Genomic DNA, 57,671 nt, shown 5'->3' with positions numbered 1-57,671 from the left:
GGCAATACATTGAAATACTTCAGGATCAGCTTTTGCGTAACCCGGCCCAACGTATCCATCAATAACCTTAACGGAAAGAGCATCAAGCTCTATGCCAACTTGATAGCGCTGCTGCCAATCAGATAAGTCCTGCCGTACTTTATTAATAAACCATGCTTCATCGTCACAGACATTAACGCCCCACACTTGAGCGTCTAACTGATAACAGTCTGCCCCCGCCGTTAACCCAGCTTGAGTACCACCCGAGCCGGTGGCACAAATAAGATGCTTAACGTCGATGTTTTTCTGTTGAAAATCACGTTTGATCTCAGCGCAGGCTTCAACATAAGCCCAAACGCCAATCCCGTCGGAAGCGCCAGTCGGAATAATAAACGCCTTGCGCCCTTGTTTTTGATAAGCCGCCTGTTCATTTAACAAAACATCGTTGAGTTCCCGCTGGTACTGAGCCGCTGGGTAGTAGCTAATCTTTGCTCCGGCAAGGCAATCCAACAGTAAATTCCCATCAGCTACATCGGGCTTCTCACCCCGTAAAATAAGATGGCATTTCAAGCCAAGCTGAGCACACAACAAGGCCGTTGCACGGCAGTGATTAGACTGTAAGCCGCCACAGCTAAGAATAGTATCGCAGCCCTCTGCAATAGCTTGGGCCAAACTGAATTCAAGCTTACGGACTTTATTACCTGACAATACACTGCCCGTTAAGTCATCGCGTTTTACCCAAATCTTGGGGCCGCCTATACTTTTATGTAAGCGTTCTAGGGGCTGCAAGGGTGTGGGGAGCTGAGCGAGATTAAGGCGCGGAGGGGTAATACCAATTTTGTGCTTTATTATATTTTCACGATTAACAGTAGAAGACATCTTGCTACCTGTTAGGAGAAAGCGCCCCGCATACGCAGGGCGCGCAATGATTAAATTGCTTTTAATGTGCCTTTGGGCAGTACTGCATGAATAGATGAACGCTGAAACTTAAGCTCTACATTATCAGCCACATTCACCACAACATAGTCATCATCTAACTTGGTTACTTTACCGAGAATACCGCTAGTAGTGACCACTTCATCGCCCTTACCTAAGGCCGACACCATTGCAGCATGCTCTTTTTGACGCTTACGCTGTGGACGAATAGCGATAAAGTAAAACAAACCAAACATGAGGACCAGAAAACCAATCTGGAACAACTCACCACCGGGAGGCGCACCCGCGCCCGCGCTCTGGGCATGCGCCTCAGATATGAAAAAGCTCATTAATTGTCCTTACTTAAGATTCAACAACAAACACTGCGCTCAAGTGGCCACAGCAATCAATTCAACGTGCAATATTACACAAGCACCCAGCTCAAAGCGAGCAATCATAGTCCATTGTAAAAGGTGCGTGATCAGAAAACTTTTCATCTTTATAGACGCTAGCGCTACGTATTGAGTCAACTAAGCCCGGTGTTATCACGTGATAATCCAAACGCCAACCAACATCATTGGCGTAAGCCTGTCCGCGATTCGACCACCATGTATAAACGGCGTCTTGATTGATCTCTCTGAAGGCATCTACAAACCCGGCTTCACCGTACAACTTGTCTAACCATTCGCGCTCATGGGGTAAAAAGCCAGAGTTTTTCTTATTGCCCTTCCAATTTTTAAGATCGATTTCTTTATGACAGATATTCCAATCAGCACAAATCACCAGCTCACGCCCAGCGGCTTTTAACTCCACGAAGTGATCATAGATTATTCCTAAAAAGCGGTCTTTCTTAGCCTGCGCCTCATCACCACTAGAGCCGGAAGGCATATAAAGCGATATAACACTTATTTTATCGTAATCAGCGCGGATATATCGCCCCTCGCTGTCCGCGGGGTCCCAGCCAAGCGAGGTGGTCACGCTATTGGGTGGCTTTTTACAATACATCGCCGTGCCACTGTAACCTTTCTTAATGGCATCGCTATAGGTGGTGGTGTAACCCTCAGGATGATAAAGCGGGTCTTCGAGCTGATCCCTTTGCGCCTTCGTTTCCTGGATACAGACCACATCTGCATCTTGCTTAGCTAGCCATTCAAAAAATCCTTTACGCCCTGCAGAACGAATACCGTTGGTATTTGCAGTAATTATGCGCATTTAAAATACTCCAAAAATTTAAATCGTCGCATAGCTTAGCAAAAAACAATATTGACCGCTGAACTCATCGCCTCGCAACCCCAATTCACAACTATAGATTAAATGTCAGCACTAAACTCTTTATAGCAACAACGCAATTTATAGCAACAACGTAAAGTTCAAGCTCACTTCATCCATTCAGATCATGTTTCCCTGATTTAGCTGCCTCTAAAATAAGCATTACCAGCAAATACCATAGATAGTGAAATAATAGCTTCAGCGGATTTATCCCAAAATAATAACGAATTGCTAAGGATCACGACCATGACAGCGTCACTCAATGCCCTGCTCGCAATAGAAACTATCAAAAAATTGAAGTACACCTACCTGCGCGCCGTCGACACCCATGATTGGGAGCTATTAACAACAACGCTAAGCGAAGATTGTAGTGCACGCTACGATGACGGAAAGTATAGTTTCGACAACCGTGATCAACTGATAAATGGCTTAAAGGGACATATGGATTCACCCCAGGTGATCACCATGCACAATTGCCACCACCCAGAAATTGAGTTTATCGATGAAAGTACCGCCACCGGTAAATGGTATTTACAAGACTTAGTGTTTAATAAAGACCAAAACTGGATGCTGTTTGGCACTGCCATTTACACTGATCAATACCGACTCGACGATGGTATATGGCGTATTTGTCACACTGAATACCAGCGGATTATGGAAACGATCAACGCCCCGATACCCGCAACGCTGAGTTTTACCTATTCCATGTTTGATCATCAATAAGAGCTAAAACACCCTATGAGCCACATTGTTAATCGCCTAGCGGATTGTACTGACCAACTCTGCCAACCGGGTGCACCGTTTGAAGTGATCAAGGATAGCAGCAGTCATTTCTCTATTTTCAAGAATGCACCCGCTACCTTGCGTGACTTAATTGATGCAGGACGCCAACACGGTGACCAAGAGTTTCTCGTATACCAGGGTGAACGGCTCACTTTTACTCAGTTTTTTAAGCGCGTAGACGCACTCTCATATCACTTGATACACAGCCTTGGTATTAATAATGGGGATAGAGTTGCGATTGCCATGCGTAACTGCCCAGAGTGGATGGTGTCTTACGCTGCTATTGTTTCAGTAGGCGCTGTGGTCGTACCACTAAATTCTTGGGGAAGTGCGGATGAACTACACTACGGCTTAAAAGACTCAGCGGCAAAATTAGTTTTCTGCGACCAGCAGCGATCTGAACTGATTCAATCGTTTTTATCAAAGCTTAACTGCCAAGCGATTGTGGCGAGAATTGCGCAGGGTGACATCATTGGTGATTCTGACTTCGATGAAATCATTGCCAACAACTGGAACAAGCCGCTTCCAGCTGTGTCGTGTAATACCGATGATATTGCACAAATCATGTACACCTCCGGCACCACTGGACGTCCCAAAGGGGCGGTATCAAGTCATAAAAATATCTGCCAAGCCATTTATAGCTTTGAGTTTCATGCCATGTGCTCAGCCATGGCGAACCCCCAAGCCATAGAAAAAATGTTTGCCGGTGGTTTCCCACCTTGCACCCTATTAAGTGTGCCCTTATTCCATGTCTCTGGCTGCTACGCTGCATTTTTACTAAACCTGCGCGGAGGACGAAAAACCGTTGTAATGTACAAATGGTCACCGGAGCAGGCCCTTAAATTAATCAGCACCGAAAAAGTCACCATCTTTAGCGCCGCGCCATCAATGGTATTAGAGTTACTCCGGCACCCAGATTTTCACAGCAGCGATACAAGTAGTTTATTTTCCCTTGGTGGTGGTGGCGCCGCTTGCCCCCCATCATTTAAAACTGTCATCAATAACACGCTTGCAAATGCCTACATTGGTACAGGCTATGGCATGACCGAAAGCAATGCCATTTGTGCCAACTGTTCAGGCGAGGCATTCACCTACAAACCGACGAGCGCTGGCACCCTCTCCCCTCTCGTTGAATGGCAAACACGGGATAAAGACAACAACATTCTTAGCAAAGGGGAAAGAGGCGAAATCTGGCTGAAATCAGTATGTAATGTCAGTCATTATTGGAACAAACTTGATGCAAACAGCAAACAATTTGATGATGGCTGGATGGCCACAGGTGACATCGGCTACCTGGATGAAGAAAACTTTGTCTTTGTCGTTGATCGGGCCAAAGACCTCATTATTCGAGGTGGTGAAAATATTTACCCCGCAGAAATTGAAGCCATTCTAACTTCGCACCCAGCAGTATCAGAGGCCGCCATTATAGCCGAGCCCGATGAGCAATTTGGTGAAATTCCTGCTGCTGTTATTCGCCTTCGCGCCAGTGCAGAGCTAAACCACAATGAGCTTGGTGAGTATCTACTAGGCAAACTTGCCGTCTTTAAGCATCCGAAACATATCTGGTTTTGCCATGATGAGCTACCGCGCAATGCTGCTGGCAAGGTCTTAAAATCGGAGTTAGTACAGAAATATATCGCTTAATCTTTTAAGCAAATTTGCAGATTGCTCTCCACTGCGCCATATTTGCCATCTATTGCTATTCAGATTATAGAGACGCCAGTATGCAAGTATTATCCAAAAAGCGCGCAAAGAAGATACTCGATAAAGGTGCCGGAGATCTTAACGAATCACAAATCAATTTAGCCATCAGTAATAGGCAGCGCATAATTAATAAGGTAATTACTAGCGCGTCATTGGCACCGTTCTTGGCGCAAGTAAAGGTCTTATTTAAATTACTTCAAGATTATGTCAGCGGCGATTACCGAGAAATACCTTGGTGGTCATTAGGGTCTATTGTTACCGCTCTTTTGTATATTTTACTTCCTCTCGATGCCATACCCGACATCATACCTATTGCAGGCTTTTTAGATGATGCCGTAGTCTTAAAGCTGTGCCTAGATATGATAACCAAGGATCTTACGAACTATACCAACTACAAGAAAAATCAAAACGACTCTGGTGTAAGCTAGAGGGCAAAACCGTTAAGCGATTACCCTCTATCAATGATGTAGACTTAGGCGTTTGACAACTCGTCTAACACTACCATCAATGTTTCGTGATGAGATTTTGTTTTAAACTTATCCATAATTTTTAACAAACGCCCATCCTGACCAATGATAAACGTCGTCCTTACTGTCCCCATGTTTTCCTTACCCATAAACTTTTTAAGCTGCCAGCAACCATATTTATCAATAATTGCGTGGTCTTCATCAGACAACAATGGAAAATTAAGCTCGTATTTATCATGAAACTTTTTAATTTTGTTCACTGGATCAAAGCTGATCCCTAATACTTGGTAACCCAAAGTATCAAGCTCACCATACACATCTCGTAAACCACAAGCCTGCATGGTACAACCCGGCGTGGATGCCCGAGGGTAAAAATAAAGAACGACCCCTTTCTTTCCTTTAAAATCTTTAAGACTCACCGTGTTCCCATCTTGATCAGCTAAAGAAAATGCGGGGGCAAGATTGCCTACTTTAGGTAACGCCACAAATTACACTCCTATTCAAAATTGATTAATTATGTTCTGAACCATCAACCTCAACGCGGTCAATATCGGCTCTATCAGTCAGTGACGTTGGCAAAGTCTTCTTTACTTTAGCACCCAGTGTCTCTAAACGACTCACTCGAGACACTAAATTGCCTTTACCCAAAGTCATTCTGTTTAGTGTTTTCTCATAAGCATCGCGACCACGATCTAGATGCTTACCAATATCTTCAAGGGACTGAACCACTAGGGCAAATTGGTCGTGCAGCGCGCCCGCCTGACGAGCAATTTCCTCCGCATTCTGATTTTGCCGTTCATAACGCCAAATACTCTGCACCGTTCTCAGGGTTGCCAGCAATGTGGTTGGACCTACCACGATAATATTTTTTTCATAGGCATTACGAAACAATTCAGGGTCATGCTCGAAGGCCGCCATAAAAGCAGCTTCCACTGGAATAAAGATAAACACAAAATCTAAGGTGCGCAGCCCTTCTATATGCTCATAACCCTTAACACTGAGGCCATTGATATGGGCCTTTACCGATTGTGCGTGTTCACGCAAACAGGCTTGACGCGCTTCGTCATCATCACTGCTGCAGTATCGTTCGTATGCAAGCAAGGACACTTTGGCGTCAATCACAATATCTTTATCATCTGGAAGTCGAACGATAACATCGGGCTGTCTTCGGCGGCCAGTTTCGTCGGTAAAACTAAGCTGGGTTTCGTATTCATGCCCTTTGCGCAAACCAGACTCTTCTAGCACGCGCTCTAAAATAACTTCGCCCCAGTTACCCTGCGCTTTGTTGTCCCCCTTTAAAGCGCGGGTAAGGTTTTGTGCCTCCTTGCTGATACTGCGGTTCATTTCTTGAAGATTTTTGAGCTGCTCTTTAAGCTCACCGCGCTCACGGTTCTCATTATCGTAAATATGATCGACACGACCACGAAACTCTTTCAGTTGTTCTCTAAAGGGTTTCAGCTGAATATCAAGGGCATCGCGACTGTGCGCCTGAAAGCGCTGACTTTTTTCATCAAAAATGCGATTGGCCAACTGTTCAAATTGATCTGTTAATTGCTTCTTTGCATCAGTAAGCAGCGTCAGCTGCTCTTTTGTTGATGTTTCCAGGTGGCTATACGCGCTCTCTTTTCTTGCCAACGCATCTTTTAAATCGCTGTTTTTTTGGTCTGCTGCTGCCAGTGATGCCTCGCTTGCTGTGAGCGCAATTGCTTGTGAGTTGAGGCGCTCCTCTACTACGGCAAGATCCCGCTCAAGGCTGACCACTTTATTTTGAGCATCTTCAAGTTGTTTCTTTAATGTAGTATTGAGTAAACCTTGCTCGTCTAACAATAATTGGACCGAATCAGCACGCTCTTTCTGCACACGAATTTGTAGCGCACTGCCACGCTGAATCAACAAAGTCGCAATACCAACACCAAGGCACAAACTAACTAGTGCTACGCCGACTAACCAAAGTAAAAAAGGAGTTTCCATGGGGGGACAATCAAACCTTTTAAAAGAGATGAATCACGCTATGACGCTGTCAAAGCCTTCAACAAAGTGCGTAGTATACAGAACACAACAGGTAAATTAATGGGTATTAAAAAGCCCGTACAACACTAGGATTGTACGGGCTAGGTTTTAAAATATCATTTATGCGGCGTATTGCGTTTTTACATCTGGTGCCAAAATTGTTCCCTGAGCAACTAGAACCGCGTCTCCACCTACCCTCACCTTTAACTCAGCCGTTGCTTTTTTAACAAATTCCACCTGTAGCACACTCTGGCGATTAGCCTTAAAGCCGCGCTCTAGCCATAGTGTATGAGTGCCATCGGCTAAACCGCGTGACTCACATAAGCTGGCAACAAAAGCAGGAATCGCAGCACCAACAGGAGGGCTAGCATCATGTGCGATATGCTCACCCAAAATACGCAAATGAAAATCAGTTTGTAAGGACTCTGTCTCAGAGCTATACACCAATACTTCATTCACTGCGACAGAAGCGGCGCTACTACGTGACCACGCCTCAAGATTAAATCGAGCGCGATACACCGCATCCATGGAACGCAAAGGCACAATTAGATAAGGCGAATCACAACTGACAAATAAGGTTCTGGCCTTAAGGGTTTCTATATCATTCGAGCCAAGACCAAGAACTTGCTCTAGTTCTCTGTTATCGGGTACGTAGTGATCAATTTGAGGGCTAACCGACATCGATAATTGCGTTAACAAGCGGCCTTCATTCATCGACAAAACGACGCGAAATACTTTGCGCCCCTGTGAAAATTGTACGACACAATCCTTATCTTCAACCGGGAGTTCCTGACTATGTACGAGTGTTCTGGCGGCGGCTACAACACTGTGACTACCTACTACTCGCTCTCCAGCGGGTGAAAAAACCCGCAATTCAGCAGCAACCTCACCACTGCCGGGGAAAATAAAAACGGTTTCTGAATGATTCATCTCCTTGGCGATAAGCTGCATCTGCATGGCATCAAGACCACTCGCTTTTGGAAACACTGATACTGCCGCCCCACTAAAGGCGGTCTGGGTAAACACATCGACGGTATGATAAACGTATTCCATTGAAACTCCTTATTATTCGTGTCTAAGCCAAAGGATGAGATAACAAATTGGCGTGACCTTCAGCATACTATAACCATAGCCTGCTTTTGGAAAAGCGCACAATGAAATCTACTGCAACTGAGGCTAAGCCGTTAAGGGCAATAGCTATTGTTCATCGTGCTTCGTTGGCTTCCAACCTACGTGTTTAGCCCATAATGGACTGGGCGAACTGACTCTAATCGGAAAATCACTTGTTTTACGGTCTTCAAAATATTCGGTTAATACATCTGTGACGATAGGAAAAGCCAGCTCAGACCAGGGGATTTCATCTTCTAAAAACAAGCGGGACTCAAGACTTTCTGGGCCAATGCCAAAACCACCGTCAAGTTCACCACGATAGAACACATAGACTTGATTAATATGAGGAATATCAAAAAGGCGATAAAGAGTTTCACCACTCACCTTGGCATCGGCTTCTTCTCTGGTTTCCCGTAACGCCCCCTCCAACATGGTTTCACCATTTTCCATAAATCCAGCGGGAATGGTCCAAAACCCCAAGCGCGGCTCAATGGCACGACGACAAAGCAGTACCTTATCGCCCGCCGTTGGAAGACAGCCAACAACAACATTGGGGTTTTGATAATGAATCATGTCGCATTGTGGGCAGACAAAACGTAGGCGGTCATCGTCTAGCGGTATTTTCTTTATAAGCTCGGCACCGCAATTACTGCAATATTTCATCAACCCCCTACTCCAATCTACTTAGCGCAATTCTCGATATTGACCAGCCTGAAACACTAAAGGTTTGGCGCCGGGTTTATTGTCCATTTCCACGACCTTACCCACGACAATGATATGGTCTCCGCCATCATAATGCGCCCATGTCTCACATTCAAAGCTAGTTAAGGCGCCGCGCAACACGGGCGCACCACTTTTTCCAACTCGGAAATGGTCGCTAACTAATTCGTGCTCATTTTTCTTAGAATACAGGTTAGACATAGGCTCTTGATCACTCGCCAGCACATTAACTGTAAACGTTTTTGATTTATTGAAGGCATCCAAGCATTCGGAGTCATTGCGCAAGCTCCATAAAATCAGCGGTGGATCTAAAGACACCGAGGCAAATGAGTTCACCGTCATACCAAAAGGCTTATAGCCAGGCGGGGTTGCGGTAATGACGCAAACACCCGTTGTAAATTGACCAAGGGCATTTCGAAATTGACGGGGATCAAGGCTCATAGAATTTCCTGTTTTTGCAATTTATTGACGATCATCAATATCGCCATAGATGAGTAATTCATTTACTGGCGCGAATTATACCCCGAGCGGTAAACAAGTTCAGTGTAACAAGCTACTCTAATTGGATTACTCAGCCCACCTCGCCAAGGCCGCAGTATCCGAGTCTCTGGCATCAACCCAATAATCACTGCCATCTTTGCGGCGTTCTTTTTTCCAAAATGGGGCTTCTGACTTAAGAAAATCCATTATAAATTCACAGGCGGCAAAAGCAGCGTGGCGATGCATTGCAGAAACACCTACAAAAACGATGTTTTCTCCCGGCAATAATGGGCCAACACGATGAATGACGGCTACTGAAAGTAGTGACCAACGGAGCGTTGCCCGCTCAATAATGGCCTCAATACTTCGTTCAGTCATGCCGGGATAATGCTCTAGCTCCATGGCTAGAACATCATCCCCATCATTATAATCACGCATTACACCAACAAACTGCGCCACCGCACCACATCTATGACTGCTTAATAAGGCTTGGTATTCCTTACCAACATCAAAATCAGTCTCTTGTACCTGAACACGATATTGCATTTTAACCACCGGTCACAGGTGGGTAGAATGCAACTTCATCACCGTCGCTAATCATGTCTTCATCACTGGCAATAACTTGATTAACAGCGCAGATCGTATTGTCGGCATTCAAAACAGCAGACCACTGGTCACCTTTCTTGGCTAATTCCATTTTCAAGTCGCTCACGGTTATTGTAGAAACCAAGTCATAAGGTAGGCGACCTAGACCAAGTTGTTCTCGGTATTTAGCAAAAAACAACACAGTAATCATGCGTTTTGCTCACTGGCAAACCAATCACCAGAGCGCCCACCAGATTTCGCCAATAACTTAACATCTGATATCACCATATCCTTATCCACGGCCTTGCACATATCGTAGATGGTTAAAGCCGCAACAGACACCGCAGTTAAGGCCTCCATTTCAACCCCAGTTTGTCCGGCTAATTTGCAGCGCGCAAAAATATGGACCGAGTTACTGGCATGATCCAAGTTAAATTCAAGCTTAACCGAAGACAACATTAAGGGATGGCATAAAGGAATAAGATCCGAACACTTTTTCGCGGCCTGAATACCTGCAATCCTGGCGACAGCTAATACATCGCCCTTCTTGTGGCCGCCTTCAGCGATAAGCGATAAGGTCTCTGCCGACATAGTGACACAGCCACTCGCCTGTGCCTCTCTATGAGTAACCGCCTTTTCGGTTACATCGACCATTTGCGCATTACCCTTGGTATCAAAATGCGTTAATTCACTTGTCATATATTGTTATCCAAAACGCGTATCAGCAACAAAGGGATTGGTTTCCCGTTCGTGGCCAAAAGTAGATGTTGGGCCGTGCCCGGGAATAAAGCTGACGTCATCGCCCAAAGGCCAAAGTTTGGTTTGAATGGAATTGATTAAAGTGTCGAAATCACCCTTGGGGAAATCAGTACGACCTATAGAACCTTGAAAAAGCACATCACCCACAATGGCTAAGCGTGCCTGCTCATGGAAAAAAACAACGTGTCCGGGGGTGTGACCAGGACAAAACTTAACAGCTAAGGTTTGGTGGCCAAAAGTCACACTGTCTTCATCATTTAACCATTGATCTGGAACAAACGCGTCGGCATGAGGGAAGCCCGTCATCTTGCACCAATCAGGCAATTTATCTATCCAGAAGGCATCCTCCTTCTGAGGGCCAATAATTTTAACCCCGTATTTCTGGCGCATAACATCTGCAGCTGCGCAGTGATCCATATGACCATGAGTTAGATAAATGACATCTAGGGTAGCCCCCAAGCCCTCAATCGCCGCCTCAATTTTCTCAATATCACCACCCGGATCAAATACAGCGGCCTTGCGGGTTTCTTCACAAACCATGATTGAGCAATTCTGCTGGTAGGTCGTTACCGGCACTATCGTGCATTTTATCGTCATAACACTTAAAAATTCTTCAGTAAAAGCCTAATGATAAGCAGTCGCGGTCAAACTTCATAGCGTTGTCGCTAAATCCTTAGCACCAAAGGCTGACATATAAGCTTTCTAAATATTCAAACATTTATATCCATGAGAGAGGACAACCTGTTGCTTGGCCACCTGTTTCGATGGGATTTGATGAAGCTGTAGGTGCACCCCCGTGGCATGGAAATCTTTGTAAGGCAGTTTGATGAAGGAACTGGAATCGGTATTGCCTACGACTATGAACAGGCTACCCTCCACCGAAAACCACCCGAGATTAGCCCTTCACTAATCAGCAGCCAAGAAACCATTGCTGAATTTAACAACCGGCTAAAACAAGCTGTTATGGACGCAAGCTCAGTAGCTCCAGAAACGCTACCAATAGAAACCTATATTGAAGTGCTACAGGAAATCACCGGAGGCTAAAACCGAAAAAGCCGCAGACATAATCTGCGGCTTTTAACGATACTAGTGCCTTAAATTCCTTACTTATACACTATCTGACCACGATACATTTGCTTTGTTTGTGATCGCGTAGACGCTAACTTAGACTCAGTAGGTAGTTCCTTTTCACGATATATTTTAGTACCACGATACGTGATTTCAGTCACATCGCGCTTTTCAGTAGCTTCATTTTCAACTGCTTTTACTGGAGGCTCCAATTGAAATGGAATACCTGCCATTGACATAATTTGAACAACCGTTTTACGCGTAAAAGGATCGCGGCTCCGCTTACCAATATCGCCTAAGCTGGTCAAAAGCTCGGGGTCTGCTAGCCGGATACGCATCCCAAATTCTGCGAAAATACGCGAACGCAATTGCTGCAATAACGCTACCATTTCCGACGAATACACCATTAGGATTCATTCTCAAAATTATTGATAGCCTATTCAAAGACTAAATCAATCAACAACCATACATCGCTTACAGAGCAAAATTCATTCCAGCCCAAAATCGACTAAACCCTGAATTAATGAGGGTAAGCACTCATTGCTTGCACCACAATGAGCCACCGCAACTCTGGCGCACCAAAAAGAGACCAGTTCTTGCGATGGTTGAATTTGTTAATTGCCATTGCAAGCGTTATTGGTTAGAGTAGCCGCCCTCAAAACGCGGTGTTAAGCCATTGAGGAAATAACGAGCATGCAGGCGTGCGACCTGACGCTCGTAAAACCATCTAAAATTTCGCAGATATCAGTTTTGGTTAGGTGTCCGAGTGGCTGATTCGGAGGCTTTGCCGGAGAAAGCGCCCGCTAGGGCGATAACGAGCATGCAGGCGTGTGACCTGACGCTCGTAAAACCATCTAAAATTTCGCAGATATTAGTTTTGGTGAGGTGTCCGAGTGGCTGATTCGGAGGCTTTGCCGGAGAAAGCGCCCACTAGGGCGATAACGAGCATGCAGGCGTGCGACCTGACGCTCGTAAAACTATCTAAAATTGCGCAGATATCAGTTTTGGTGAGGTGTCCGAGTGGCTGAAGGAGCACGCCTGGAAAGTGTGTAACGGGTCAAACTGTTCGAGGGTTCGAATCCCTCCCTCACCGCCATTAAAAGCCATTAAAGCCCTGTTTTTACAGGGCTTTTTTGTTTTAAGCCTACAACGAAACCGCCATCCAGACCGTCATTATTATTCCTGCAAAGGCCAACTTTAATTCACTGTCACAACTATCTGCAATTCCGTATATTTTTCAACAATCAACTTTACAGCTTCCGCTGTTCTTGCGCCCCACTGGTTTGTGAGCGCATAGGTACCCCCTGCCACCCTAAACAATTGATCGTCAGTATGAAAAAAGCGATCTACTCTGGCAACTTGTCCACCCACGTCGCCAACCATAATCTTCTCTTTAAATTCATCTGCACTCAGCTCGCCCTGATAACGCTTAAACAAAGCATTTTCACGCCAGTAGATAAGACTACTAAGCTGCTCAGGAGTAGCGTTTCCCGAGTTAATAAGCGCAGAAACCAAGTGGAGCATTAACCTCCTCTTATTCAAGCCTTCAAAGGGAATCCCGCCAACAGAACCACTAAATGTAGACCTATCCCTTCCTACCTGCGAACGCGCTTGCTGCTCTCGTTGCTTTTTATGCCGGACTTGAACTTGAAATTGCTCAGTCTCCGGTAAAGGTATAACTTGCTGGACATCTAAAAGAACTCTGGTGCCATCTGAATACGGCTCCATCTTGACACACCGTATGTCTAGTCCCTTTTCATTGAGCCAAAGTACTGCGCATGTGAGTTCTTTTGAAAACTCTGCCGAAGCCAGTACGATACGAACATCCTGAGCAAATGAGTCATCATCTGGCTCACTCCAGTCTAAAAAATCTAGGATGCGCTGCTCAGCATCCTCCTCAATTTTATTAGCATCAAGGTAGCGACGATGCGCCTCTATAACCTGTTCAAAGGTCATAGTAGAGACCATTGCACTATACCGTACAGCCTGTAGCTCCATGTGGCCGCCGTCTTCAGTGCGCTTAAGCTCGATGACAACTAAGTTGGCTGCCTTATCTAGACATAACAAATCAATTCTACGCCGACTCACATCCCAGTCACCGAACTCCTCGGCAATAACCATCGTGTGGGGAGCGATGATATCTATCTGGCTCTTTAAGTATCGCTGAAGATCATCGCGCTCTCTTATATTTTGCGCCGCAAAAGTAGTTTTGGGCATCGCACTTATGCCCTCCTCACTCAATTCGTATATTGGCATTCACTTCCCCTTGCTTGCCATTTTAAAAATGACTAATTATGTGTTTTGAAATCTCTTAAAATTCTCAGCCTGCTCAAAGATCTCTTTATACACTTCGTCACGATCAACCGGAGGGTAGCCGAACTTAGCTAAAACCAGAATTAAGCCGACCTTCAGTTCTGCCTTGATGTCTTCGCGCTGGCTCCAGTCGGTGTATTTAACTTTGTCTTTTACTACGTCTTTTACCGCTTGCGCCAAGGTGATGAGTTTGTCGTCTGGGTAGGTAAAGTCATACTTCTCTGCCAGCCGTTTCAAGATGTCGTAGAAGGCTTTATCTTCTAGGTCTATGCCTAGATCTTCAAAGGAGTCGTACTCATCCTTTAGGGCATGGATCATGTCCATGATCTCGTCGGAGAAGTCTTCGAGTACACCACTTACCAGTACATCATCTTCTTTGCGCTCGTTATAGTTGTCGACCAATGTTTTAAAGCGCTTAGAGAAGTCTTGCGCCTGCACCTTATTGACCTTTTTGAAGTCTTCGATGGCTTTGGCGAGCAGTTGCTGCAGTAGCTTAATCTTTGTATTGGGTAGTTTGATCTTGTCGATCTTAGCTAGGTAATCTGGGTCGAATAAATCAGCAACACCGTCGCTGTCTTCGCCCATCTTAAAGATCTCTTCCACGCCATCTGCGTGCAATGCGTCCTTGATCATCTCCCGTACACGGGCATTCATTTGTGCTACGTCTGGTGCATCGCCCTTGGTGAGCTTAAAGACAATGGAGCGCACGGCTAAGTAAAAATGAATTTGGTCACGTTCCGCTTGGCTTATCCGCTCTGAGCCACTGCAAATGTCGTAGGCTGCTTTAAGGCGCTTAACCAGCGCCATAAACCGCTTCTCGATCTTGTCAGTAATCTGCGCAAACTCCGCCGCCATGTTAAGGCAGTGAAGTTGTTCAACGGGACTGCCCTTGTAGTACTTAGACGCGTCGAACTTGTGGAATAGCTTATTGAGTAAGTCGAGATGATCTTTCACCGCAACAATAGACTTATCAATCTCCTCTATGTTCTGTTGGTCAGCCTTGTTGTAGTGGGCTAAGGCTAGGTTCATCTGCTTTTTAATACCGATGTAATCCACCACCAAACCTTTGTCTTTGCCTTCGTACTTGCGATTTACCCGCGAGATAGTCTGGATCAAGTTGTGACGCTGAATGGGCTTGTCGATATAGATGGTATCGAGGAACGGCACATCAAAGCCCGTCAGCCACATATCAACCACAATGGCGATCTTGAAGTTAGACTTGGGGTTTTTAAACTGGCGATCCAGCTCTTTGCGATACTCGGCATTACCCAGAAGATTGTAGAGCTTTTCCGGGTCGTCCTTGCCCCGGGTCATTATCATCTTCACCCGCTCAATGGGTTTGATCTCTTTCATCTCTTGATCAGTCAGCGTCGCGCCAGCCTCACAACTAAGCACCTCATTCCACTCTGGCTTTAGAGCAATAACTTCCTGCCAAAAGTCATAGGCGATATCGCGCTTGCTGCACACAAAGATGGCCTTGCCCTTAACCGTTGAGCCTTCGCTGACTCTGGTTTCATAGTGCTGGACAAAGTCTGCAGCTAACGCACGAATGCGGTCTGGATCACCGAGTATGGCGCTCATATTAGCGCTGGACTTCTTGCTCTCTTCAATTTGATAGTCGCTAGTGCCGTCATCGGCGCACTCTGCGTAGTATTGTTCAATCTCTTCTAGCTTCTTATTGTCGAGTATGACTTTAGCGGCGCGGCCTTCGTAAACAATACGAACCGTAATCTCGTCCTTCACCGATTCCGTCATGGTGTAGCTGTCGATCACCTCACCAAACACATCTAACGTGGCATCTATCGGCGTACCGGTAAAACCAACATAGGTGGCGTTGGGCAAAGAGTCGTGTAGGTACTTGGCAAAGCCAAAAGTACGACGCACACCCTTTTCTGTAATCCGTACATTCTGGTCTAAGTTAACCTGGCTGCGGTGAGCTTCGTCAGAAATACAAATAACATTGCTGCGATCAGTTAGTAGCTCGGCGTCTTCGGTGAACTTATGGATAGTCGCTAGGAATACACCGCCACTATTGCGGCCTTTGAGTAATTCGCGGAGTTGAGCGCGGCTCTCCACACTGACAATAGTTTGGTCGCCTACGTAAGTCTTGGCACTGGTGAACTGCTTAGATAGCTGATCATCTAAATCAGTGCGATCAGTGATTAAAACAATGGTGGGGCTTTCAAACGCCAAGCTCTTCATTAGCAAGCGGCTTAAAAACAACATCGTATAGCTCTTACCGCAGCCTGTAGCGCCAAAGTAGGTTCCACCTTTACCGTCGCCTGCTGGTTTGCGGTGTGTCAGTATATTGTCGTACAGCTTGGTAGCGGCATAGAACTGCGGGTAACGGCAAACGATCTTCTCATCCCGCTTGGATGAGTCGGGAAAGTAGATAAAATGACGCAATACTTCGCGCAACCTATTCTTATCAAACAAGCCATTCAACATGGTGTACAAGGCGTTAATACCATCTTGCTCAATGGTTTCGTCACCCGTTACTTTGCGCCAGGTATAGTAGAAGTCATACGGCGCAAACAAAGAGCCCACCCGCGAGTTAACGCCATCGCTTATAACGCATAGGCTGTTGTACTTTAGAAGCTCAGGTATGTCGCGCTTATACCGAACAGTCAGCTGCTCGTAGGCTTGGTAGATTGTTGCCTCTTCACGCACTGCGCTTTTAAACTCGAACACCACCAAGGGCAAACCATTAATATACAAGATGGCGTCGGGAATGCGCCTCTCAAAGCCTTCAATCTCTAGCTGATTCACCACGCGGTAGATGTTCAGCTCCGCCCTAGCAGTCGAATACTCAGTGCCGCCGTGTGCTACCACTAAATCCAATGACTCAGGATCAGGCATCCGCGACTCTGGCAGGCCGGTGTAATCTATGAGCTGTATATACAGGTCTTTCTGGCTTTTATGCTTGTTACTGGCCACCGACTCACGCTTGAGTAGAAAGCCATCACTCACCAGCTTATGAATAGCGCGATTAGAGTCGTACAAGTCAGCGGAGGAATAGGCTTCTAGCTTGCGGATAATTGCGTCTATTTCACCGGCGGTAATATTATCTACCGCATAGCGCTGCTGAAGGTAAGTACGAAGGTCGTCTTTCAGTAAGACCTCGCGCTTATCGCGAACAAAGGTCGCGCCGTTACTATGGGGGTAGCCCTGCTCACCAAGCAAGTCGATGATGGCTTGTTCTAGCGCTGCTTCATTGAAGCTCATATGTTCGCAAATCCTTCTGTTATATCTCTATCACTCACATTATCAAATGTTGAGTTTTATACACCTCTTCTAAGCCATATACAGTGTATCTAAAGTCCATTTCCTTGGGTTATTGACGATGTATTCCCTTAACGCTGTCAATTCAGCCTCGTTACGAATCACGCGATCCCAGTAATTTCGTTGCCACACTTTGGCACCCAAGCTGCCTCGTTGCGTATTTATCTGTGTAGTACACGCCGATTTAAAGCCCGCCACCAGCGAGCCTACCGACCTAGACGCCAACGTAGGGGCGACCGGCCGGTCGCCCTGAGCCCGTGCAGAATCCCTAATAAAAAATATACCGTGAAAATGATTAGGCATTAGCACCCATGCATCTAAGGAAATTTCAGAACGCAATGACTCAGTTAGCAGCCACTGGTTAACAACAATTTCACCAAAGGCACTGTAGCGCATTTCCCCGTTATCTATATAGCCAAAAATACAATCCCGGTTATGTGTACATAGAGTAATAAAATAGGCACCGGCCTGAGAATAGTCGTAACTATTTAGGCGAATCGAACCTCGGTTAAAACGGTGCTTAGGCATTATGTCTGGGCGCCCGCCAGGCGCCCCTACGGTCATTATGTTTCTCCGGCGCTTAACATATGCATTATCAACCGTATCAACACATCTTTTTGCTTAGGGTCAGATTCAGCCACCAACAATGTTAAGGCCGCCAAACCCGTGTCATTAATTTGAGGCTGACCATGCGCGTTTAGAAGCCGGCCATTGCGGTGTAGAAAGTCCACAAACAGGAAGGCACCGCTGCGCTTATTACCATCTGAAAATGGGTGATTTTTCACCACAAAGTACAGCAGGTGGGCAGCTTTACTTTCTATTGTTGGGTAAGCGGGCTCACCAAATACCGTTTGATCTAAATTACCAAAAATACCGACCAAACCTTCTTCACGCGGGCGAGCGAACAAGTCAGTAGCTTCACCGCGAGACACCAGCTGAACCTTCAGCTCGTTTAACGACATCATGGCAGCTTCTGGTTTCAGCAAAGCACCGCCACTTTGACCGGCCGGCTCATCCAGCAAGCCCTCGTCGTAGCGCTGCAACCACAAAAAGGTTTGGGTATAGCGAGAAACAATATCCACTAAGCCTCGACCAGCATCGCCACTTAACTCGGGGCTTTGGGCGGTGCGCTGAATTAAGGCCAGCGCCTGCTCCAACTCGGCGGCGTTTTTTTCAAAGCGGGTTTGATTTAGGGTATAGCCTCGGACGAGGTGTTCTTTCAGGCGCTCAGTAGCCCAGCGCCGAAATTGCACTCCCTGCGGAGACTTGATGCGGTAACCGACGGAGATCACCACATCCAGGTCGTAGAAGGTCACCGGACGGTCAGCGTTTGCAATATGCATTTTTTGCATATTGCTCTGCTCAGCCACTTCGCCGTCACTCAGGGCGTTGCGAATATGCCTAGAAACCACCGACTGATCCCGCCCAAACAATTCCACCATTTGTGCCTGTGAAAGCCACACCGAATCTGACGCCAAATGCACTTCTATCTGGGTCTGACCATCTGGCGTTTGGTAAATCTCAATTTGCTTATCGTTGCTCATATCGCCTCCTTGCGATGCTGGCGTGGTGTAAACATGATTCTGCCAGACGACGAGAACATCGGCTACAACGCCTCGTCGATCTGTTTTTCGGCGTCTGGGATACGGAGTTCACCGGAGAGGAGTTTGGGGAGGAGCGTGTCGCGGAGTCGAGACAGAACGTCGCTTTCTTTCTGACACTTAAGAACCCGGCGGAATAATGGACTCACCTTTGTTGTAAATAATTGCACGATCTCGTTAGCAGGTAATATCGAAGGGGCATCCATTATTCCATTTGCGCTGATATTAGGCTGGGCACTTCCATGAGCATTATTAACTATATGAGATGTTGCTGTACCCTCCATGAGCAAACAATAAGTAAACCATATCTGATTTGTTATCTCACTCCGAGGAATAAATTTAGCGACACGCTGATTTAATAAATAGTCCTGACCTGATGCACCAACCAACAACCCGTATTTACCAACTGTAGCCCCAGTCATGGCCATCAATAAGTCGCCATTCTTAAGCCAAAATTTACTAGCAGTTGGAGCGACAACGCGAGGTATATGTTGTACATCTGAAACATCAACCCTACGATTGTCTTGTATATTTTTAATCTTAATGACTGGGCAGCCGGTATCGCAAAAGTCTTTACTCTTAAATGCAAATCCACCAATTACTTCACTGATCATACCTAATGTTCCAGATTCCCACCCCTCCGGCACCCAGCCCATTTCTTCGGTCAACACAAACCGGTCTGGAAATTGTGCGCGTATATGTTCGGGCAAAGTGCCATTCTGAGGTAGGGGCGACCGGCCGGTCGCCCCTACGGACTTTCTACCTTCGGCGCGGACGGCCAGTTCAGGAGGAATCGGATTCCCCGCCGCCAGTGCGTTGTCGATCACGGGGTCAAAATCCACAAACCAACTTTTGAATAGGGCTTGCGCCATGGATTCTAGCGTGGCGTTCATTTGCCGGTTTAGTTCGATTTTGTCGTCTAGGGTGCCGAGGATATGGGCGATTGATTTTTGGTCGGTAATGGGAGGTATCGGAAGCTCAAATTTTGGAATGTCAGCGCATCTTAAGCTATCGAATACAGCTCCAACATTTAGATATTTGGCTACTTGCTCCCACCAAAATGGGCTACGTACGATCCATCTTAGAAACGGTGGGTAAATACAACCCGAAGTAGATCGCAGCAGCACTAAGTTTTGTCCGAGAGCAAAACGACGGCTACCATCAACATACGCCGTTTCACCGGGATTACATCTGCGTGACAGGACTATATCGTCTTTCTTTGGATCAGCTTTTTTAGTCCACTCAATTAAATCTGCCTCAGAAATCAATCTAGGGGATGCATTAAAATCGATACAGCCCGCACTCATTTGTGGGATAGCAATATAAGGAAAACCAACGTCCGCAACAGGGGGTGTTTTGTGCACACAATCAATTAAGCTAACGCCCACCGTTTTCAAAGCTTTCTGTGGCCACTCACTCCCCATACCCAAGCCCCGCCAAATTCTCCCGAATCACCGCATCCAGCTTCTCTGCCTCGTCCATCTGCTGATACAAAGTCTGGCTTAACTCCGTCATCTTTGTCTCAAAGGGAATGCCGTCATCTTCAATCGCTGCCGCGCCAACATAGCGGCCCGGTGTGAGTACGTAGTCATTGGCTTTGATGTCGTCTAGCGTGGTGGTTTTGCAGTAGCCGGCAATGTCTTGGTAAAGCGCTGGATTCCCGTTTTCACGGGAATGACTGCCAAGGGCTTCTTGGGCATCTGAGGCAGCGGCTTCGCCTCGCCAGAGGTGGTAGGTGTCGGCGATGGTTTTGATATCATCAGCGGTCAGTTCTTTATGAGTTCTATCCATCATACTGCCCATGTTGCGGGCGTCTATAAACAGGGTTTCGCCTTGGCGGTCGCGGTGGTTACTTTCTGAGTGGCCTTTGATGGTTTGGGCTTTTTTGTTTTTGGTGATGAACCATAAACACACGGGTATTTGGGTGGTGTAAAACAGTTGGCCCGGCAGCGCGATCATGCAATCTACTAGGTCGTTCTCTATCAGCTTTTGGCGGATCGCACCTTCGCCTTTGGTGTTGGTGCTCATGGAGCCGTTGGCGAGTACAAAGCCTGCAACGCCGTTCTCTGACAGTTTGGACACCATGTGTAGTATCCACGCGTAGTTGGCGTTGCCTACCGGTGGTACGTCGTAGCCTGACCAGCGCGGGTCGTCGGTGAGTTCATCTGTTGCCCGCCACTGGTCTAGGTTGAATGGCGGATTAGCCAGGATGAAATCGGCTTTTAGGTCTGGGTGCTGGTCTTTAAAGAAGGTGTCTGCGGCTACGTCGCCCAAGTTACCAGAGATGCCGCGTATCGCTAGGTTCATCTTAGCCAGTTTATAGGTGGTGCTGGTTTGTTCTTGCCCATAGATGGAGATGTCTTTGGTATTGCCTTGGTGGTTTTCTACAAACTTAACCGACTGCACAAACATACCGCCTGAGCCACAGCAGGGATCGTAGATTTTACCCTGATAGGGTTCAATCATTTCAGCCAGTAAATTAACGATGCACTTGGGGGTATAAAACTCGCCGCCGCCCTTGCCTTCAGTCGCTGCGAACTTGCCAAGGAAGTATTCGTAAACCCGACCTACTACGTCTTCTTCTTTGTCTTCTTGGGTGTCGATGTTGTTGATGGAGTCGATCAGCGCTGCGAGCTTGCTGCCGTCTATACCAAGGCGCGAGAAGTAGTTGTCTGGCAAAGCGCCTTTTAGTGAGGGGTTGGACTTCTCGACAGTATGTAAGGCGGTGTCTATTTTAACGGCAATGTCGTCTTGCTTGGCCTGCTTTTGTATAAACGACCAGCGGGCTGTCTCGGGCAAATAGAAGACATTGTGCATGGTGTAAAACTCCACCATGTCTACATAGTCGCCCTGCCCTTCAGCAATTAATTGCTGCTTGCGCTCTTCAAACTTGTCGCTAACAAACTTGAGAAAGATAAGACTCAGGATGACGTGTTTGTATTCAGACGACTCAACCGTACCGCGCAATTTGTCGGCGGTATCCCAGAGGTTTTGTTCAAAGCTCTTTTGTTTGGCGGTAGGTTTAGTTTTAGTTGGTTTGGTGGCGCTACTGCTGGACTTCCCGGCCATGGTGCTTCCCTTAAACATGATGGACTTAGCGCTAACTCATCATTGCGCTGGCTTGTCATTATGCGGGGATTCTATCAGCTACGGCTAGTTTGGTAAGCCCTTTACTTAAGCGATGTTCTGAAAACTTCCTTTGAGTGCAAAACGCGAACATGACATCTAACAGAAAGCCTTAGCAAATAAGGCCTCATTATCAAATCTGGGTTAGAATCTCAAAAGAAACAGCAGCTTGATGCTGCATAATGTATTTATTCAAGGACGACGAAGTAATGATGCTGCGCAGCCTACCCGCAATTTTGCTTATTTCACTTTTCTCTTTTTCAGCGATTGCCTCTGACATGGAAACATCAGCAGATGATGTGGTCTCTTACGATCTTTCGGACTTACTGAAGGTACTAGGAAACGCACTGGCGGTGCATGATGAATTACCCACTCTGGAAGAGTCCAAGTTTCTAGGGCGAGATATGGAAGATGCGCAATCAGATATCGACAAATTGGTCGATGAGGCCATTGGTATGCTTGGCTCTAAAACCATTAAGGAGCTGAGAACACAGTACCGAAAACTTGAACGTAAAATTGAGCAGGTAAATAGCGATATAGTCGGCTATAAATCCAAGCGAATCCTTGCCCCCACCTCGGGTAAATCAATGGTTGGCAGTGTAACGCCGACACAAACCCTCAAGCGCTTTGTCGCCTCAACCAAAGGTGACTACGACCAGTTAATTGAAGCAGCTGAAAAGGATTTAGCAGCTTACAAAAGTGATCTTGCCAGTATTAAGGATGAGCTCCGCCAAGCTCTTGCAAGTATAGGCGTAACTGTAAACACTGAGCAGCTTGAAACATTAATGTCGTCTGTTGTGGGTGATGACATAATTTCAATGTCAGTGGTTTTTCGGACAATTAAAGACGTAACTGACCAGCTTGAAGCCCTTAGCAATGAAACCTCAGAGAGCTTGGAACATGCAAAAAAGTATTACGGTATGGTCGTTATTCTGTACCGGATAGTAACCACTATGCAGGACACCTTTATTGCACGGGTTGATGAACACTACCTGCCCAAACTCGTCGCTTATAAAGATGAAGCCAACGCGAATATCAAAGAATCACGCTTGTTGATGAAAAATGGCGTCAATGTCGACATATTAAAGGCAAATGTTCAAGCCAATAAACTCACCATTGAAGTGATAGAACTGTACACAAAGATGCTGAAGGACCAGAAAGCTAAAGTTGAAAAGGCGCGGGACATTGCCAGTAAGGAAGGCTTGGTGGCTGACAATACCTACCGCACTGTCAGTTTGAGCTCCGCTGTAGTCAGCATGATTCGTGAAGGCCGAAATACCTTTGAAACCTTGATGGGTATACAGATGCCCGACATTCGGGTATTCAAAAACGAAGATGTGCGCTCTGAATTCCAGAAGCTGACAGAGAAGATGAACGCGTCATAAGTAAGCAACACAGCTTAAATATTAAACAGTATTATGATGAAAAAAGGCGCTATGCTTTTCAGCATGCGCCTTTAATACTGTGTTCAAAAAATGATTCAAACACAGCGTTCATTAAATATCCTTACGCTGCGCTAGTAATAACCTCACCTATATCACTGAGGTCTTCACCGCCAAAAGCTTCTAATACCGCTGGAATAAATTTAGCGAATTCGGCGCTCATAATCGCAAAATCGACATCGAACTGTTCGGCTGCGCTTTCCGTGTTCACATCTCCAATTTTGTCTTGTATTAGGTCACCAAAATTAAGACGCTTGATGGTGAGCTGGTCATCGACAATGAATTCAATGTCGCCAGTCCAGCGCAAGGCTATTTTATTAACGAACATGCCCGCTTCAATATGGTTGGTTATTTCAGAGGCGCATAGATTTTGATTTTTACAGCGAATTACTGCGCTTTCGTCAGCTTTGTCTCTAAGCTCACATTCACCACCTAGCTCAAAGCCAGTCGGCGCGCTGCCTTGGGTAAGCCATTCGGTCATTTGATGTTGTGCTACGTTTTTTGCTTTTACGGGTATCAGCGGCAAACTGCCTAGCGACTCACGCAAGAAGTTAAGCAGTTCTTCAGCGCGATTATGTGAGCCGCTATTTACAACAAGCAAGCCTTGCTCAGGTGCAATGTAGGCAAACACCCGATTGGTGCGCGTAAAGGCTCTGGGGATTAAAGAGAATGTGATTTCTTCTTTTAGCTCAGTGCGTTCTTTGCGGCCAGGAATACGGTCTTCGGCCTCTTTAATTTCTTCTATCTTATCGGCTAACACATCGTTGACTACGGACGCTGGCAAAATTTTGTCTTGTTTCTGCGCGCAGATCATTATGCAGCCATTGGTGGCATGAATATATTCGCTGCCTTGATTGCCTAGTGGCATTGCCCAGCCGTAACTGGATACGTCTTGGCTATTGCAGGGTGCAAAGCATTTTTCAGCTAATTTTGTATTAACCTCTTCTGCTGTCAATGTGAAAGGCTTGGTAAAACGGTAGATCAAAAGATTTTTAAACCACATGTAGATTGCTGCCTGTACTGCTGTAAATGGAACAATGGAGTTGATCGCCCATTGTATTATCTAATTGCCCATTTTGTATGGATAGTATGGAAAGATTGCCACGCTTTACTTTGTTTTATTTTGACTGCGGACAAAATTATCACTCATAGTTTGGCATTTTTGCACATCAAAATAACGCTCACACACCTGTATAAGTTCGCTGTTTGGGCGAAGTTCGCAGCGCCAGTCTTGGCTGTTAAGGCTTTTGCCAGCACGTGCACAGCGTTGCGAGGATTCGGCTAAAAGTAAAACCTCACTTTGCTCATACCATTTTTCCAAGTTTTCTAAAATTTGCCGCTTTAATGCCAGTGGAGATTCTTTGCTATTTTGCCAAGTGCTGAGTTGCGCAATGCTTTGCCGCTGCCAGCTTTCCCAGAGCCCCGGCAACCCGGCTACCTGACCGTCTTTTGCAAGTGGTTTATTTTCATTTATATCTTTTAATAAATCAGCTTTTAACTTATTAAGCTCACTTGGCGATAAAATGACGCTACTCAGCAGTGATGAAAAGTGTTCATCCACACGCTGTTTATACCATAGATATTGGCTTTCTATACTGTTTCTCAACCCGCTATCAGGAAGGTCTATACCGCTATCACCTTGATTTGCACTCACAAAATTAGCGCCATTTTCATCCATCTTAATACCAATACCAATGGGCTTTCCTAATTCATACATTTGATAATGATTCAGGTTGCCGTAAAACATGGTTGTTAAGGGACCGTGATACAGCCATTTTCCTTCGTAAAGTGCATCGACGTTCACATTAGCCTCAGTGATGACCCCATGCTGATAAATTCGTAGACGATGGAAGATGCCTCCATTGTCGATATCCCGGGTAGAAATCTCTAACACTGACTCGGGATAATCCTCGCTTAGGGCATAGAATTGCGTTTTTGCACAATCGTAAACAAACACTTGTAATAAATGCTGTGGCACAGTGAGGTTAGGTGCGTGATCACAGTTGCCAAGTAGCTCAATATTTGAAAACGTGCCTGGCTCATAATAAAAATAATGCACCGGCTGTGGAGTAATCTGGTAGTTAAAATATTGCCTCTCAACGGCAAAATACTTGTTCTGATCGTTAACCGCGCTGATCTTTATTACCCCGCGTGGCAGACCTTCAAGAAAGCCGGCTTTGATTGTAAACGGCCCTGCCAAGTTACGATGAATAATTGGGTAGGTCTCTGGTCTGCCTTTTGGACTGATATTCCGGCGATATTGTAAGTATTGATTTTTGCCATTTAAAGTCATTAATAACGGGGCTTGAAATGGGTGAACATTGCTGTATTTGCCACGCCACTTGCTTTTAGTACTCTGCGCTAGAATTTGCTGGCGTTCATCTTCAATAGAAAAAGCACCTGAAAAACTAATCGCGCTGACGGTGCTAGTCACCTTAAATTTACCGTTGAGTTTTATCGTGACGGGCTTGTTGTTGACGTCAATATAACGCTGCGTTAATACACCGTGGTGAGGAAATCCCTGTGTATCAAACGTGCCAGCAAACTCGGTTTGCGCCTGATCTTGATAAGCCACATGGCCCTCTACGAAAAGGTCACGCTTGAGGCTGCCAGTGAACACTGGGGCCGTTTGAGCGCCATACTCAAAGCGCTTATTCTCAACATGACCAGCACAGCCGCCAAGTATCAATACACATAAATACCAAGCAATGGCGCATTGTAATCTGGCCATATTATCCACCCCTCCCTTTTCACTTTTTAATATCGGTCAATCATACCTTAATCACGCCCAGATGAATTGATCTGGATTCCCGCTTTTACGTAATGAGAATCTTAGAACGAGAAAATGGTCTCTTGTATACCCGAGGCATAGCATCGTTTAATAGATTGATAAAAACATCATAGAGCCCTACCCATGACCCACGCTTTAGTCAGTATTTTAGTTGCCGGGATTTTCTGTCAGTGGCTGGCGTGGCGGTTTCGCCTACCCGCCATTGTATTGCTAGCAGTCTGCGGGCTTTTACTTGGCCCCATCAGCGGCTGGATTCAACCCAGTGTTGATTTTGGCGATGGCCTAACCGCCGTTACCTCATTGTTTGTTGCCATCATTCTTTTTGAAGGCGGGCTTAATCTTCAATTCCACGAATTACGTGAAACCGCGCAGGTTACTCGACGCCTCACCTCGGTTGGCGTGGTTTTGGCCTGGGGGATCGGTCTTTGTGTCGCGCATTACATTGGCGGGCTAAGCTGGGGGATTGCCGCACTTCTTGGTGCCATTTTAGTTGTCACTGGCCCAACAGTAATAATGCCGCTGCTTAAACACGCCAAGCTCAATCGGCGCACCGCGTCTTATCTTAAATGGGAAGGTATTATCAATGACCCCATAGGGGTATTGCTGGCAGTGTTGGTCTACCAATATTTACTGTATTCCGGCGAAGGCCCTGCTATTCAGTCTATTTTCGCGAGCTTGGGGCTGGCATTGGCAGCGTCCGTCATATTAGGTGGCGGTATTGCTTACGGACTTGGGTATAGTTTTCGTAGAGGTTGGATTCCTGAATACCTAAAAGCGCCGTCAATTATTGCCTGTGTTTTAGCTGTCTACGCCCTCTCGGATCTCGTTCAACACGAGTCCGGCCTCCTTGCGACCACATTAATGGGGGTGGTTATGGGCAATATGGGCTTGCGTAGCTTGGATGAAATGCGGCGTTTCAAAGAGTATGTCACTTTAATTCTAGTGTCATTTTTATTTGTTGTTTTAACCGCGTCATTAACCAAGACTGCCCTGCAATCAATACATTGGCAATTGGTGGCAATGGTGTTTGGCTTTGTTTTTGTTGTTAGACCACTGGCAGTATTTTTGGCGACGATTCGCACCGACTGCAGCTGGCAAGATCGCTTGTTAATTGCATGGATAGCGCCGCGTGGTGTTGTGGCCGCTGCGTCAGCAGGGGCATTTGCACCCGCGTTGATTAATGCTGGCTTTGAAGACGCCCAATATTTGGTGCCAGCAGTATTCATGCTGATATTTGCCACTATTCTCGCCCATGGGTTTTCACTAGGGCCACTGACAAAATTACTTAAATTGGGCTCACCTGGTAAAGGGCGAATTTTAATTGTTGGCGCATCACCCTGGACCATTGAGCTAGCCATAGCCTTAAAAAAAGTTGATCAAGAAGTCGTTATTGCTGACTCTGAGTGGGGCCGTTTGCAATCGGCCCGTCAGCAAGGGGTGGATACCTGGTTTGGCGAGGTGTTGTCTGATATGGCAGAGGAAGCCATGGCATTAGACAATATTTATACAGTATTGGCTGCCACCGGTAATAATCATTACAACTCCATGGTATGCAACCATTTTGCCCCGCATCTTGGACGTCATCGTGTTTTTCAGCCCTACGATAGCGATGTAGAGCGCCACAAACGGGTGGTTTCAGAAACACGACGAGGTATAACTGCTTTTTCTGCGAATATTTCTTATGCTGAATTATGGACACGTATGATTAGAGGCTGGGCAATTCGTAAAACCAGCATCACCGACTCCTATTCAGAAACAGATTTTTTAGCGAAACTGCCCGACGACGCAGTGCGCTTGGCGATCATTCCGGAAAATGGAAAATTAGAGTGGCTAAGCCAAAACGCCCGTAAGTTTCAAACCGGCGACACCGTAATTAGCTTTGTACCACCAGAAAACCCCAAGCCTAGCTCGGAAGAAAGTACGCCAGCTACCGCCTGAGCCCGCTCTAAGCGCAACGATACTAAGGCCGCCGTTGCGTTTTTTTAAAAATTAACATCAAAATAGATGTCACCGCTTGACCTTGCCGTTAACTCAATCTATTTTGTATCAACTGTTATAAAATGGATAACGCATGGCCCGGCCACGACAACAAGAATCAAAGCAACTACTTGATGCAGCAACGCAGCTTTTCTGGCGACAAGGCTATGCGGCGACAGGTACCCGAGAAATTGAAACTGCATTAGGGCTTAAGTCTCCAGCCATCTATCATCGCTTTGGCTCAAAGCACGACTTATTTATTGCCAGTCTTAAGCACTATATCGCCACCGTGATTGACTGGCGTATAAAACATTATCTTGAGGCTGAAGACGCTCTAAAGGGCTTGCAGGATTTTTTTACTTCTATTCCTCTAAGTGCCAGTAAATACCACCAGCCTCCTAGTTGCTTGCTAGTTAATACCACCCTTGAGCGCGCGGCGGAAAATCCCGATATTAATACCTGTCTACACGAAGGTACTCTCAAAGTGTTATTAGGCCTGCGCAATAATTTAAAACGTTTACAGGTAGAGAAGATTTTATCGCCAAATGCCGACATTGAAGCCACCGCTGATAACCTCCAATTGCAATTATTTGGCTTACTGGTAAGTAGCCGCCTACCCCATGAGCATCACGCACTGCTAGCAAAAGCCACACACATAACTACCACGCTTGATATAAAACCTAAAAATGGAGCACAAATATGAAATCCCTACGTACCCCCGACCACTGTTTTGCTAATTTAGCGGACTACCCTTTTTCACCTAATTATATTGAGGTTGACGATACTGAGGGGGGAAGCCTACGCCTACATTATGTTGACGAAGGCCCAAAACAGGCGCCGCCCATTTTGCTAATGCACGGTGAACCAACGTGGAGTTATTTATACCGGAAGATGATTCCCGGTCTAGCGGTAGCCGGATTTCGGGTGATTGCCCCTGACCTTATTGGCTTTGGCCGCTCAGATAAACCCAGCGAGCGCAGCGATTATACCTACCAACGACATGTAGATTGGATACGCGCACTACTCATTCAATTGGATCTACAAGACATCACGCTCTTTTGTCAGGATTGGGGTGGCTTAATTGGCTTACGCTTACTGGCCGAAGAGAATAATCGCTTTAGCCGCACCATTGCTGCAAATACGATGCTGCCTACGGGCGACCATCATCCCGGTGAAGCATTTATTCAATGGCAGCAACTATCGCAAAACATTCCCAGCTTTACCGTGGGTAAAATCATTGCCGGTGCCTGTGTCAATCCAGTGTCAGCAGAAACGATTGCGGCCTACGACGCGCCCTTCCCCGATGAAAGCTATAAAGCCGGTGCACGCCAATTCCCCATGTTAGTTCCGATTTCACCAGAGGATCCGGCCGCTGTGCCTAATCGCAAAGCGTGGGAAACCCTCAGCAAAATAGAAAAACCCTTGTTGACGGCCTTTAGTGACAAAGACCCCATTACTGCCGGTGGCGAGCCCATTTTTCGCAAAATGATTCCAGGTTGCGAGGGCCAAGCTCATACCACCATTAAGGATGGCGGCCACTTTTTACAAGAAGACCAAAGCGAACGCTTGGTCGAGGTAATTCTTGAATTTATTGCCAAAACAAATAAATAGGCAAGCAAGTAAATACGAAAATCTGAGGGGCGCGGCACGCACCCCTCAGATATTAACTATGCAGACACACCACTAATAACCGCGATCACAACGCCATAAAATCCGGTACGTTAAACACCCAACTCTTCTCTTCACTGCGACGACAAATACGCCAGCCCTCAGATGTCCGGCGGTATTCATCAACATACCAAAGCCCCAACATAAACACCTGTTTGTTGTCCCCTATTGGCATTTCCATTGGATTGAAGCACATGACTCGGCCATGTCCGATGTCGCCATCGACAGTGATTTGAATATTTGCATTTAAATGCTGCGAAGCGCTAAAAGCGGGAAGCGCTTCATTCAAAAAAACGATGGTAGAAACCAAGTCACCTACCGTACCGCCAAACGCGCTGTAATCAATATGCGCGTCGGCGGTAAATATCGTATTTAGTTCATCCACTGCTTTGCGATCAATAATATCAGCGTAGCGGTATAGCATGTCCTGAATTTCAAAGCGGTCTGACATTTCCTGTATAGAGAGCGTCATTAACCATCTCCTTGCGCTTATATTTATTGTTATTGTTGTTGCTAGATCCAAGGCCTTTAGCGCTTAATCTAGCTTGAATACCCTCCTTGCGTTATCTCGTAAAAATTTTGGCCACACCTCGCCCTTAAACGGCACGTTCGGCATGTCCTTAAAAATACGATCTAGGGATAAGCCCATGGGAAAATAACCCGCGTACATCACCTTGTCGGCACCGCGACTATTCGCGAACTTCACGATTTCCTCAGGGTAATGCTTTGGCGCAAACGCGCTGGTCATATAGTACAAATTGGGGTATTTGAGCATCAGCTTCCAAGCGAGCTTTTCCCAAGGCTCAGCGCCATGACGCATTACTACTTTTAATTCTGGGAAAAACCAACACACCTCATCCAATAGCTCTACTTTCTGTGGTGCCATCGGTAGGCGCGGCCCCGGCACCCCAACACAGGGACAAAATGGAATATCGAGTTCAACGCACTTGGCGTAGATGGGATACCATTTTTTATCGTCATAAGGCACTTGTGGGCAGAGGCCTGAAGCAAAGCCCGTAATGGCTTTAATGCCATACGTTTGATGCAGGCGCACAATTTTACGGACTTCATCCATGCCATTATTCGGGTTCACTTCAAGACTGGCAAAAAAGCGGTCTGGATGGCGAGCCAACGCTTCTTGAGCAATAACATTGTGGTCGTCGATACCAAGCATGGCGCGCTCAATATTGTGTTTATCCATTTGCTCAATGGTATAGGCAATGTAATCTTCTTTTTTACCGCTCTCAGGAATGTCCTTAAACATATACTGTGCCGGCATCTTAAACATGGTCCGGCTCTCTTCATCCATGAGCAATGGCTTCATAAACTCGTACCACTGACTATTATCTTCGCCTGGTACGCTTAGCATCAAATCTATTACTTTTATGTCGTTTGGCATTGCCATGCTGACGTTTCCTCTCAATTATTATTTGATGTTGATGCTATACCGCATCGACTTTGAGATATTTTTGACGATGACAAGACCAATCACAATAACAATAGACGTCATCGTGATAAGCAAAACCGGTCAGAGCCTAATCTAAAAAGGCTGTTACGCTAGGGCTGCGCGTAATCGCTCCGCCATGTCTGCCAATTCGGCTTGAGGAGCGGCTTTACGGCCATGTATTTGCATTGATTGACCATGAAAACACGGGATGAGGTGGGTGTGGTAATGAAAGACAGTTTGTCCTGCTGCACGACCATTGAGCTGGTGAACGCCCAAGCCGTCGGCACCTGTAACTCGTTTAACAATTGGTGCCAAACGTTTTGATTGGCGTGCCAACGCTGTGACTTCAGAATCGCTCAAAGTAAAGATATTGTCGTGATGCTTAACGGGAATAATCAGGGTATGGCCCATAGAGACCGGGGCAATATCGAGAAAACACATTATGTCGTCATCGCGATAAATGATATGTCCCGGCGCTTTGCCGCTTAGGATTTTGCAAAAAATGCAATTTTCAGCGGCCATTTCTTCGCCAAATAATCCGCCCTGCATCTTTATACCTCCATGGGACCTTCGTCCAATTCATTAACAGCTTGGTAAGGGCAATTGTTAATATCGAGGGTCTGATAGCAATATACGCCATCTTCATCCAGCACCCTCGTCATACGACCTTCCGCGCACAAGAAATGCAAATGGGCAATGACTTCTCCCAACGCCAATTCAAGTTGTGAACTGCCAATTTCCCGTGAAAACAGCACACCAAATAAGTTAATCGCTTTTTGTGGTTCTACGCAGGCCTTCTCAATAGCCGCGAGATGACCCTCGTGGTGAGCAATCAAATAATCCAAACGTGGGTGCACTCCATAAAATGGAGCATTGTGGGCCGGCATTACCAAGGTATCGGCATCAATATCACGTCGGAAACGACGTAATCCGTCAAACCAATCTTGCAATGGATTAGCCTCAGGTTCTGATGGCATGACACTAACATTTGAGGTGATGCGAGGGATAATCTGATCACCCGACAACATTAATTTATCAGCTTCACAGTATAGCGATACATGCTCTGGTGAATGCCCAGCCCCCGTCATTACACGCCATTCTCGCCCGCCAATTGTAAAATGCTGCCCGTCTTTTAAACGGTTGTATGACAGGGGCAAAGGCTCAACAATAAAACCAAAACCCCGCCGCTTGGCACCATCACTTTGCAAGTAATCATCACCAAGTCCAGCACGGCGATAGTGGCGTTCTGCTGTCCAGCTCACCTCACCCTGTGGCATGGTGGTAAATACACGGGCTGATAAATACTCTTGTGCGCTCATATACAATGGAACCCGTAAGCTATCGCACAACCACCCAGCCTGTCCCACGTGATCTGGGTGCATATGGGTACAAATCACCCCCAAAACAGGTTTTGCTGACATCTGATTAGCCAGTAATAACTCCCAACGCTCACGGGTGTCACCCAGCTTTATGCCTGTATCAACAATCCACCAGCCCTCATTATCTTCAAGGACATAAAGGTTTATATGGTCTAAGGCCATTGGCAATGACATCTGTAGCCAATAAATACCTTTGGCAACTTCTATCCATTCCCCTTTTTGCGGTACGCCGTCAAAAGGATATTCAATACCGACCTTAGAACTATTACTCATAACAAATCAACTTATAAAATTTAAATAAAACAATATCTTAAAAGCAAAACACGAGATATTACTTTAAAAATAGCCCTGCAGCAGCTCATACCAATTTAAGTGGTAATTGCCGCAAGCGCTGCCCTGTTGCAGCAAACACCGCATTGGCTAATGCCGGCGCTAATGGCGGAACACCCGGCTCCCCTACACCTGTCGGGGAAGACGCATTTTCCATGATATGCACGACAATGTCAGGACTTTCATTCATCCGCAATAATTCATAATCATGAAAATTACTCTGCTGCACAGCGCCATCCATGATGGTGATGTCACCTTTCAATGCCGCAGTGAGCGCAAACACAATCCCGCCTTCCATTTGCGCAGTAACAATATCGGGGTTAATCGCTAGTCCGCAATCTACAACGCAAACAACACTGTGAACATTGATCTTGTTGGCTTCTATCGACACCGATACACACTGCCCAACCATAGTCTGAAAAGATTCATGTACGGCCAAGCCCTGAAACTGCCCCTTAACAGGATTACCCCAATCAGCTTTGACTCTAAGCTCTTCTAATACCCTACGACGGCTAGAATCTGCGGGCAAATGATCAAGACGGAATTGCAAGGGGTCTTGTTTTGTACGTGCAGCGAGCTCATCGATAAAGCTCTCCATGAAAAAACCATTTTGAGAGTGGCCAACCGATCGCCAATAACCAATGGGAACACTGGTTTCTTGCATCACATAATCGGTACGCTTATACGGGAAATCATAATCGGTATGAACCAGCCCTTCGGTTGCGGCAGGGTCAGAACTTGCCGCTAAATTTCCAATTTGAGGGTGTAGCGCATTAGGCAGCCATTGCGGTAAAAGGGTATTTGTCACGGCGCCAACAAATTGCCCCATAATACTGGGCGCAGCAACTTTTGCCTGTAAGCTTGTCACTGTATTGCCATCAATAGTGGCAGACATTTTAACCGACGAGTTGGGACGATAATAATCTCCCCGCATATCATCTTCTCGACTCCACACCAGTTTAATTGGATAACCGCTAAGCTGCGCAATTCTAGCTGCCTCAATTAAATAATCCGGCATGATACGACGACCAAACCCGCCGCCTAACATTTGGTTGTGGATGCGAATTTGCTCACGACGATGGCCAGTTGCATCCGCAATCGCTGACAAGGCAATATCGGGTGATTGGTTGCCAGTCCAGATTTCTATGGATTCATCAGTAACCACGGCCACTGCATTCATGGGTTCCATGGTCGCGTGGGCCAAATAAGGCACATCGTAAAGAGCCTCTATCAGCTCGCCAACCGCAGCACTTTGTTCGCCTTCTTCTTCGACATTTTTGCCTGACTTGGTTTCTATTAAGGTATGGCGCTCTGCACGTAGCGATTCGCTACTCACACCGGCTAAAGGGCCTTTTCCCCAAGTTACCGTCACTGCCGAGGCCGCTTGCTTAGCCTGCCAATATGTTTGCGCTATAACAGCAATAGCACCGTCTACATTAATGACAGATTTAACCCCCGGCTTTGCCAAAGCCGCAACGGCATCAAAGCTTGTCGCTTTACCACCAAAAGATGGAGAACGTAACATCACTGCGGTTAAGGCCTCTGGATACGTCACATCGATACCAAATTGCGAGTTGCCAGTGACTTTATCAATTGCGTCTAAACGCTGATTAACACGACCAATGTATTGGAAATCTTGCGGTGAAGTTAAGGTGACCGCTGCGGGAGCTGGTAAGGTTCTAGCTGTGGCAATAACATCGGCGAAAGATATATCCCCATTTACGTGGACAATACGACCATCACGCAAACTCAATGTTGACTCGGAAACATCCAATTGTTGAGCCGCCGCAGCCTTTAAAAGTGCCGCAACCGTCGCGGCCGCCTCTCTTAATGGTTGGTAGCTCAACCTGGCAGACGAGCTACCACCGGTAATCATCACGTAAAACTCAGGATCCCGAAAATCAGGATGAAATTCGGCGTGTTCAACCTTGATTAGCGCCGGATCCATTTTTAACTCTTCAGCCGCAAGTGTGGTAAGGCCGGTATACACCCCCTGCCCCATTTCCACTTTATGAAGCTGCAAAACCACATCACCACTCGCAGTTACTTGCAAAAACGCATTGGGCTGCAAGGCCGTCGCATTCATATTTGGGTAAGGCTGTGATTTAGAGCAGGCACTGAGATTAAAACCAATGGCAAGTCCACCGCCCAATAGCGCGGTGCTCTTAATGAAACTACGGCGAGATAGACTCATGAGGCCACCTCGCTTGTCTTGTTCGGCTGATAATATTGCACCGTCAATTCTGACGCCCGATGAATTGCTTTACGGATGCGGGGATAAGTGCCGCATCGGCATATATTGCCTGACATTGCGGCATCAATTTGCTCATCGCTAGGCGCTTGATTTGACGCTAACAACGCCACAGCCGACATAATTTGTCCCGACTGGCAGTAACCACATTGCGGCACATTCATTTCTAACCATGCCTGCTGAACCGGATGCAGGGCGTCGTCAGACTCAGCCAAACCTTCAATAGTGGTTACACTCTTGCCATCAATAAATTCCACAGGATAGCTACAACTGCGTACTGGGTTGCCATCTACGTGCACAGTACATGCTCCGCACAAGCCCATTCCACAGCCAAATTTAGTTCCCGTCATTGCCAGCTGTTCACGCAACACCCAAAGCAAGGGCGTGCCTGCATCCACGGTCAACGCCTGGGCCTGACCATTCACTGTGAAATTTAATTCTGCCATGTTTACTCCGATAACAATGCGTTGGCCACACTATACCGACACCGAAAACCAATGTCCTGCCAGACAGCGTGACGAAACCCAGATTATGCGTAAGGCTGGCGCGTAAAAGCATTAAATCTTGTTCATGAACAATCCTAACCCGCATGGGCACAAAAAAGCCCTGCCAGCAAACGCTGGCAGGGCTCAAAAATCCACACAGTAAACCTTAGTTTAGAAGCGAAACACCATATCTACAGACAAGGTATTGGCAGACATATTTATCGATTCATCGTCATCAAGAAGGTAGTAATCATAGGTCAAGGTTACGGCAGCATTTTCGGCAATCGACATACGCACACCAATACCCGCATAGGGATCCGTTCCCTCAACCACAAAATCGCCAATTCTACTGCTATCTTCCACGGTCCCTTCTAGCTCCCAGCTGTATAGACCAAAACGAGCGAACATGCCCACCGGCTCACGATGAGGGGTGTGAACATTAAGCCCCACAAAGACACCGTCAGCATCCGCATCCATATTCACTCGACCAGCACTAAAGCCATCATTTAACACTTGGCTACCATCAGATACGGCACTGCCACTCAGCGAGCCCAAAGAAACATACCCAAACTCTAAACCCAGCTCAGGACTAAAATCGAAGCCCATACCGATACGCACACCGGTCGATTCAGTATCCAAGGTGATATCAGACAAGCTGCCGTCACCAAAGCTGTAACGATAATCAGAGCGACTAAAGTTATATGACGACAAACTAGCGCCACCAAACAAATACATCGAGGGTTCACTTCGGTAGGTATGACTGCCGCGTCGTAAATGATCTGCCTCAGCCAACATCGGAAACAAAGAAACCATGGCAAGGGTAATTATAGAAAGCTTCTTCATAATAGGACTCCATCAATAAGAATGGATGCATTATGGTCAGGGCTAACTGAATCAAGGCTTAACACGTAATAGCTGTGACAAATTTACAGTGAATACACCGCACAATAAAAAAGCAGAGTGAAAACCCCAGCATAATTTCAGTGCATTATTTGTTTTAAAAGGCAATTAGCGCCATGACAAAAATGACGCCAAACCAATAACACTGAAACTTCGTCGACGATATCAAGCATAACGTCGTCGTTATGCATCAAATTACCCTAAACAAAAAACCTGATGTAATAATCTCCAATTGGCTCACTTGATGCATTATTCAAAACAAAGGATTCATCACCCCCCCTGTAACACCAGGGTCAAAAATTTTCGTTAACATGGAATTAAGGCAAACCTGCAAATCTAATCGGTGTATATCGGTACGAATCACAGAGGTCAGCGCTTATGAATACACACAAGGACGTTTCTCAAACCCTTAAGCTACTCAAAGGGAAGCATATACTTATTACCGGCACCACAGGCTTTGTGGGCAAAGTAATGCTTGAGAAAATAATGCGCACGATCCCCGACATCGGGGGCGTATACCTGCTCATCAGAGGCTCCAAAAAACACATCAACGCCGAGAGCCGCTTCGCCAACGAAATTGCAACATCATCAGTATTCGAATTTCTAAAATTAAACACGCCAGAGTACTTTAATGATTTTTGTCATAGCAAAGTACACTGCATCAGCGGGGAAATCACCGAGCATCAATTCGGGCTTCCACGAGTAGAGTTCAGACAGCTGGCCTCAAAAGTGGATGCCGTTGTTAACTGTGCCGCCAGTGTTAATTTCCGCGAGGAGCTAGACCGCGCGCTAAACATCAACACCATTAGCCTGCGGAACATTATTGAGATGTCAGATTTGGCGGGTAACGTCCCCGTCATTCAAGTCTCCACTTGCTACGTCAACGGCTTTAATGAAGGCCACATTCACGAAACGGTCACCGTTCCACGTCATGCGGACATCCCGCGCCATAAAGAAGGCTACTTTGAAGTTGGCAATCTAATTGAAGAGCTAGAATTTAAAATCAGCCAAACAAAAGCAAAATATTCCGGAAAGGCTTTGAAAAGAGAGCTTATCGATCTTGGTATTCGCGAAGCCAACGCCTACGGCTGGAATGACACTTACACCTTTACAAAATGGCTTGGTGAGCAACTCCTATTAAAATCTCTGCGTGGCTACTCTCTCACCCTACTTCGCCCCTCGATAATAGAAAGCACCCTCAGAGAACCCTCTCCAGGCTGGATCGAGGGCGTTAAAGTTGCCGACGCTATCTTGCTCGCCTATGCAAAAGAAAAGGTGAGTTTTTTCCCTGGCAAACGAAGTGGCGTTATTGACGTTATCCCCGCTGACTTAGTCTCTAACAGCATCTTATTATCACTCGCCGAGCAGTTTAAAAACCCCGGCAATCAACACATTTATCAGTGCTGCAGCGGCTCCGCCAACCCTTTAACCCTAGGCGCATTCATAGACCACCTTATGGCCGAGGCAAAAGAAAACCACGGCAGTTACGACAAGCTGTTTTTACGGCAACCGCGTAAACCCTTTATTGCCGTTAATAGAAAACTGTTCTCAGCAATTACACTATGTCTAAGTGTCATCCTTTCCGTGATTAGCCAAACCCTCGTGAAATTAGGCATGAAACGAGGACTAAAAGCGCGGCGTAATCTCGATGCAGCAATGGCCTTGTCCACGGTATTTTCATTCTATACAGAACCAAATTACATCTTTCACAACAACAAGCTATTGGACTTAGCAAAACGCATGGGAAGCGCCGATCAAGCCCTGTTTCCCGTAGATTCCAATGCAATCAACTGGGAAACCTATTTACGAAAAGTCCACATGGCAGGCCTAAACTGTTACGCCTTAAAAGGTCGCAAACAAACCAATCACCTGCCTAGCGCAGTGGTAATTAACACAACACAGGAACAAGCTGCATAAGTTATAGATAGGCAACCGTGGCGCCTAAAGTAGGTATAACTAGGCGCTACAAACTTCACCCTTTATTTTAATGTGAACAATTCTAGCTGTTATAAGTCGATGGCATTCCTATGGGAAATCGCTACACCTCTTGCTAAAAGCAATTTATATTGATTAAGCATCTAATACATCAGACCAGCGATTCTGTACCCGAAGAAGTGGGCAACGAACATCTACCCAACTTTGGAAAAGTGAAAGATGCCATACAATGGCCCCCATTTCGGTAACTCTCGATTCAGGTATCAACCAATCTGGTAGTTTTAAGTATTCAATTTCATCGGAATTTTTCATATATACCCTCAAACCAAGATTAGAGTTTAATCAAACGCCATCAGTACGAGGATACAGCCTTGGGGCTGTTTTTGCCCCCTTCGGGGCTTCGTCGCTCCGCTCCTCGTTCAAAATGCTAGACGGCTCTTCATCATTAACGGGGGACACCGGCATTCATTAAACTGATTTTGCGAAGACCAGTTTAATGGAGAACACCGATGTCCCACGCAGGAAGAATTATAGGCATACCTGGCCTTGAGATTGAACGGGTAATCCGTAGAAGAGGAATCCAAGTTTGGGCAAAGCCTGTTCACAGGCCACCTTGCAAGCATTGCCAGAGCAAGTGTTTGCGTATTAAAGCGACCTACTTAAGAACGGTGAAACACACCCGTCAGGGCAATCAAGTAATGACCTTGCATTTACGGGTGCCCAAGTACCATTGCCAGGTCTGTAGGCGCNATTTTCGCCATTCCTTTACTGGCATTCGGCCTCGTTTCCGTGCTTCTGAGGCATACCGATTAGAAGTCTTTGAGGCGCACGATGGTGGCGTCACGCAACGTAAGTTATCGCGAACTCATCAGATCAGCCCAGCGACCGTAGAGCGCTGGTATCAGTTCCACATCAGGCAAAAGCGCTCCGAGGGTGACCGACGTTTCTGCCCTCGAGTGCTCGGTATTGATGAGCATTTTTTTACCCGTAAAAAGGGCTATGCCACCACCTTTACGGACCTGAAGCACCACAAGGTCTTCGATGTGAAGCTGGGACGCTCTGAACCGAGCTTGCGCCGCTATTTAAAGGGGCTTGAGGGGCGGGATCGTGTTCAAGTGATGGTGATGGATCTGTCGGAAACCTATCGCAGTATTGCACGTCGCTACTTCCCCAACGCCACCATCGTGGCAGACCGGTTTCATGTGGTGAGGCTGATTAACCAGCACTTTCTAAAAGTCTGGCAACAGCACGATCCAGAAGGAAGAAAGAACCGAGGCTTGATCAGCCTTATGCGTCGGCATCAGTGGAATTTGAGTGATGAACAGCATGCGAATCTCATGAACTATCTGGCGACTTACCCAGTGCTACAGGCGCTGTATGTGGCCAAACAACGGCTCATCCGATTTGTACTNCTNAAGACACTGNCAAGGAAAAGAGCGAAAGCTAAATTGCCGGCGTTTATGGCCTTGATTGAAGAGNTAGGNGCCAGCCCNCTACATANCNTNGCTAGAACATTGCGATCATGGTTACAGCCGATNGTGGCCATGTGGCGNTTCANTAANAGNAATGGNATTACCGAAGGCTTCCACAACAAGATGGAAATGATGTCACGGCGAGCGTATGGTTTTAGAAACTTTGAAAATTATCGATTACGAGTGCTGGCCCATTGTGGATGGGACGGTATTATAAACAGGGTTTGATGGATGCTATCCCCCGTTAACGTTGTAGAGCCTGCTAGACGCATTTTGTGAACCTTTCCGATTCAAGTCCCCGGAAAATTCAGTGTTCTAAATATAGAGTTATAGCGGTATAAACTACGAAGATATGTTGGTGCCCGGGGCCGGACTTGAACCGGCACGACATTGCTGTCGGGAGATTTTAAGTCTCCTGTGTCTACCGATTTCACCACCCGGGCTTAAGGGGCTTGGCGATTGCCAACGTGATATGCAAGGAACAGATATGTACTCCGTTCTTGCTTATACGGTAGTGCTGAAAAGCGTTCGCAGTCTACTGATACTACTCAAAAAAATCAACGGCTTAGAGCAGTTAATTACACTTTAACTTCTAATATATTGAGCTTGACGGTTATTCACTAAACGTCTACGCAGTAAAACAAGTAAGGCCGAGGCTAGAGCAAACAAGGTGACTAAGGGATATTTTAAGGAATAGACCAGTGGGCTTAAGCTGAGTCGGGTAATAAATCGCAAAGACTCAGAGTTAGCAATGTAATTAGCGACAGGCGGTGAATAGCGATAATAACTGGCAACAAATTTTTGCCCCCATGTATATGGCAGCAATACTCTGTCACGGAAATCACGTAATACTCTAACGTCAGGCGCCAAATAACTGCCGTATGCAGCCGTTGCTATAAAACAGGCACCGCCGCCACCGCCACCTGAGGAACTTGATGTTGTGGGGGTTGGCTCACTGGCTGGGTCGTCACCACTGATCAAGGCCGCAAGCGCTGTTGCTGCTGCTTCAGCATCTATTAAGCCACTGCCCGTCACCTCGTCGTCACTTATGTTTGCCCTTAGCCCTTTAACATCAATAGCGGAGCTCTGCACAGCGCTAATCAACTGCGTCGGTGTTGCCGAAGGATAGGCTTCTTTTAAAATAGCAAACACCGCAGCCGCATTAGGGGCGGCTGCAGAGGTGCCGTAAAAATTTAAGAAATTGTCTGGTTCACCATCTTCTGGTGCAGCAGTTGAGGAGCCAAGTACGGTATTATTATTGCCGTCTATCGCGGCAAATTGTGGCGCACTTCGTGTTTGTAATAAGTACTGACCGGAGCTATCAAACTGCAAATATTGATCACCACCGCGAGAGCTGAAATCTTCAGGGTCAATTTCTATGCTGTCGTAACCCTCTGGCCTGAATTCTGGTGACTCCCACCACGGCACTGCGGCAACGGCAGCAACGCCGGCCGCCATGGAATGCCCCCACACAACAGGAGCGTTATAGACATATTCTACGCTCGTCACGGTGTCACCGGTAAAAAGAATACGAAATTCTAGCGGAACACCACTTTGCTGCGGGATATCACCCTGGCTCCCGTCATAATGCTCTACAGCAAGGTAAAATGTTTGTGGGTTAATCCCAGACTCCAAAATTAAAATTTCTGACGCATCTCCCCGTGGGTTGCCTGTATTACCTTGCTCATCGCTACTGCGAGCATAAAAATTAACTGATGCTGGATTTAAAGCTGTAATGGAATCATTAGTGGTGGCATATAGATCTAAATCAATTTGTGCACCAGAACTGGTATTGATCGAGCTGAAAGGCTGATTCCAGTTTAGGACAACATAAACGGTTGAGCTTGCTGGTATGGTGATTTCTAAAAAGGGATCACTCCCAGAAGAACTCCAATTATGAAGGTCATTCCCCGTTGGAATTAAGCTTGTGCCCGATTCATCCACAGCCGCGACTGAATCTTTGTAAGCATAGCGATAGGCTTGATCACCATCATTACCTGCCGCCGTCAGATAAGGCTTACCTGACTCCACACACGCTGTCGCAGCTAATGCCGGTACATCGTCTTGGTAGACGCTTTCGTTTAAAAATAAAATGTCATCGACAACAATATCTGCCTGCCCAGCACCACAAAGCGTGGTAATGGCGTCAGCCATTTCTGCCCTACTCTGCCCAGCTGCATGAAATATAAGCGGTGATCCCGGAGACACATCATGAATCAGCTCGGCCATTGCTGCGCCTTCATCTGTGCCCCCTGCCACATCGTCTCGTAAAATCGATACAACACTTGGCAGGTCACCATTATCTTGCTGAACACTACCCTGCAATGAACCGGCTGTGAACTGTGCAGGGGAGGTATTACCATCACGAACAGCTGCCGTTTGCGCGAAGCTATCTGAAATAATGCCGATGGTTTGGCCGCTACCGTCGACATTAAGCGATGTTGAAACCACATCACTGCGCATGGCCTTAGCGGCTCGACTTGTCACGCTACCGACCCTCACAACGGGGGGATGGAGATAACGAATTTCTCTAATGGCGGATAATTCAGCCAGACTTTTTAAATCCTGCTCACCACTCACTAATACCGTTGCGCGCTTACCGTCACTCGATAAAAAACGCAATGCGATGCCCTGCTCACTTAAAAAATCAGCTAAGCCCTCTGCGTTATCCAAAAACAATTCAACAGCAAGCCCCGTCTTAGCAGCTTCTTTATTGAGACGGACCTGCATAATGTCAGTACTTTTTGAGGAAAGCTGGTCTGCAGTAGTCGTTATTAGGGTCTGTAAATGGGTATCTAATTTAGCGCTGATGCCGCCATTTTTTCTTGCCGCTTGTTTTTTATTGGTTTCTGCCGTCACACATTCCGTAGTGAAAAGTGCAAAGGAGGCACACACAGCTATTGCTAATTTATTTACGCCGTTCATCAAATACCTTTAACGCTGTATTCATTTTTGGCGCTAAGCGACTTATTGAAATTGCGCTCACACCCTGTATTTTTGACAAGCTTACCAATTGCTCAGCGCTTTCTACCCACACAAACATGCGCTGATTGATGGAATCCACATAGTCTACGTTATAACCCGCCTGAAGGATTTCGCCAATAAAGATGTCGGTCGTTTCTTCCCAGTAGCGAACATCTAACAACACACCATTTACACCATTATTAAAATAGCCCGGCGTTGACACCATTTTCTGCCATTGCAGGTCGTCAATGGTTAAATATTGACCTAAAGGTGGTTGATAGATAGCCCTATTCAGCATAGCAGAATCCTGAACATCCGCCTGCCTAGTCGATTCCTGGTTGCTGCAAGCAAACAATAATCCGCCGAATGCAATGGCAATCAGGAGCACATCTGTTATCACTCTTAAATGTCTGCGTATTTTGCTCATTCATGTTCGTCCATAAGGTGTATATAAACCCACCGTTAGCTTAGCGGTTAACGAACTGTTACAAACTAAGGGGTTTACCTAGTGGCATTAAGTAGCTACGCAGATGGATGTCCTCGTTAATGCTGTAAAGCCAGTGATTATTAAAACCACCAGAGCGGCAAGTAGGCTCATCAATAGATAAGGGACAATTAAGTAAGATTGCAGGGGAAGTTTGTAAATGGAGGCGCGGGTCGGAATCGAACCGGCGTACACGGAGTTGCAGTCCGCTGCATGACCACTCTGCCACCGCGCCTAATATCACTTTTGACACCTTTACGGTGTACACCGATGACAACCGGTTTTTACACTGTGGGTTTACCACATACTATCGATACATTGGAGCGGGAAAGGAGGCTCGAACTCCCGACCTCAACCTTGGCAAGGTTGCGCTCTACCAACTGAGCTATTCCCGCGTCGTTTTGCATCTAGATATTTCGCTTGATCACTCAAGCCTGATTAACAACATTGCGCTGTGCTTCAGGAAGGCGCCTATTCTAGTCAGAGAGAACTTCCTGTCAAGGAAAGTCGCTGATTTAACGCAATTTTTTTCTAATTACCGGCTGTATCACGTAAATCTGGCCACGCCGCATGAAGATAAATCACCATTGACCATAATGTGAGCACCGCCGCTGTGTATAAACAAATAATACTTGCGTAATACAACATACCTTCGCTATTGGGTGAGACTAGGAGCCACCCAAAAATAGCGATCATTTGCATCGCGGTTTTGACCTTACCAATGTAAGACACGGCCACACTGGTGCGTTTACCAAGTTCCGCCATCCATTCACGCAATGCAGAAATCACAATTTCTCTGCCAATAATAATGACTGCAGGGATGGTAAACCAAGCAGCGTCATAGCGCTCAATCAGTAACGCCAACGCCACCGCGACCATTAATTTATCGGCAACAGGATCAAGAAACGCACCCAGCGGGGTTGTCTGGCTTAATTTTCTGGCCAAATACCCATCTAACCAATCCGTAACGGCAGCGATTGCAAATACCGCCGCCGTCAAAAAATACGTATGCGCTAAGGGCCAGTAAAATAACGCCACCAAAACCGGAATAAGTACAATCCGGAAAAGTGTCAGTGAGTTGGGTATATTCATAGAGCTCTCATTAGCGATAATCACTCGCATTCTATTCGTTTTTTAGGCGCTGCGCAGGCCTTCGTGTATTTGTTGTGCAATTTTCTCGCTAATACCTGACACTCGTCGCAAATCCTCAACACTAGCCTGTCGCACCCCTTGAAGGCCACCAAAATGCCGTAATAATTCACGCCGGCGTTTAGCGCCTACTCCTGGTATTGATTCTAAGGTGGATTGGCGACGCGCTTTATCTCTTCGTGCTTTATGACCTGTAATCGCAAAACGGTGTGATTCGTCACGGATATGCTGCACAAGATGTAATGCAGGGCTATTATCGGGCAGGCTGATTTCTTGTCCAGTATCACCTCGAATCAACACTTCTAAACCAGCGCGGCGATCCGAGCCCTTGGCAACCCCCACCATAAGTAGCCCATCTATACCTAACTCGTCCATCACTTGTTTGGCCTGAGTTAATTGCCCTTTGCCACCGTCGATAAACAAGATGTCAGGCATCACTATGTCACCAGCCTTCACTCGCTTATATCGCCGACTCAGCGCCTGATGCATGGCCGCATAATCATCACCTGCCGCAATACCGTCGATATTCATTTTGCGATAATCTGATTTTAACGGCCCATTGCCATCAAACACCACACAGGAAGCCACCGTTGCCTCACCGCTGCTATGGCTAATGTCGAAACACTCCATGCGTTCAGGCTTATTTTCTAAGCCCAATGCGTCTTGCAAGGCCTTAAATCGCTTTAAGGAGCTGGCAGAAGACGCAAGTCGATTTGCCAAATTCTGCTCGGCAGCGGTAATAGCCAAACTCAACCATTTTGCGCGATGACTGCGGACATTATGGCTAATACTTACCTGTCTACCAGCCTGCTCACTGAGCCCAGCGGCTAGCAAGCTAGCCTCATCTAGGGGGATGTTGGTAATAATCTCCCTTGGCATATCTACTGCACCGGTACCTATTAAATAGTGCTGAGCTACAAAGGCTTCTATTTGTGACACCAAAGACTCTTCTAGTTGGCTTTTGGGGAAGTAACTACGACTACCAAGCACCCTTCCTCCCCGCACACAAAGTAATTGAACACAGACTACGGCGGCATCCATAGCACCAGCTACGATATCAATGTCGCCAGTTTCACCCTCTATACACTGGCTGGCTTGCACCTGTTGTAAATGGCCAATTCGATCCCTGATTTCCGCAGCTTGTTCAAATTCTAAGGCATTGGCGCAGCGCTCCATTTCGTCGGCAAGCTGACGACTTACATCATCACTTTTTCCCTGCAAAAACAATTTAGTATATTCGACATCTAAAGCATATTCTTGATCACTAACTGCATTAACACAAGGTCCAGAACAGCGGCCTATTTGGTATTGTAGGCAGGGTCGGCTACGGCCACGATAATAGCTATCCTCGCACTGCCTAACCCGAAATACCTTCTGCAACCAACTTAAACTTTCACGGACTGCTGAGGCACTTGGATAAGGGCCAAAATACATGCCCTTGCCCTTTTTACTACCTCGATGAATGCTAAGACGCGGATGTTTGTGATCGGTACTCAAGTAGATATAGGGATAGGATTTATCATCCCGAAGCAAAATATTATAGGGCGGTTTATATTGTTTAATGAGGTTTTGTTCTAGCAGCAGAGCTTCTCGCTCAGTCGCAGTTACGGTGACTTCTATTTGCTGGATACGAGACACCAGCGCAATGGTTTTATTCGTTAAACCACTGGCTCTAAAATAACTACTCAGGCGATTGCGAAGGTTTTTAGCTTTGCCAACATAAAGCACTTCTGCCGCAGTGTTGAGCATAACGTAAACGCCGGCTTTTTCGGTGACGTTTTTCAGAAAGGTTTTGGAGTCAAATGTGGTCAGGGCTGAGTCTACTGCTGCACTTTTACCGCTTTTATTTTCACTTGTCATAACACGTATAAACTACCAATTACGCTTCTGGCGATTCAATTAAGCCATGACGCATTGCCAGCAAGGTAAGCTCAACATCACCGTTAATATCAAGTTTCTCAAAAACTCTGTAACGATAGCTATTCACTGTTTTGGCAGAAATATGCAGATTGTCGGCAATATCTTGCACTTTATGGCAATTGGCAATCATCAAGCTGATCTGCATTTCACGTTCTGATAAGGTTTCAAAGGGTGAGCCACCGTCACCATTGAACTGTTTTAAGGCCATTGTCTGAGCAACACAGGGGCTAAGATAGCGCTGCCCTCTTGCCACCTGCCGCACAGCCAAGATCATTTCGTCTTCTGATGCACCCTTGGTAACGTAGGCAGAGGCGCCGGCCTTCAGCAAAAGGCTAGGCATGGGCTCTTGGTCGTAAGCACTTAACGCAATGATGCGAGTCTCAGGGGATATTTGCTTTAATTTACGCGTCGCTTCCAGTCCGCCAATACCCGGCATCCGTACATCCATTAGGACAATACTAGGCCGCAGCACACGGCAACTGCTGATAACTTCTTCTCCGCTGGCTGCTTGAGCGATAACAGAAATACCGTCTGCGTCGTCCAACATACGAACTATTCCGGTTCGCACCATGGCGTGATCATCGGCCACTAACACTGTGATCATTTAGATCTCCACATTGATCGGTCGAACAATATCATTATGAACAAGGCCTAACCAGCATATTACGGCGAAAGTTACTCATCATATCAGGGTTCTAAACGTAAGATTGATCCGTCCCTGAGAAATGCCTTTACGTTTTGGTAAAGCATGCTGCCAATGCTGCTGTGTTGGTGGCAACATAAGCAGCAATGAACCAGACTCTAAACGTAATTTAACGGTGTTGCGTGGCGGCCTATTTGGCTTCATGCAAAAATCACGCTCAGCACCGACACTAATTGAGGCAATACAGGGTGCGGGACCTAGTTCTGGTTCATTATCGCTGTGATACCCCATGCAATCATGGCCGTCTCGGTAGTAATTCAACAGTGCGCAGTTAAAATCAAAACCCGTATCCAGGAGTAATTGGTCTCTAACTACCTTGACGCACTCTGGCCAAGGCTCAGAACAATGACTCACACCGCTATACTGATAACTCAAGCCAGAATCGCCGACAAAACTTAATAAGCGCGGAGTGACATGCTGGCGACCAAAGACGGTCACTTTTGGTTGTTGCCATGAGACTTCATCGTGAAGCCTTTGGTACAATTTTGCAGGATTGGCAATATATCGTGGGTAATAATCTAAGCCTCCCCCTACCAAAGGAATATGCTGAGTATCCCAAAGCATCAATAGACTCGTGGCTCTATTTCTAATTGAACGCCGTATTTATTCATAATATCCGCCTGAATTTGTCCGGCAAAACGGATAATTTCCTTACCGTTAACGCCGCCATAATTTACCAGAACAATGGCTTGTCGAGGATGAATACCTACGCCGCCTTCACGCCGCCCTTTCCAGCCGGCTTGATCAACCAGCCAGGCAGCGGCTAACTTTACCGCGCCACCTGATGTTGGCCAATGCGCTATATTAGGATATTTATTCACTAGTTCCTTGGCTTTAGCCGCAGAAACAAAGGGGTTTTTAAAAAAACTACCCGCGTTTGGCGCATCGCGATAATCTGGCAATTTTGCAGCACGAATTGCGGCAACCGCTTGCGCTATTTGGTCTGGCGTTGCACAGTCAGGATTCAATAATTCTGCCCGTAAGGCAGGATAACTAACTTCAGTTATAGCCTTAACACTCAGCCGCAACGTTACAGAAGTTATAATAAAACGATCTCTTAGTTCGTTTTTAAAAATGCTATCTCGATAACCTAGATGACACTCGCCTGCACTTAATGTTGTTACCGCCTGTTGCTCACAATCCCAGCCTGTGACGGATTCAAGCACACTCGCTAATTCAATCCCATAAGCCCCAATATTTTGGATAGGCGCAGCCCCTACGGAACCGGGGATTGATATAAGATTTTCTAGCCCATACCAACCCTGGGCTAAGCAATGACAGACTAAGTCATGCCAATTTTCACCGGCGGCCACCTCAATGAGGCGATCATCACCTTGAGACGTACAGCTAATACCTCGCAATAAGATGCGAATTAGCACACCGTCTACGTCTTTAGTAAACACAACATTACTGCCACCACCGATCACAATAGGTGGTTTATTTATTTTCTGGGATAACAGCAAGGCTTGCTTCAGGTCATCAAGACTACTCACCTCGGCGACATAAGCCGCTTTGACGGGCACGTCAAGCGTTGTCATTCCCTGCAGCGTTACATTTGGGGTAATACTCACCGAGCAGAACTCTCAGCGTACTGAATTGCAGCTAATAAACCCCGAGCACCATCTTCCACCAGCTCAAGCACGGTATCAAAGCCATCTTCTCCACCGTAATAGGGATCAGGAACTTCTCTCTGCCATGACGATTCAGCAAAATCTAAAAACAGTGAAACATGGCAATTAGTTTTGTTTCCCGCCATGGCGCGGATATCTTTGAGGTTGCTCTTATCCATGGCCAAAACATAGTCATACTGATCAAAATCAGCACTGCATACCTGCCTAGCCCTCAGTGCTGACAAGTCGTACCCTCGTTTTATTGCCGCTTTCTGAGTGCGCTCATCCGGGGCCCTGCCTATATGCCAATCACCGGTACCTGCAGAATCGATAATAATACTGTCAGATAACCCCGCTTCGGCAACTAATTTGGCAAAGACACCATGAGCAGTCGGTGAGCGACAAATATTGCCAAGACACACAAATAACACCTTCGTTGTCACGACTTTTCACCTGCCAACAAATCCCGCACAGCATTTAGATCCGCCTCGGTATCAACTCCGCCCGGAATGTCCACGCAGGCAGTTTCAATGTGGATCCGAACCCCATTTTCCATAGCTCGCAATTGCTCCAATTTTTCGGCACGCTCTAAAGCCCCCATAGGCCAAGTAACAAACTCATGTAGAAAACCGACTCGGTAGGCATAAATTCCCACATGACGCAGAAACGGTGTCTCAACAGGTAAAGCGTCTGAGCTGGTATCTTGCGACCACTCATCGCGACACCAAGGCATTGGAGCGCGACTAAAATACAGAGCAAATCCCGCTTTATCACAGACCGCTTTCACTGCATTAGGATTAAAGACCGTCGCTTTATCGCTTATTGGCTCCCCCAATGTCGAAATAGCAGCCTGTGGATTTAAAGCGAGGTTGTTGGCAACTTGGGCAATAGCCTGCCGTGGAATTAAGGGTTCATCCCCCTGAACATTCACCACAATATCGTCATTAGCAAGCTCGAGTTTTGCGACTACCTCTTGCAGCCGGTCAGTGCCTGACTCGTGACTATCAAGTGTCATAACCACTTCTGCACCAAAAGCTTGGCAGGCGTCGAACACGCGTTGATCTTCTGTTGCAACGACCACCCTAGATGCATCGCTTTCTTGGGCGCGCTCCCAAACATGCTGAATCATTGGTTTACCGCTAATTTCTAATAGCGGTTTACCCGGCAAACGGCTGGACGCAAAGCGTGCCGGTATAATGACGGTGTAGGACATACTTACTCCGATTATCGCGTTAATTTTTCAACCAGCTATTCGGTGCTCAGTTCTATCTAATGGGTGCACGACTCGCCAGCAACATATCTAAAACCTCAAAAAACTCGTCGGCAATATTGGCATCAACAGGCAGCATCCACCAGTTGTCTTCACTAAAGCTTGCGCACTTCACCGCGTCTTTCTCGGTCATGATGACGGGGAGTGAATCACCAAACTGCAAGTCGCTTGCGACAAATGAATGGTGATCTGCAAAAGGATGCTCGATGACATCAAAACCATGCTCACGTAGCGCATTAAAAAAGCGTGACGGATTGCCTATACCGGCCACCGCGTGAACTCGCCGCTCGTCATCTGGCCAGTCTTTTAATTCCCGCCTATTTCTTTGACTTAAATTTACCGCGACATTGCCAATTAAGGACATGGTATGCCCCTCAAGCGTGCTACTACCGCCATTAATCAAGCAAAGATCGACATCATTCACTCTGCTAACCGGCTCACGCAGCGGCCCTACCGGTAAGCAATGGCCATTGCCAAATCCCCGCTGCCCATCGATTAACAGCACTTCAATCTCACGGCGCAGTCGATAATGTTGTAAACCATCATCACTGATGATCAGGTTACAGTGCTTTTCATTAACCAATAACTTTGCAGCGGCAAGCCGGTCTGGCGCCACAGCGACAGGAAAACCACTGCGTCTTGCAATTAAACAAGGTTCGTCGCCGGCAATACTGGGAGTGGTTTTATGATCAAGAAGATATGGATAATGTGGCGCCTGACCGCCATACCCACGACTAACAATTCCAACTTGATAGCCGCGGTCTCGACAGTAATCGGCCAGAGCTAAAACAGCGGGTGTTTTGCCGCTGCCACCCACGCTGATATTACCCACTACGATCACTGGTGCGCCACAAGACTCTGCGGAGATAAGATAACGCCTTAGTGCCGCTACACAGCGAAATAAGTAGCTAAGTGGCAGTAATAATAAGAGCCACCCTGGCCGACCATACCAAGCAGCATTTATACGCTGCTCTAAAGACATTTACTGCTCCTCAAAATTCTTGTTGTACAACTGTGAGTAACGCCGGTTTAGTGCAAGCAGCTCATCGTGGCTGCCCTGCTCCATAACTTGGCCAGCCTCCATCACAGCAATACTATCGGCATTTTCAATCGTCGACAGGCGGTGGGCAATAACAATCGTTGTGCGCCCTTTCATCACCTCTTCCATCGCCTGCTGAATATGGCTTTCTGCACGGTTATCAAGCGCTGAGGTTGCTTCATCTAAAATCAATATTGGTGCATTTTTCAAAAACGCTCTGGCAATGGCTAAGCGCTGGCGCTGACCGCCTGATAACATCACCCCATCTTCGCCAATAATGGTATCAAGGCCATTTGGCAGCTCGTCTATAAACTCGGTGGCATGAGCAGCCTGGGCAGCGGCACGAACTTGATCACGGCTTGCGCCGGCCATTTTCCCATACGCAATATTATTGAAAACCGTGTCATTAAAAAGCGTCACCTGCTGTGTGACTAAAGCAATTTTGCTGCGTAGGTTTTCAAGGGTGTAATCACGGATATCAATACCATCTAATAATATTTCACCTTCACTGTAATCATAAAACCGAGAAATTAGGCTGACCAAGGTGGACTTGCCTGAGCCAGATAAACCAACCAATGCCAAAGACTGACCTGCGCCCACTTGCAGGTTTACATTGTGCAACACCTTATCTCCACCATCTGAATACGCGAAGTTTAGGTTTTTTATTTCAATATCACCCTTGGTGGTTTCAGTGGTCTGCGTGCCCGTATCGGTCTCTTGGTCGGTATCAACAAAGGTAAAAATATCTTCCGCCGCCGCTAAGCCTTTTTGAATGGTGCTACTAACATCGGCAAGTTGACGCATCGGCTTGGGCAAAAACAAAGCTGCAGACAAATAGGCAACAAAGGCACCCGGTGACATTTCACCGCCTAAACCCAGCGCAATCCAAACCAAAACACCCGTCGCTAACACCACCGGAAACTGTATCACCGACGGACTAATAGCATTGTAAAAAGCCATTTTTATATTTTGCGAGCGGTTGCGCTGACTAGCATCATAAAATCGTTTTGACTCGTAACTAGTGCCGTCGTACAAACGAATTTCCCGATAGGCACTGATTGATTCATTGGTGACTTGGTTTACTTCACCCATGGCATTTTGTATTTTTTTACTGATTTTACGAAACCGCTTCCCCACCCAATACACAATGATCGCGATCACCGGCAAAGCTAGAAAAAACACCATGGTGAGTTTCCAGTTGGTATAGAGCAAAAACATAATCAAGCCAATGGCAAATGTACCTTCGCGCAATACAACCTTGGTGGCATTGACGGCAGCGCCAGTGACTTGTTCGACATTAAAAGTGATTTTAGAAATCATCACGCCTGTCGAATTCTGATCGTAATAGGTGCTAGGCATGCACAGCATTTTTTGAAACAGCTCACAACGCAAATTATGAACCAAGCTATGAGAGACAATAGCGATAAAGTAATTTCCCGCAAAGTAACCTAGGCCTCGCACTACCCCTAGGATAACCATCATCACGACAATCCATAGACGGGCATCACTGAGGGCAAAGCCTTCGCCACCTAGCATCCACATGAACTTGGCCGACAGTCCACCTTCGCCCGGGGTCATATTTCCGCCAATATAATCCACAATCAGCTGCATCATATCGGCAAGCAACACTTGCACAGCTGAAAATAGCGAGAATCCCAAAACGCTACAAAGAAACATTGCCCACATCGGCAGTACATACTTTAACAGCCGACCATAGATGGCGAGATCTGACTGACCTTTCTGACCATGACTCATAATGCTAGGTGTATCCTGATACTAATAATTATTGATCGCCAGATACTAAATCTGGGTCTTGAGTAGTTAAACTAAGTTTTGCAAAACCGAGCCTACCTGCAGCGTCCATAGCGGTGATAACAGATTGATGAGGGCTATTAGCGTCCGCGGTAATAATGACCGGCATAGCTTTATTATCTTTAGCGGCACCACCCATAGCAGCCATTAATGCCTCTACGGTGTTATCACTTAATGCGGTCTCATTGACTCGGTACTGGCCGCCAGCATTAATGACGACTTCCAGTACTTTGCCTTCATCGACCGCTGCCACACCTTTGGCACTGGGTAATTCAAGATTCAAACGGCTTTCTTTGGTGAAGGTTGTCGACACCATAAAGAAAATGAGCAACAGAAAAACCACGTCAATTAAGGGTGTTAAATTAACCCCGCCGTCATCGACACGTTGGCGCTTAAACTTCACGACGATTTACTCGTGGCTGTGTCTTTAATCTGAACTTCTCCATGCATGGCATTAATTAATTTGATGGCATCTTGCTCCATTGTGACAACAATCTCATCAATTCGGCGTAAAAAATATCGATGCATCACCAAAGCAGGAATCGCAACGCACAGGCCAGATGCAGTGGTAATCAGCGCTTCTGAAATACCGCCGGCTAACACACCTGCATTGCCAGTACCTTGCACCATGATCTCGGTAAACACCCGTATCATACCTAGCACGGTACCCAGCAAACCGAGTAACGGTGCCACTGCCGCGATGGTGCCCAAAGCATTCAAGTAGCGCTCTAGATCATGGATAATATGCGAGGCGGTATCTTCTATACTTTCTTTCATAATCTCACGGCCATGCTTAGCATTGGCCAGACCAGCTGCCAAAATACGTGCCAGCGGTGAGCCCCGTCGTAATTCACGCATTTTTGCCGCATCTAATTGTTTATTCTGCAACCAGCCCCAGACTTGATTCAATAAGCTTCGCGGCGCCACTTTATCAGGGTTTAATTTTAAGAAACGATCCACACAGATTGCCATAGCAATGATGGATGACACTATTATAGGCAACATTAACCAGCCGCCGGCTTTCACCAATTCCAGCACATCTAATCCCTTCGATTTTAATGTGAGAGCATTATACGTAGTGAAGGCCAGGGTAAGAAGTGAATCAGTGCTCGGAACGAGATTTGGAGCAGATTTCTCCATTATTTAAGGTGGCTAATCCGCCAGTTTGCCAATAATAACGCCCACCGCCCCATATATCTGTCAGTTCAACGGCCATTTCATTCAATTCAAAACGCATACTACCCTGATAAGCCGTTGACCAGCACTGGCTTCCCGCTCGCGCATAGCGATTAACAATCACCCGAGCGGGATGACCATATTGATTATTGCGTCCCGCTGAAAAGATAACGTGTTCAGGGGAAACCGCACTAATAAATTCTTCGCTGGAGGAAGTATTACTACCATGATGAGGGGCGATTAATAGCGTTGCTCTTAAGTCTTGTTGTGAAGCCACTAAACGACGCTCAATATCTGCCTCTATATCACCCACAAGTAACAGCGACTCATCGCCCACCGTTATTTTCAAAACACAGGAAGCATTATTCCCTGCCAAATCAATATGCTCCTCACCCTGAACATCAAGAAATTGAAATGCTACCCCGTCCCATGTCCATTCCCGCGGGGTATGACAAGAGGAATACGCAAGATTGATGCTTTCAACTCCCTCACCCAGCTGAAGCTCACCAACCGGTATTGCATTTAAAAGTGCGGGAGCCGCACCGGCATGGTCTGTATCCGCATGACTCAACACCAACATATCTAAGTGGCGAATATTAAAATGCCGTAAACCGGGAATAACCACGGCATCGGCTGTGTTAAACCCGCTGCTAAAGTTTGGACCAACATCGTACAAAACCGCTTTAGACTCTGTTTGTATTAGAACTGATAATCCTTGGCCCACATCAAAAACGGTAAGCCAAGCACTTCCCTTTGCAGGTTTTACAGCCGGACTAAATAACACTATCAAGATAGGTATAGCGCCCAGCCACTTTGCAGGTGTTCCTCTGGGAAGGAGCAATATCAGTACAGACAAGCTCGCAAAAAACAATAATAGCGGTGAAGCTGATACCTGAAACTGTGGAAACAGTGCTGATGCCATTGCCAAATACTTTAGAAACACATCAAGTAAAACGTCTGCAGCCTGCCAACTAGCAGCTGACCAAGATGGCGCCACAGCCATCAATACCAACCCAAGGAACAATAAAGGCAGGATTACGACTGTAAGCAGCGGAATAGCAAGTAAGTTAACTGGAAAGCTCACCAGATTGACGCCGTAGCCCCACATCATTAAAAGCGGCAACAATCCCAGCAAGACTACCCATTGGGAACGAATCAGCGCCAAGAAAACATTGCTATGCCGCCGTCCCTGCAAGGCAAAGAGTAATATTCCCACTGCGCCGAAAGACAAACTAAACCCCGCACGGTGTGGCGCGAGGGGGTCCAGAAGCAAAACGAGCAACATTGCTGCAAGATACCCCTGCCATACAGAGACACTCCTACGCAGACTAAAACCAAGCAAAGCCACTACCGCCATGATTAAAGCCCGCTGCGTGGGTACTGAAAAACCAGCTAATCCGGCATACCCAGCGGAAAAAGCTAACCCCACCCCCACGCCTAACAACAAGCTATTCTGTTTTGGTAATAGCAGCCCCAAAAACCGCCCAATCACCAAGCCCCACGCCAACACAATTCCAATATGCATGCCTGATATAGCCATTAAATGGCTAGTGCCGGTGCGGGAAAACATCTGCCACTGCTCGCGGCTAATACCGCTGCGATCTGCAAACAATAAAGCCTTCATAATATTGCTATGCTTATATTGCTCCAAACGCTGGCCAATTGAAGTAATAGCGTAGTGTCGAATATGTTTAAAAGATAACACACTATTCTTAGCGTTGTAGCTCACCGTATCAGGGTTACGTACATATCCACTTGCAGAATAGCCATTAACAAACATCCAGCGACCATAATCGAACGCATCCGGTGATTGGTAGCCATGAGGCCGGCGCAAACGTAAAGTGGCAGTTATCACATCGCCAAGATCCGGTGGCTGGTCAGAATACCAACTCAATTGCACAAGACGCGGCCCAGAGTGGGCACGCAATAAACCACAATATTTATTTTGGAAGGTTTTGGCACAAGTGAGATTACTAACCTTGGCATCAAAACGGTAATACTGGGTAAAACCCTGGCGTGCCTCAGGCGCAGTCAGTACTTCGACTTGAGCGGTAAACTCCCCTCCTGTCATTGTCTCGGGGAATAATAAACCCGTGCGCCAGTGGCCATAAGTACTGGCAACGCTCACTGACACAGAGAATGCTAACAACACTGTGGATATGCCGGATGGCAAATAAAAACGAATCAGCAAGCTTAATGTTAATAAGGCTGCAATTACGCTATAACTAGGTAGAACTGGGGCATACGCAACCCCTATAAAACCGATTATCGCTGCCGTCATCCATGACAACATACTGGAGTACCCCGGTAGAACCGTGCATAATGGCCGCCGCTCGTATATTACCGACCTGCGGCTCGGTGGTTTTTATCTGTCACAATCGTAAATTAGAATTGAGCGGATGGCTCGTAAACTTTTTAAACGCTGGCTCCCAACGCCCGAAAAAATGCGCGAGCACCCCTCGGTCCGTATTTTTGGCAGCTTGTTGCACGACCCCAATCTCTGGCACTTAAATAGACGCTCGGTCACCGTGGCGTTTTTTCTTGGGCTGTTCATTGCTTTTGTGCCCATTCCAACCCAAATGCTCTTAGCGGCCTTAGCGGCAATTATCTGTCGTGCAAATTTACCAATTTCGGTAATGTTGGTTTGGATTACCAATCCCATCACCATGCCTGCCATCTTCTACTTCACCTACAAATTAGGTGCCTTGGCGATGGGGATTCCGTCCAGCCCCTTCCATTTTGAATTATCATGGGCTTGGCTTGCTGAGGAATTCACCCACCTTTGGCGACCATTAATCCTTGGCTGCTTTCTCACCGGACTACTATCTGGACTTGTTGGCGCAACCGCCATACACATACTTTGGCGGGTACACGTTGTGCGCCGTTGGAAAAAACGCCAACAATTGCGCGTAGAAAGAAAACACCCCTAATTACTTCTTAACGCTTCAGCAGGAGGTATTCTCGACGCCCGCCAAGCGGGATAGAGGGTTGCCAACAAGCTCATACCATAGGCTGTTAAACACACTAACAGCACGTCTGGCAGACGAACATCCGACGGTAAATAATTTATCGGGTAGACATCACTTTGGAGTAATTGCAGGCCGAATAAGCTTTCAATACCTGCCACCAAATCACTCACACCGTAGGCCAGTATCACTCCGATAACACCGCCAGCGCTTGCACCAACAGCTCCTATCAAAGCGCCATAACTTAAAAATATGCGTAGAATATCTCGTTGGCTCGCCCCCTGGCTACGCAAGATTCCGATATCCGCACGCTTGTCATTAACGACCATA

At 46.6% G+C, this 57,671-nt stretch carries 55 protein-coding genes and 4 tRNA genes (2 of these 59 running past the window's edge); 12 read left to right on the top strand and 47 right to left on the bottom strand.

Annotated elements, in window-relative coordinates; all coding sequences use genetic code 11:
* The 3 genes from AELLOGFF_RS07900 to AELLOGFF_RS07890 form a co-directional block, all read right to left on the bottom strand.
* Nucleotides 1-858, bottom strand: partial view of a 1-aminocyclopropane-1-carboxylate deaminase/D-cysteine desulfhydrase gene (locus AELLOGFF_RS07900; protein ID WP_159268244.1) — the 5' portion only. The gene continues 177 nt to the left of window position 1, outside the view; the window shows 858 of its 1,035 coding nt (coding positions 1-858); it begins with the start codon at nt 856-858; its stop codon lies beyond the left edge, outside the window.
* 50 nt (nt 859-908) lie between these two features.
* Nucleotides 909-1,244: a preprotein translocase subunit YajC gene (gene yajC, locus AELLOGFF_RS07895; protein WP_159268243.1), complete on the bottom strand. Its 336-nt coding sequence runs from the start codon at nt 1,242-1,244 to the stop codon at nt 909-911.
* Nucleotides 1,245-1,335: 91 nt separating this feature from the next.
* The gene (locus AELLOGFF_RS07890; protein ID WP_159268242.1) at nt 1,336-2,106 is read right to left on the bottom strand and encodes an exodeoxyribonuclease III; all 771 of its coding nucleotides are present in this window, start codon (nt 2,104-2,106) and stop codon (nt 1,336-1,338) included.
* Between the two features lie 303 nt (nt 2,107-2,409).
* On the opposite strand from AELLOGFF_RS07890, the gene AELLOGFF_RS07885 reads away from it, so the two are divergent.
* From AELLOGFF_RS07885 to AELLOGFF_RS07875, 3 genes are all read left to right on the top strand, one after another.
* The gene (locus tag AELLOGFF_RS07885) at nt 2,410-2,886 is read left to right on the top strand and encodes a nuclear transport factor 2 family protein (protein ID WP_159268241.1); all 477 of its coding nucleotides are present in this window, start codon (nt 2,410-2,412) and stop codon (nt 2,884-2,886) included.
* A 15-nt stretch (nt 2,887-2,901) separates the two neighbouring features.
* A complete protein-coding gene (locus AELLOGFF_RS07880; RefSeq protein WP_159268240.1) occupies nt 2,902-4,590 on the top strand; it encodes a class I adenylate-forming enzyme family protein in 1,689 nt (562 codons plus the stop codon).
* An 80-nt stretch (nt 4,591-4,670) separates the two neighbouring features.
* Nucleotides 4,671-5,078 (top strand): YkvA family protein, encoded by a 408-nt coding sequence (locus tag AELLOGFF_RS07875; protein ID WP_159268239.1) that lies wholly within the window; start codon nt 4,671-4,673, stop codon nt 5,076-5,078.
* A gap of 44 nt (nt 5,079-5,122) precedes the next feature.
* On the opposite strand, the gene bcp is transcribed toward AELLOGFF_RS07875, so the two are convergent.
* The 9 genes from bcp to AELLOGFF_RS07830 form a co-directional block, all read right to left on the bottom strand.
* Nucleotides 5,123-5,602 (bottom strand): thioredoxin-dependent thiol peroxidase, encoded by a 480-nt coding sequence (gene bcp / locus AELLOGFF_RS07870; protein ID WP_159268238.1) that lies wholly within the window; start codon nt 5,600-5,602, stop codon nt 5,123-5,125.
* 25 nt (nt 5,603-5,627) lie between these two features.
* Nucleotides 5,628-7,088, bottom strand: coding sequence for a DNA recombination protein RmuC (gene rmuC / locus AELLOGFF_RS07865; protein ID WP_159268237.1), 1,461 nt, complete (start codon nt 7,086-7,088; stop codon nt 5,628-5,630).
* Nucleotides 7,089-7,247: 159 nt separating this feature from the next.
* A complete protein-coding gene (locus AELLOGFF_RS07860; protein WP_159268236.1) occupies nt 7,248-8,180 on the bottom strand; it encodes a PhzF family phenazine biosynthesis protein in 933 nt (310 codons plus the stop codon).
* A 144-nt stretch (nt 8,181-8,324) separates the two neighbouring features.
* The gene (locus tag AELLOGFF_RS07855; protein ID WP_159268235.1) at nt 8,325-8,900 is read right to left on the bottom strand and encodes an NUDIX hydrolase; all 576 of its coding nucleotides are present in this window, start codon (nt 8,898-8,900) and stop codon (nt 8,325-8,327) included.
* Nucleotides 8,901-8,921: 21 nt separating this feature from the next.
* Nucleotides 8,922-9,398, bottom strand: coding sequence for a flavin reductase family protein (locus tag AELLOGFF_RS07850; protein ID WP_159268234.1), 477 nt, complete (start codon nt 9,396-9,398; stop codon nt 8,922-8,924).
* 126 nt (nt 9,399-9,524) lie between these two features.
* Complete coding sequence (gene moaE / locus AELLOGFF_RS07845; RefSeq protein WP_159268233.1) at nt 9,525-9,983, bottom strand: molybdopterin synthase catalytic subunit MoaE; 459 nt, start codon at nt 9,981-9,983, stop codon at nt 9,525-9,527.
* Between the two features lies 1 nt (nt 9,984).
* Entirely contained in the window at nt 9,985-10,233 is a 249-nt protein-coding gene (gene moaD, locus AELLOGFF_RS07840; RefSeq protein WP_159268232.1) for a molybdopterin converting factor subunit 1, read from the bottom strand.
* Nucleotides 10,230-10,721: a cyclic pyranopterin monophosphate synthase MoaC gene (moaC, locus tag AELLOGFF_RS07835; RefSeq protein WP_159268231.1), complete on the bottom strand. Its 492-nt coding sequence runs from the start codon at nt 10,719-10,721 to the stop codon at nt 10,230-10,232. The genes moaD and moaC overlap by 4 nt, the downstream gene beginning before the upstream one ends.
* Nucleotides 10,722-10,727: 6 nt before the next feature.
* Nucleotides 10,728-11,378 (bottom strand): MBL fold metallo-hydrolase, encoded by a 651-nt coding sequence (locus AELLOGFF_RS07830; RefSeq protein WP_327785478.1) that lies wholly within the window; start codon nt 11,376-11,378, stop codon nt 10,728-10,730.
* Nucleotides 11,379-11,582: 204 nt separating this feature from the next.
* Between AELLOGFF_RS07830 and AELLOGFF_RS07825 the strand changes: the two genes are divergently transcribed.
* Complete coding sequence (locus tag AELLOGFF_RS07825) at nt 11,583-11,825, top strand: hypothetical protein (RefSeq protein ID WP_159268230.1); 243 nt, start codon at nt 11,583-11,585, stop codon at nt 11,823-11,825.
* A 59-nt stretch (nt 11,826-11,884) separates the two neighbouring features.
* Here AELLOGFF_RS07825 and AELLOGFF_RS07820 read toward each other — a convergent pair whose 3' ends face one another.
* Nucleotides 11,885-12,256, bottom strand: a complete 372-nt coding sequence (locus AELLOGFF_RS07820) for a hypothetical protein (protein WP_159268229.1) — start codon at nt 12,254-12,256, stop codon at nt 11,885-11,887.
* Nucleotides 12,257-12,855: 599 nt separating this feature from the next.
* Between AELLOGFF_RS07820 and AELLOGFF_RS07815 the strand changes: the two genes are divergently transcribed.
* A tRNA-Ser gene (locus AELLOGFF_RS07815) sits at nt 12,856-12,945 on the top strand.
* A 101-nt stretch (nt 12,946-13,046) separates the two neighbouring features.
* Here the strand turns inward: AELLOGFF_RS07815 and AELLOGFF_RS07810 are convergent.
* From AELLOGFF_RS07810 to AELLOGFF_RS07785, 6 genes are all read right to left on the bottom strand, one after another.
* Entirely contained in the window at nt 13,047-14,105 is a 1,059-nt protein-coding gene (locus AELLOGFF_RS07810; protein WP_159268228.1) for a hypothetical protein, read from the bottom strand.
* Nucleotides 14,106-14,141: 36 nt separating this feature from the next.
* Nucleotides 14,142-17,387 (bottom strand): type I restriction endonuclease subunit R, encoded by a 3,246-nt coding sequence (locus tag AELLOGFF_RS07805; protein ID WP_159268227.1) that lies wholly within the window; start codon nt 17,385-17,387, stop codon nt 14,142-14,144.
* Nucleotides 17,388-17,456: 69 nt separating this feature from the next.
* On the bottom strand, nt 17,457-18,008 hold the full coding sequence (locus tag AELLOGFF_RS07800; protein WP_200842621.1) for a transposase: 552 nt from the start codon (nt 18,006-18,008) through the stop codon (nt 17,457-17,459).
* Nucleotides 18,008-18,988, bottom strand: a complete 981-nt coding sequence (gene rhuM / locus AELLOGFF_RS07795) for a virulence protein RhuM/Fic/DOC family protein (protein WP_159268226.1) — start codon at nt 18,986-18,988, stop codon at nt 18,008-18,010. Before rhuM ends, AELLOGFF_RS07800 begins: the two co-directional genes overlap by 1 nt.
* A 62-nt stretch (nt 18,989-19,050) precedes the next feature.
* Nucleotides 19,051-20,469 carry a restriction endonuclease subunit S gene (locus tag AELLOGFF_RS07790; protein ID WP_159268225.1) on the bottom strand — a complete coding sequence of 473 codons (1,419 nt, stop codon included), beginning with the start codon at nt 20,467-20,469 and terminating at the stop codon, nt 19,051-19,053.
* On the bottom strand, nt 20,459-22,114 hold the full coding sequence (locus AELLOGFF_RS07785; protein ID WP_159268224.1) for a type I restriction-modification system subunit M: 1,656 nt from the start codon (nt 22,112-22,114) through the stop codon (nt 20,459-20,461). Before AELLOGFF_RS07785 ends, AELLOGFF_RS07790 begins: the two co-directional genes overlap by 11 nt.
* A gap of 239 nt (nt 22,115-22,353) precedes the next feature.
* Between AELLOGFF_RS07785 and AELLOGFF_RS07780 the strand changes: the two genes are divergently transcribed.
* Nucleotides 22,354-23,556: a hypothetical protein gene (locus tag AELLOGFF_RS07780; RefSeq protein ID WP_159268223.1), complete on the top strand. Its 1,203-nt coding sequence runs from the start codon at nt 22,354-22,356 to the stop codon at nt 23,554-23,556.
* A 121-nt stretch (nt 23,557-23,677) separates the two neighbouring features.
* On the opposite strand, the gene rdgC is transcribed toward AELLOGFF_RS07780, so the two are convergent.
* A complete protein-coding gene (gene rdgC / locus AELLOGFF_RS07775; protein WP_159268222.1) occupies nt 23,678-24,616 on the bottom strand; it encodes a recombination-associated protein RdgC in 939 nt (312 codons plus the stop codon).
* Nucleotides 24,617-24,721: 105 nt separating this feature from the next.
* On the bottom strand, nt 24,722-26,344 hold the full coding sequence (locus tag AELLOGFF_RS07770; protein WP_159268221.1) for a hypothetical protein: 1,623 nt from the start codon (nt 26,342-26,344) through the stop codon (nt 24,722-24,724).
* A gap of 183 nt (nt 26,345-26,527) precedes the next feature.
* On the opposite strand from AELLOGFF_RS07770, the gene AELLOGFF_RS07765 reads away from it, so the two are divergent.
* The 3 genes from AELLOGFF_RS07765 (at nt 26,528) to AELLOGFF_RS07755 (ending at nt 29,992) form a co-directional block, all read left to right on the top strand.
* Nucleotides 26,528-28,342 (top strand): cation:proton antiporter, encoded by a 1,815-nt coding sequence (locus tag AELLOGFF_RS07765; RefSeq protein WP_159268220.1) that lies wholly within the window; start codon nt 26,528-26,530, stop codon nt 28,340-28,342.
* A gap of 133 nt (nt 28,343-28,475) precedes the next feature.
* Nucleotides 28,476-29,084 (top strand): TetR/AcrR family transcriptional regulator, encoded by a 609-nt coding sequence (locus tag AELLOGFF_RS07760; RefSeq protein WP_159268219.1) that lies wholly within the window; start codon nt 28,476-28,478, stop codon nt 29,082-29,084.
* The gene (locus AELLOGFF_RS07755) at nt 29,081-29,992 is read left to right on the top strand and encodes a haloalkane dehalogenase (RefSeq protein WP_159268218.1); all 912 of its coding nucleotides are present in this window, start codon (nt 29,081-29,083) and stop codon (nt 29,990-29,992) included. Before AELLOGFF_RS07760 ends, AELLOGFF_RS07755 begins: the two co-directional genes overlap by 4 nt.
* Nucleotides 29,993-30,077: 85 nt before the next feature.
* Here AELLOGFF_RS07755 and AELLOGFF_RS07750 read toward each other — a convergent pair whose 3' ends face one another.
* The 7 genes from AELLOGFF_RS07750 to AELLOGFF_RS07720 form a co-directional block, all read right to left on the bottom strand.
* On the bottom strand, nt 30,078-30,521 hold the full coding sequence (locus AELLOGFF_RS07750; protein ID WP_159268217.1) for a nuclear transport factor 2 family protein: 444 nt from the start codon (nt 30,519-30,521) through the stop codon (nt 30,078-30,080).
* Nucleotides 30,522-30,584: 63 nt separating this feature from the next.
* Nucleotides 30,585-31,454, bottom strand: a complete 870-nt coding sequence (locus AELLOGFF_RS07745; protein WP_159268216.1) for an amidohydrolase family protein — start codon at nt 31,452-31,454, stop codon at nt 30,585-30,587.
* A gap of 147 nt (nt 31,455-31,601) precedes the next feature.
* Nucleotides 31,602-32,045 carry an HIT family protein gene (locus tag AELLOGFF_RS07740; RefSeq protein WP_159268215.1) on the bottom strand — a complete coding sequence of 148 codons (444 nt, stop codon included), beginning with the start codon at nt 32,043-32,045 and terminating at the stop codon, nt 31,602-31,604.
* 2 nt (nt 32,046-32,047) lie between these two features.
* Nucleotides 32,048-33,148, bottom strand: a complete 1,101-nt coding sequence (locus AELLOGFF_RS07735; RefSeq protein ID WP_159268214.1) for an MBL fold metallo-hydrolase — start codon at nt 33,146-33,148, stop codon at nt 32,048-32,050.
* 85 nt (nt 33,149-33,233) lie between these two features.
* Entirely contained in the window at nt 33,234-35,399 is a 2,166-nt protein-coding gene (locus AELLOGFF_RS07730) for a xanthine dehydrogenase family protein molybdopterin-binding subunit (RefSeq protein WP_159268213.1), read from the bottom strand.
* Nucleotides 35,396-35,902, bottom strand: coding sequence for a (2Fe-2S)-binding protein (locus AELLOGFF_RS07725; protein ID WP_159268212.1), 507 nt, complete (start codon nt 35,900-35,902; stop codon nt 35,396-35,398). Before AELLOGFF_RS07725 ends, AELLOGFF_RS07730 begins: the two co-directional genes overlap by 4 nt.
* 210 nt (nt 35,903-36,112) lie before the next feature.
* Entirely contained in the window at nt 36,113-36,784 is a 672-nt protein-coding gene (locus AELLOGFF_RS07720; RefSeq protein WP_159268211.1) for an outer membrane beta-barrel protein, read from the bottom strand.
* A gap of 435 nt (nt 36,785-37,219) precedes the next feature.
* On the opposite strand from AELLOGFF_RS07720, the gene AELLOGFF_RS07715 reads away from it, so the two are divergent.
* On the top strand, nt 37,220-38,758 hold the full coding sequence (locus AELLOGFF_RS07715) for a fatty acyl-CoA reductase (protein ID WP_159268210.1): 1,539 nt from the start codon (nt 37,220-37,222) through the stop codon (nt 38,756-38,758).
* Between the two features lie 153 nt (nt 38,759-38,911).
* On the opposite strand, the gene AELLOGFF_RS07710 is transcribed toward AELLOGFF_RS07715, so the two are convergent.
* Nucleotides 38,912-39,088, bottom strand: coding sequence for a hypothetical protein (locus tag AELLOGFF_RS07710; protein WP_159268209.1), 177 nt, complete (start codon nt 39,086-39,088; stop codon nt 38,912-38,914).
* A gap of 197 nt (nt 39,089-39,285) precedes the next feature.
* Here AELLOGFF_RS07710 and AELLOGFF_RS07705 point away from each other — a divergent pair, with 197 nt between their 5' ends.
* The gene (locus AELLOGFF_RS07705) at nt 39,286-40,476 is read left to right on the top strand and encodes an ISL3 family transposase (RefSeq protein ID WP_159268208.1); all 1,191 of its coding nucleotides are present in this window, start codon (nt 39,286-39,288) and stop codon (nt 40,474-40,476) included.
* 128 nt (nt 40,477-40,604) lie between these two features.
* On the opposite strand, the gene AELLOGFF_RS07700 is transcribed toward AELLOGFF_RS07705, so the two are convergent.
* The 17 genes from AELLOGFF_RS07700 to AELLOGFF_RS07620 all read right to left on the bottom strand — a co-directional run bounded on the left by AELLOGFF_RS07700 (nt 40,605) and on the right by AELLOGFF_RS07620 (nt 56,656).
* A tRNA-Leu gene (locus AELLOGFF_RS07700) sits at nt 40,605-40,691 on the bottom strand.
* 142 nt (nt 40,692-40,833) lie between these two features.
* A complete protein-coding gene (locus tag AELLOGFF_RS07695) occupies nt 40,834-43,173 on the bottom strand; it encodes a CFI-box-CTERM domain-containing protein (protein WP_159268207.1) in 2,340 nt (779 codons plus the stop codon).
* On the bottom strand, nt 43,157-43,639 hold the full coding sequence (locus AELLOGFF_RS07690; RefSeq protein WP_159268206.1) for a hypothetical protein: 483 nt from the start codon (nt 43,637-43,639) through the stop codon (nt 43,157-43,159). Before AELLOGFF_RS07690 ends, AELLOGFF_RS07695 begins: the two co-directional genes overlap by 17 nt.
* Before the next feature lie 218 nt (nt 43,640-43,857).
* Nucleotides 43,858-43,931, bottom strand: a tRNA-Cys gene (locus AELLOGFF_RS07685).
* An 84-nt stretch (nt 43,932-44,015) separates the two neighbouring features.
* A tRNA-Gly gene (locus AELLOGFF_RS07680) sits at nt 44,016-44,091 on the bottom strand.
* Nucleotides 44,092-44,227: 136 nt separating this feature from the next.
* Entirely contained in the window at nt 44,228-44,788 is a 561-nt protein-coding gene (gene pgsA / locus AELLOGFF_RS07675; RefSeq protein WP_159268205.1) for a CDP-diacylglycerol--glycerol-3-phosphate 3-phosphatidyltransferase, read from the bottom strand.
* A gap of 42 nt (nt 44,789-44,830) precedes the next feature.
* On the bottom strand, nt 44,831-46,705 hold the full coding sequence (gene uvrC, locus AELLOGFF_RS07670) for an excinuclease ABC subunit UvrC (RefSeq protein WP_159268204.1): 1,875 nt from the start codon (nt 46,703-46,705) through the stop codon (nt 44,831-44,833).
* 19 nt (nt 46,706-46,724) lie between these two features.
* Nucleotides 46,725-47,369, bottom strand: coding sequence for a UvrY/SirA/GacA family response regulator transcription factor (gene uvrY, locus AELLOGFF_RS07665; RefSeq protein WP_159268203.1), 645 nt, complete (start codon nt 47,367-47,369; stop codon nt 46,725-46,727).
* A gap of 78 nt (nt 47,370-47,447) precedes the next feature.
* Entirely contained in the window at nt 47,448-48,032 is a 585-nt protein-coding gene (locus AELLOGFF_RS07660; protein ID WP_159268202.1) for an alpha-ketoglutarate-dependent dioxygenase AlkB family protein, read from the bottom strand.
* Complete coding sequence (gene murB, locus AELLOGFF_RS07655; RefSeq protein WP_159268201.1) at nt 48,032-49,039, bottom strand: UDP-N-acetylmuramate dehydrogenase; 1,008 nt, start codon at nt 49,037-49,039, stop codon at nt 48,032-48,034. The genes AELLOGFF_RS07660 and murB overlap by 1 nt, the downstream gene beginning before the upstream one ends.
* Nucleotides 49,036-49,521 (bottom strand): low molecular weight protein-tyrosine-phosphatase, encoded by a 486-nt coding sequence (locus tag AELLOGFF_RS07650; protein ID WP_159268200.1) that lies wholly within the window; start codon nt 49,519-49,521, stop codon nt 49,036-49,038. Before AELLOGFF_RS07650 ends, murB begins: the two co-directional genes overlap by 4 nt.
* Nucleotides 49,518-50,291: a 3-deoxy-manno-octulosonate cytidylyltransferase gene (kdsB, locus tag AELLOGFF_RS07645; protein WP_159268199.1), complete on the bottom strand. Its 774-nt coding sequence runs from the start codon at nt 50,289-50,291 to the stop codon at nt 49,518-49,520. The genes AELLOGFF_RS07650 and kdsB overlap by 4 nt, the downstream gene beginning before the upstream one ends.
* Before the next feature lie 52 nt (nt 50,292-50,343).
* A complete protein-coding gene (lpxK, locus tag AELLOGFF_RS07640) occupies nt 50,344-51,330 on the bottom strand; it encodes a tetraacyldisaccharide 4'-kinase (RefSeq protein WP_159268198.1) in 987 nt (328 codons plus the stop codon).
* Nucleotides 51,331-53,142 (bottom strand): lipid A export permease/ATP-binding protein MsbA, encoded by a 1,812-nt coding sequence (gene msbA, locus AELLOGFF_RS07635; RefSeq protein WP_159268197.1) that lies wholly within the window; start codon nt 53,140-53,142, stop codon nt 51,331-51,333. It lies immediately after the preceding gene.
* Between the two features lie 28 nt (nt 53,143-53,170).
* A complete protein-coding gene (locus AELLOGFF_RS07630; protein ID WP_159268196.1) occupies nt 53,171-53,602 on the bottom strand; it encodes an ExbD/TolR family protein in 432 nt (143 codons plus the stop codon).
* On the bottom strand, nt 53,599-54,237 hold the full coding sequence (locus AELLOGFF_RS07625) for a MotA/TolQ/ExbB proton channel family protein (RefSeq protein ID WP_159268195.1): 639 nt from the start codon (nt 54,235-54,237) through the stop codon (nt 53,599-53,601). Before AELLOGFF_RS07625 ends, AELLOGFF_RS07630 begins: the two co-directional genes overlap by 4 nt.
* 64 nt (nt 54,238-54,301) lie before the next feature.
* The gene (locus AELLOGFF_RS07620; RefSeq protein WP_159268194.1) at nt 54,302-56,656 is read right to left on the bottom strand and encodes a DNA internalization-related competence protein ComEC/Rec2; all 2,355 of its coding nucleotides are present in this window, start codon (nt 56,654-56,656) and stop codon (nt 54,302-54,304) included.
* A gap of 118 nt (nt 56,657-56,774) precedes the next feature.
* Here AELLOGFF_RS07620 and AELLOGFF_RS07615 point away from each other — a divergent pair, with 118 nt between their 5' ends.
* Entirely contained in the window at nt 56,775-57,305 is a 531-nt protein-coding gene (locus AELLOGFF_RS07615) for a DUF2062 domain-containing protein (RefSeq protein WP_159268193.1), read from the top strand.
* Here AELLOGFF_RS07615 and AELLOGFF_RS07610 read toward each other — a convergent pair.
* On the bottom strand, nt 57,302-57,671 hold the 3' portion of the coding sequence (locus tag AELLOGFF_RS07610; RefSeq protein ID WP_159268192.1) for a lipoprotein-releasing ABC transporter permease subunit. Its footprint extends 851 nt past the window's final position; the window shows 370 of its 1,221 coding nt (coding positions 852-1,221); its start codon lies off the right edge, out of view; the stop codon is at nt 57,302-57,304. The genes AELLOGFF_RS07615 and AELLOGFF_RS07610 overlap by 4 nt on opposite strands.

This window comes from Zhongshania aliphaticivorans (genome assembly GCF_902705875.1).
In the GTDB taxonomy this organism is placed as follows: Bacteria; Pseudomonadota; Gammaproteobacteria; order Pseudomonadales; family Spongiibacteraceae; genus Spongiibacter; species Spongiibacter aliphaticivorans_A.
This window is presented reverse-complemented; position numbering and strand designations above follow the sequence as displayed.

Excerpts from the sequence above, each read along its gene's own strand:
- yajC (WP_159268243.1), bottom strand. The coding sequence starts at position 1,244 with ATGAGCTTTTTCATATCTGAGGCGCATGCCCAGAGCGCGGGCGCGGGT.
- AELLOGFF_RS07890 (WP_159268242.1), bottom strand. The coding sequence starts at position 2,106 with ATGCGCATAATTACTGCAAATACCAACGGTATTCGTTCTGCAGGGCGT.
- AELLOGFF_RS07885 (WP_159268241.1), top strand. The coding sequence starts at position 2,410 with ATGACAGCGTCACTCAATGCCCTGCTCGCAATAGAAACTATCAAAAAA.
- AELLOGFF_RS07880 (WP_159268240.1), top strand. The coding sequence starts at position 2,902 with ATGAGCCACATTGTTAATCGCCTAGCGGATTGTACTGACCAACTCTGC.
- AELLOGFF_RS07875 (WP_159268239.1), top strand. The coding sequence starts at position 4,671 with ATGCAAGTATTATCCAAAAAGCGCGCAAAGAAGATACTCGATAAAGGT.
- rmuC (WP_159268237.1), bottom strand. The coding sequence starts at position 7,088 with ATGGAAACTCCTTTTTTACTTTGGTTAGTCGGCGTAGCACTAGTTAGT.
- AELLOGFF_RS07860 (WP_159268236.1), bottom strand. The coding sequence starts at position 8,180 with ATGGAATACGTTTATCATACCGTCGATGTGTTTACCCAGACCGCCTTT.
- AELLOGFF_RS07855 (WP_159268235.1), bottom strand. The coding sequence starts at position 8,900 with ATGAAATATTGCAGTAATTGCGGTGCCGAGCTTATAAAGAAAATACCG.
- AELLOGFF_RS07850 (WP_159268234.1), bottom strand. The coding sequence starts at position 9,398 with ATGAGCCTTGATCCCCGTCAATTTCGAAATGCCCTTGGTCAATTTACA.
- moaE (WP_159268233.1), bottom strand. The coding sequence starts at position 9,983 with ATGCAATATCGTGTTCAGGTACAAGAGACTGATTTTGATGTTGGTAAG.
- moaD (WP_159268232.1), bottom strand. The coding sequence starts at position 10,233 with ATGATTACTGTGTTGTTTTTTGCTAAATACCGAGAACAACTTGGTCTA.
- moaC (WP_159268231.1), bottom strand. The coding sequence starts at position 10,721 with ATGACAAGTGAATTAACGCATTTTGATACCAAGGGTAATGCGCAAATG.
- AELLOGFF_RS07830 (WP_327785478.1), bottom strand. The coding sequence starts at position 11,378 with ATGACGATAAAATGCACGATAGTGCCGGTAACGACCTACCAGCAGAAT.
- AELLOGFF_RS07825 (WP_159268230.1), top strand. The coding sequence starts at position 11,583 with ATGGAAATCTTTGTAAGGCAGTTTGATGAAGGAACTGGAATCGGTATT.
- AELLOGFF_RS07820 (WP_159268229.1), bottom strand. The coding sequence starts at position 12,256 with ATGGTGTATTCGTCGGAAATGGTAGCGTTATTGCAGCAATTGCGTTCG.
- AELLOGFF_RS07810 (WP_159268228.1), bottom strand. The coding sequence starts at position 14,105 with ATGCCAATATACGAATTGAGTGAGGAGGGCATAAGTGCGATGCCCAAA.
- AELLOGFF_RS07805 (WP_159268227.1), bottom strand. The coding sequence starts at position 17,387 with ATGAGCTTCAATGAAGCAGCGCTAGAACAAGCCATCATCGACTTGCTT.
- AELLOGFF_RS07800 (WP_200842621.1), bottom strand. The coding sequence starts at position 18,008 with ATGACCGTAGGGGCGCCTGGCGGGCGCCCAGACATAATGCCTAAGCAC.
- rhuM (WP_159268226.1), bottom strand. The coding sequence starts at position 18,988 with ATGAGCAACGATAAGCAAATTGAGATTTACCAAACGCCAGATGGTCAG.
- AELLOGFF_RS07790 (WP_159268225.1), bottom strand. The coding sequence starts at position 20,469 with ATGGGGAGTGAGTGGCCACAGAAAGCTTTGAAAACGGTGGGCGTTAGC.
- AELLOGFF_RS07785 (WP_159268224.1), bottom strand. The coding sequence starts at position 22,114 with ATGGCCGGGAAGTCCAGCAGTAGCGCCACCAAACCAACTAAAACTAAA.
- AELLOGFF_RS07780 (WP_159268223.1), top strand. The coding sequence starts at position 22,354 with ATGTATTTATTCAAGGACGACGAAGTAATGATGCTGCGCAGCCTACCC.
- rdgC (WP_159268222.1), bottom strand. The coding sequence starts at position 24,616 with ATGTGGTTTAAAAATCTTTTGATCTACCGTTTTACCAAGCCTTTCACA.
- AELLOGFF_RS07770 (WP_159268221.1), bottom strand. The coding sequence starts at position 26,344 with ATGGCCAGATTACAATGCGCCATTGCTTGGTATTTATGTGTATTGATA.
- AELLOGFF_RS07765 (WP_159268220.1), top strand. The coding sequence starts at position 26,528 with ATGACCCACGCTTTAGTCAGTATTTTAGTTGCCGGGATTTTCTGTCAG.
- AELLOGFF_RS07760 (WP_159268219.1), top strand. The coding sequence starts at position 28,476 with ATGGCCCGGCCACGACAACAAGAATCAAAGCAACTACTTGATGCAGCA.
- AELLOGFF_RS07755 (WP_159268218.1), top strand. The coding sequence starts at position 29,081 with ATGAAATCCCTACGTACCCCCGACCACTGTTTTGCTAATTTAGCGGAC.
- AELLOGFF_RS07750 (WP_159268217.1), bottom strand. The coding sequence starts at position 30,521 with ATGACGCTCTCTATACAGGAAATGTCAGACCGCTTTGAAATTCAGGAC.
- AELLOGFF_RS07745 (WP_159268216.1), bottom strand. The coding sequence starts at position 31,454 with ATGGCAATGCCAAACGACATAAAAGTAATAGATTTGATGCTAAGCGTA.
- AELLOGFF_RS07740 (WP_159268215.1), bottom strand. The coding sequence starts at position 32,045 with ATGCAGGGCGGATTATTTGGCGAAGAAATGGCCGCTGAAAATTGCATT.
- AELLOGFF_RS07735 (WP_159268214.1), bottom strand. The coding sequence starts at position 33,148 with ATGAGTAATAGTTCTAAGGTCGGTATTGAATATCCTTTTGACGGCGTA.
- AELLOGFF_RS07730 (WP_159268213.1), bottom strand. The coding sequence starts at position 35,399 with ATGAGTCTATCTCGCCGTAGTTTCATTAAGAGCACCGCGCTATTGGGC.
- AELLOGFF_RS07725 (WP_159268212.1), bottom strand. The coding sequence starts at position 35,902 with ATGGCAGAATTAAATTTCACAGTGAATGGTCAGGCCCAGGCGTTGACC.
- AELLOGFF_RS07720 (WP_159268211.1), bottom strand. The coding sequence starts at position 36,784 with ATGAAGAAGCTTTCTATAATTACCCTTGCCATGGTTTCTTTGTTTCCG.
- AELLOGFF_RS07715 (WP_159268210.1), top strand. The coding sequence starts at position 37,220 with ATGAATACACACAAGGACGTTTCTCAAACCCTTAAGCTACTCAAAGGG.
- AELLOGFF_RS07710 (WP_159268209.1), bottom strand. The coding sequence starts at position 39,088 with ATGAAAAATTCCGATGAAATTGAATACTTAAAACTACCAGATTGGTTG.
- AELLOGFF_RS07695 (WP_159268207.1), bottom strand. The coding sequence starts at position 43,173 with ATGAACGGCGTAAATAAATTAGCAATAGCTGTGTGTGCCTCCTTTGCA.
- AELLOGFF_RS07690 (WP_159268206.1), bottom strand. The coding sequence starts at position 43,639 with ATGAGCAAAATACGCAGACATTTAAGAGTGATAACAGATGTGCTCCTG.
- pgsA (WP_159268205.1), bottom strand. The coding sequence starts at position 44,788 with ATGAATATACCCAACTCACTGACACTTTTCCGGATTGTACTTATTCCG.
- uvrC (WP_159268204.1), bottom strand. The coding sequence starts at position 46,705 with ATGACAAGTGAAAATAAAAGCGGTAAAAGTGCAGCAGTAGACTCAGCC.
- uvrY (WP_159268203.1), bottom strand. The coding sequence starts at position 47,369 with ATGATCACAGTGTTAGTGGCCGATGATCACGCCATGGTGCGAACCGGA.
- AELLOGFF_RS07660 (WP_159268202.1), bottom strand. The coding sequence starts at position 48,032 with ATGCTTTGGGATACTCAGCATATTCCTTTGGTAGGGGGAGGCTTAGAT.
- kdsB (WP_159268199.1), bottom strand. The coding sequence starts at position 50,291 with ATGTCCTACACCGTCATTATACCGGCACGCTTTGCGTCCAGCCGTTTG.
- lpxK (WP_159268198.1), bottom strand. The coding sequence starts at position 51,330 with ATGTCTTTAGAGCAGCGTATAAATGCTGCTTGGTATGGTCGGCCAGGG.
- msbA (WP_159268197.1), bottom strand. The coding sequence starts at position 53,142 with ATGAGTCATGGTCAGAAAGGTCAGTCAGATCTCGCCATCTATGGTCGG.
- AELLOGFF_RS07620 (WP_159268194.1), bottom strand. The coding sequence starts at position 56,656 with ATGACGGCAGCGATAATCGGTTTTATAGGGGTTGCGTATGCCCCAGTT.
- AELLOGFF_RS07615 (WP_159268193.1), top strand. The coding sequence starts at position 56,775 with ATGGCTCGTAAACTTTTTAAACGCTGGCTCCCAACGCCCGAAAAAATG.